The sequence below is a fragment of the Thermosporothrix hazakensis genome, from assembly GCF_003253565.1.
Taxonomy (GTDB): Bacteria; Chloroflexota; Ktedonobacteria; order Ktedonobacterales; family Ktedonobacteraceae; genus Thermosporothrix; species Thermosporothrix hazakensis.
The window spans coordinates 1-53061 of sequence record NZ_QKUF01000036.1 but is presented as its reverse complement, the minus strand read 5'-3'; the positions used below and the strand labels follow the sequence as shown (position 1 = coordinate 53061).

60 protein-coding genes and 1 pseudogene are annotated in these 53061 nt (G+C 49.3%); 27 read left to right on the top strand and 34 right to left on the bottom strand.

The genetic code is table 11. From position 1 onward, the window contains the following. The 6 genes from EI42_RS27900 to EI42_RS27875 all read left to right on the top strand — a co-directional run. Positions 1–414, top strand: a 414-nt coding sequence (locus tag EI42_RS27900; RefSeq protein WP_211326378.1) for a hypothetical protein, incomplete at its 5' end; no start/stop codon positions are given. Continuing rightward, the gene (locus EI42_RS27895) at positions 383–628 is read left to right on the top strand and encodes a hypothetical protein (RefSeq protein ID WP_111325921.1); all 246 of its coding nucleotides are present in this window, start codon (positions 383–385) and stop codon (positions 626–628) included. The genes EI42_RS27900 and EI42_RS27895, both read left to right, overlap by 32 nt. A 116-nt stretch (positions 629–744) precedes the next feature. Beyond that, positions 745–1032, top strand: coding sequence for a hypothetical protein (locus EI42_RS27890; RefSeq protein ID WP_111325920.1), 288 nt, complete (start codon positions 745–747; stop codon positions 1030–1032). Beyond that, entirely contained in the window at positions 1029–1529 is a 501-nt protein-coding gene (locus EI42_RS27885) for a hypothetical protein (protein WP_111325919.1), read from the top strand. The genes EI42_RS27890 and EI42_RS27885 overlap by 4 nt, the downstream gene beginning before the upstream one ends. Beyond that, positions 1529–1909 carry a hypothetical protein gene (locus EI42_RS27880; protein WP_111325918.1) on the top strand — a complete coding sequence of 127 codons (381 nt, stop codon included), beginning with the start codon at positions 1529–1531 and terminating at the stop codon, positions 1907–1909. The genes EI42_RS27885 and EI42_RS27880 overlap by 1 nt, the downstream gene beginning before the upstream one ends. After that, the gene (locus EI42_RS27875; RefSeq protein WP_111325917.1) at positions 1902–2429 is read left to right on the top strand and encodes a helix-turn-helix domain-containing protein; all 528 of its coding nucleotides are present in this window, start codon (positions 1902–1904) and stop codon (positions 2427–2429) included. Before EI42_RS27880 ends, EI42_RS27875 begins: the two co-directional genes overlap by 8 nt. A 259-nt stretch (positions 2430–2688) precedes the next feature. Here the strand turns inward: EI42_RS27875 and EI42_RS27870 are convergent, their stop codons facing one another. From EI42_RS27870 to EI42_RS27855, 4 genes are all read right to left on the bottom strand, one after another. After that, the gene (locus EI42_RS27870; protein ID WP_111325916.1) at positions 2689–3774 is read right to left on the bottom strand and encodes an RNA-guided endonuclease InsQ/TnpB family protein; all 1086 of its coding nucleotides are present in this window, start codon (positions 3772–3774) and stop codon (positions 2689–2691) included. A gap of 180 nt (positions 3775–3954) precedes the next feature. Beyond that, on the bottom strand, positions 3955–4632 hold the full coding sequence (locus tag EI42_RS27865) for a hypothetical protein (protein ID WP_111325915.1): 678 nt from the start codon (positions 4630–4632) through the stop codon (positions 3955–3957). A 190-nt stretch (positions 4633–4822) separates the two neighbouring features. Then, entirely contained in the window at positions 4823–5269 is a 447-nt protein-coding gene (locus EI42_RS33545) for a hypothetical protein (protein ID WP_211326377.1), read from the bottom strand. Positions 5270–5328: 59 nt separating this feature from the next. Then, positions 5329–5610, bottom strand: coding sequence for a hypothetical protein (locus tag EI42_RS27855; protein ID WP_111325913.1), 282 nt, complete (start codon positions 5608–5610; stop codon positions 5329–5331). Between the two features lie 226 nt (positions 5611–5836). Between EI42_RS27855 and EI42_RS27850 the strand changes: the two genes are divergently transcribed. Beyond that, on the top strand, positions 5837–6880 hold the full coding sequence (locus tag EI42_RS27850; RefSeq protein ID WP_346268205.1) for an RNA-guided endonuclease InsQ/TnpB family protein: 1044 nt from the start codon (positions 5837–5839) through the stop codon (positions 6878–6880). Between the two features lie 38 nt (positions 6881–6918). Here the strand turns inward: EI42_RS27850 and EI42_RS27845 are convergent, their stop codons facing one another. The 3 genes from EI42_RS27845 to EI42_RS27830 all read right to left on the bottom strand — a co-directional run bounded on the left by EI42_RS27845 (position 6919) and on the right by EI42_RS27830 (position 8739). Next, entirely contained in the window at positions 6919–7740 is an 822-nt protein-coding gene (locus tag EI42_RS27845) for a sigma-70 family RNA polymerase sigma factor (protein WP_111325911.1), read from the bottom strand. An 11-nt stretch (positions 7741–7751) separates the two neighbouring features. Then, complete coding sequence (locus tag EI42_RS27840; protein ID WP_111325910.1) at positions 7752–8051, bottom strand: hypothetical protein; 300 nt, start codon at positions 8049–8051, stop codon at positions 7752–7754. Between the two features lie 199 nt (positions 8052–8250). Then, positions 8251–8739 (bottom strand): hypothetical protein, encoded by a 489-nt coding sequence (locus EI42_RS27830; RefSeq protein WP_111325909.1) that lies wholly within the window; start codon positions 8737–8739, stop codon positions 8251–8253. Positions 8740–9051: 312 nt separating this feature from the next. On the opposite strand from EI42_RS27830, the gene EI42_RS27825 reads away from it, so the two are divergent. Genes EI42_RS27825 through EI42_RS27815 form a run of 3 tightly spaced genes read left to right on the top strand, consistent with a single transcriptional unit; the run spans position 9052 to position 10859 of the window. Beyond that, entirely contained in the window at positions 9052–10272 is a 1221-nt protein-coding gene (locus EI42_RS27825; protein ID WP_111325908.1) for a helix-turn-helix domain-containing protein, read from the top strand. Beyond that, on the top strand, positions 10269–10520 hold the full coding sequence (locus tag EI42_RS27820) for a hypothetical protein (protein ID WP_111325907.1): 252 nt from the start codon (positions 10269–10271) through the stop codon (positions 10518–10520). Before EI42_RS27825 ends, EI42_RS27820 begins: the two co-directional genes overlap by 4 nt. A gap of 30 nt (positions 10521–10550) precedes the next feature. After that, on the top strand, positions 10551–10859 hold the full coding sequence (locus EI42_RS27815) for a Dabb family protein (RefSeq protein WP_170142967.1): 309 nt from the start codon (positions 10551–10553) through the stop codon (positions 10857–10859). A 66-nt stretch (positions 10860–10925) separates the two neighbouring features. Here EI42_RS27815 and EI42_RS32865 read toward each other — a convergent pair whose 3' ends face one another. The 5 genes from EI42_RS32865 to EI42_RS27790 all read right to left on the bottom strand — a co-directional run bounded on the left by EI42_RS32865 (position 10926) and on the right by EI42_RS27790 (position 13645). Continuing rightward, positions 10926–11096 (bottom strand): hypothetical protein, encoded by a 171-nt coding sequence (locus EI42_RS32865; RefSeq protein WP_170142966.1) that lies wholly within the window; start codon positions 11094–11096, stop codon positions 10926–10928. Continuing rightward, positions 11093–11347 carry a lasso peptide biosynthesis B2 protein gene (locus tag EI42_RS27810; RefSeq protein ID WP_281279023.1) on the bottom strand — a complete coding sequence of 85 codons (255 nt, stop codon included), beginning with the start codon at positions 11345–11347 and terminating at the stop codon, positions 11093–11095. The genes EI42_RS32865 and EI42_RS27810 overlap by 4 nt, the downstream gene beginning before the upstream one ends. Positions 11348–11884: 537 nt before the next feature. Next, complete coding sequence (locus EI42_RS27800) at positions 11885–12442, bottom strand: hypothetical protein (protein WP_211326376.1); 558 nt, start codon at positions 12440–12442, stop codon at positions 11885–11887. Between the two features lie 486 nt (positions 12443–12928). Then, positions 12929–13390: a hypothetical protein gene (locus EI42_RS27795; protein ID WP_111325902.1), complete on the bottom strand. Its 462-nt coding sequence runs from the start codon at positions 13388–13390 to the stop codon at positions 12929–12931. Between the two features lie 18 nt (positions 13391–13408). Beyond that, positions 13409–13645, bottom strand: a complete 237-nt coding sequence (locus EI42_RS27790) for a hypothetical protein (RefSeq protein ID WP_111325901.1) — start codon at positions 13643–13645, stop codon at positions 13409–13411. A gap of 247 nt (positions 13646–13892) precedes the next feature. On the opposite strand from EI42_RS27790, the gene EI42_RS27785 reads away from it, so the two are divergent. From EI42_RS27785 to EI42_RS27770, 3 genes are all read left to right on the top strand, one after another. Next, on the top strand, positions 13893–15284 hold the full coding sequence (locus tag EI42_RS27785) for a helix-turn-helix transcriptional regulator (RefSeq protein ID WP_137686378.1): 1392 nt from the start codon (positions 13893–13895) through the stop codon (positions 15282–15284). Positions 15285–15380: 96 nt separating this feature from the next. Then, positions 15381–15575 (top strand): IS200/IS605 family transposase, encoded by a 195-nt coding sequence (gene tnpA, locus EI42_RS27780; RefSeq protein ID WP_111325899.1) that lies wholly within the window; start codon positions 15381–15383, stop codon positions 15573–15575. A 494-nt stretch (positions 15576–16069) separates the two neighbouring features. Then, positions 16070–16333, top strand: coding sequence for a hypothetical protein (locus EI42_RS27770; RefSeq protein WP_111325897.1), 264 nt, complete (start codon positions 16070–16072; stop codon positions 16331–16333). Positions 16334–16658: 325 nt separating this feature from the next. Here EI42_RS27770 and EI42_RS27765 read toward each other — a convergent pair whose 3' ends face one another. The 5 genes from EI42_RS27765 to tnpA (EI42_RS27740) all read right to left on the bottom strand — a co-directional run bounded on the left by EI42_RS27765 (position 16659) and on the right by tnpA (EI42_RS27740) (position 22304). After that, complete coding sequence (locus EI42_RS27765; protein WP_111325896.1) at positions 16659–17546, bottom strand: lasso peptide biosynthesis B2 protein; 888 nt, start codon at positions 17544–17546, stop codon at positions 16659–16661. Between the two features lie 19 nt (positions 17547–17565). Next, positions 17566–19134, bottom strand: a complete 1569-nt coding sequence (locus tag EI42_RS27760; protein WP_170211524.1) for an asparagine synthase-related protein — start codon at positions 19132–19134, stop codon at positions 17566–17568. 485 nt (positions 19135–19619) lie between these two features. Then, positions 19620–20624 carry a phosphotransferase enzyme family protein gene (locus EI42_RS27750; protein WP_170142964.1) on the bottom strand — a complete coding sequence of 335 codons (1005 nt, stop codon included), beginning with the start codon at positions 20622–20624 and terminating at the stop codon, positions 19620–19622. Between the two features lie 119 nt (positions 20625–20743). After that, complete coding sequence (locus EI42_RS27745) at positions 20744–21910, bottom strand: RNA-guided endonuclease InsQ/TnpB family protein (RefSeq protein WP_111325892.1); 1167 nt, start codon at positions 21908–21910, stop codon at positions 20744–20746. Next, positions 21903–22304: an IS200/IS605 family transposase gene (tnpA, locus tag EI42_RS27740; protein WP_111325923.1), complete on the bottom strand. Its 402-nt coding sequence runs from the start codon at positions 22302–22304 to the stop codon at positions 21903–21905. Before tnpA (EI42_RS27740) ends, EI42_RS27745 begins: the two co-directional genes overlap by 8 nt. 237 nt (positions 22305–22541) lie before the next feature. Here tnpA (EI42_RS27740) and EI42_RS33540 point away from each other — a divergent pair, with 237 nt between their 5' ends. Further along, positions 22542–22841, top strand: a complete 300-nt coding sequence (locus EI42_RS33540) for a hypothetical protein (RefSeq protein WP_111325891.1) — start codon at positions 22542–22544, stop codon at positions 22839–22841. A 295-nt stretch (positions 22842–23136) separates the two neighbouring features. On the opposite strand, the gene EI42_RS27730 is transcribed toward EI42_RS33540, so the two are convergent. The 5 genes from EI42_RS27730 to EI42_RS32105 all read right to left on the bottom strand — a co-directional run bounded on the left by EI42_RS27730 (position 23137) and on the right by EI42_RS32105 (position 25889). Next, complete coding sequence (locus EI42_RS27730; RefSeq protein ID WP_111325890.1) at positions 23137–23889, bottom strand: hypothetical protein; 753 nt, start codon at positions 23887–23889, stop codon at positions 23137–23139. Positions 23890–24693: 804 nt separating this feature from the next. Further along, positions 24694–24927, bottom strand: a complete 234-nt coding sequence (locus tag EI42_RS32110) for a hypothetical protein (RefSeq protein ID WP_137686380.1) — start codon at positions 24925–24927, stop codon at positions 24694–24696. A gap of 94 nt (positions 24928–25021) precedes the next feature. After that, positions 25022–25192, bottom strand: a complete 171-nt coding sequence (locus EI42_RS32860) for a hypothetical protein (protein WP_170142963.1) — start codon at positions 25190–25192, stop codon at positions 25022–25024. 156 nt (positions 25193–25348) lie between these two features. Next, positions 25349–25675: a hypothetical protein gene (locus EI42_RS27720; RefSeq protein ID WP_111325888.1), complete on the bottom strand. Its 327-nt coding sequence runs from the start codon at positions 25673–25675 to the stop codon at positions 25349–25351. Next, complete coding sequence (locus EI42_RS32105) at positions 25632–25889, bottom strand: hypothetical protein (protein WP_137686381.1); 258 nt, start codon at positions 25887–25889, stop codon at positions 25632–25634. The genes EI42_RS27720 and EI42_RS32105 overlap by 44 nt, the downstream gene beginning before the upstream one ends. On the opposite strand from EI42_RS32105, the gene EI42_RS27715 reads away from it, so the two are divergent. Further along, entirely contained in the window at positions 25883–26800 is a 918-nt protein-coding gene (locus tag EI42_RS27715) for a hypothetical protein (RefSeq protein ID WP_111325887.1), read from the top strand. The genes EI42_RS32105 and EI42_RS27715 overlap by 7 nt on opposite strands. A gap of 222 nt (positions 26801–27022) precedes the next feature. Next, the gene (locus tag EI42_RS33535) at positions 27023–27271 is read left to right on the top strand and encodes a hypothetical protein (RefSeq protein WP_211326375.1); all 249 of its coding nucleotides are present in this window, start codon (positions 27023–27025) and stop codon (positions 27269–27271) included. A 757-nt stretch (positions 27272–28028) separates the two neighbouring features. On the opposite strand, the gene EI42_RS27710 is transcribed toward EI42_RS33535, so the two are convergent. The 6 genes from EI42_RS27710 to EI42_RS27680 all read right to left on the bottom strand — a co-directional run bounded on the left by EI42_RS27710 (position 28029) and on the right by EI42_RS27680 (position 34835). Next, positions 28029–28889 (bottom strand): hypothetical protein, encoded by an 861-nt coding sequence (locus tag EI42_RS27710; RefSeq protein ID WP_111325886.1) that lies wholly within the window; start codon positions 28887–28889, stop codon positions 28029–28031. Between the two features lie 1027 nt (positions 28890–29916). Continuing rightward, entirely contained in the window at positions 29917–30177 is a 261-nt protein-coding gene (locus EI42_RS27700) for a hypothetical protein (RefSeq protein WP_111325884.1), read from the bottom strand. Between the two features lie 35 nt (positions 30178–30212). Beyond that, the gene (locus EI42_RS27695) at positions 30213–30590 is read right to left on the bottom strand and encodes a hypothetical protein (protein ID WP_111325883.1); all 378 of its coding nucleotides are present in this window, start codon (positions 30588–30590) and stop codon (positions 30213–30215) included. A 63-nt stretch (positions 30591–30653) separates the two neighbouring features. Next, positions 30654–31007 (bottom strand): hypothetical protein, encoded by a 354-nt coding sequence (locus tag EI42_RS27690; protein WP_137686384.1) that lies wholly within the window; start codon positions 31005–31007, stop codon positions 30654–30656. Positions 31008–31782: 775 nt separating this feature from the next. Further along, entirely contained in the window at positions 31783–32877 is a 1095-nt protein-coding gene (locus EI42_RS27685; RefSeq protein ID WP_170142962.1) for a pentapeptide repeat-containing protein, read from the bottom strand. A 653-nt stretch (positions 32878–33530) separates the two neighbouring features. Continuing rightward, complete coding sequence (locus EI42_RS27680; protein WP_111325880.1) at positions 33531–34835, bottom strand: hypothetical protein; 1305 nt, start codon at positions 34833–34835, stop codon at positions 33531–33533. A gap of 353 nt (positions 34836–35188) precedes the next feature. Between EI42_RS27680 and EI42_RS34540 the strand changes: the two genes are divergently transcribed. Further along, positions 35189–35314 (top strand): hypothetical protein, encoded by a 126-nt coding sequence (locus EI42_RS34540; RefSeq protein ID WP_281279018.1) that lies wholly within the window; start codon positions 35189–35191, stop codon positions 35312–35314. A gap of 319 nt (positions 35315–35633) precedes the next feature. Next, positions 35634–36302 (top strand): hypothetical protein, encoded by a 669-nt coding sequence (locus tag EI42_RS27670; RefSeq protein ID WP_211326374.1) that lies wholly within the window; start codon positions 35634–35636, stop codon positions 36300–36302. 356 nt (positions 36303–36658) lie between these two features. Here EI42_RS27670 and EI42_RS27665 read toward each other — a convergent pair. Next, positions 36659–37360: pseudogene (locus tag EI42_RS27665) on the bottom strand (transposase). Between the two features lie 1679 nt (positions 37361–39039). Between EI42_RS27665 and EI42_RS27655 the strand changes: the two are divergent. Continuing rightward, complete coding sequence (locus EI42_RS27655) at positions 39040–39450, top strand: helix-turn-helix domain-containing protein (RefSeq protein WP_211326373.1); 411 nt, start codon at positions 39040–39042, stop codon at positions 39448–39450. A gap of 166 nt (positions 39451–39616) precedes the next feature. Here the strand turns inward: EI42_RS27655 and EI42_RS27650 are convergent, their stop codons facing one another. Next, positions 39617–39949: a HepT-like ribonuclease domain-containing protein gene (locus EI42_RS27650; protein ID WP_111325875.1), complete on the bottom strand. Its 333-nt coding sequence runs from the start codon at positions 39947–39949 to the stop codon at positions 39617–39619. Next, positions 39946–40236 (bottom strand): nucleotidyltransferase family protein, encoded by a 291-nt coding sequence (locus EI42_RS27645; RefSeq protein WP_111325874.1) that lies wholly within the window; start codon positions 40234–40236, stop codon positions 39946–39948. Before EI42_RS27645 ends, EI42_RS27650 begins: the two co-directional genes overlap by 4 nt. Positions 40237–40681: 445 nt before the next feature. On the opposite strand from EI42_RS27645, the gene EI42_RS32100 reads away from it, so the two are divergent. Further along, a complete protein-coding gene (locus EI42_RS32100) occupies positions 40682–40900 on the top strand; it encodes a hypothetical protein (protein ID WP_137686385.1) in 219 nt (72 codons plus the stop codon). A 311-nt stretch (positions 40901–41211) separates the two neighbouring features. Continuing rightward, positions 41212–41529 (top strand): hypothetical protein, encoded by a 318-nt coding sequence (locus EI42_RS27635; protein WP_111325872.1) that lies wholly within the window; start codon positions 41212–41214, stop codon positions 41527–41529. Positions 41530–42809: 1280 nt separating this feature from the next. Here the strand turns inward: EI42_RS27635 and EI42_RS27625 are convergent. From EI42_RS27625 to EI42_RS27615, 3 genes are all read right to left on the bottom strand, one after another. Further along, positions 42810–43040 (bottom strand): PLDc N-terminal domain-containing protein, encoded by a 231-nt coding sequence (locus EI42_RS27625; protein ID WP_111325870.1) that lies wholly within the window; start codon positions 43038–43040, stop codon positions 42810–42812. Between the two features lie 232 nt (positions 43041–43272). Beyond that, complete coding sequence (locus EI42_RS35015) at positions 43273–43626, bottom strand: beta/gamma crystallin domain-containing protein (RefSeq protein WP_170142959.1); 354 nt, start codon at positions 43624–43626, stop codon at positions 43273–43275. Between the two features lie 9 nt (positions 43627–43635). Next, positions 43636–43875: a hypothetical protein gene (locus EI42_RS27615; protein WP_111325868.1), complete on the bottom strand. Its 240-nt coding sequence runs from the start codon at positions 43873–43875 to the stop codon at positions 43636–43638. 2510 nt (positions 43876–46385) lie between these two features. Between EI42_RS27615 and EI42_RS27605 the strand changes: the two genes are divergently transcribed. From EI42_RS27605 to EI42_RS27570, 6 genes are all read left to right on the top strand, one after another. Further along, positions 46386–46784, top strand: a complete 399-nt coding sequence (locus tag EI42_RS27605) for a hypothetical protein (RefSeq protein ID WP_111325866.1) — start codon at positions 46386–46388, stop codon at positions 46782–46784. Between the two features lie 880 nt (positions 46785–47664). Beyond that, entirely contained in the window at positions 47665–47796 is a 132-nt protein-coding gene (locus EI42_RS34535) for a hypothetical protein (RefSeq protein ID WP_281279019.1), read from the top strand. Positions 47797–47847: 51 nt separating this feature from the next. Beyond that, a complete protein-coding gene (locus tag EI42_RS27595; RefSeq protein WP_111325864.1) occupies positions 47848–48111 on the top strand; it encodes a hypothetical protein in 264 nt (87 codons plus the stop codon). A gap of 708 nt (positions 48112–48819) precedes the next feature. Further along, positions 48820–49701: a DUF4231 domain-containing protein gene (locus EI42_RS27590; protein WP_111325863.1), complete on the top strand. Its 882-nt coding sequence runs from the start codon at positions 48820–48822 to the stop codon at positions 49699–49701. A gap of 365 nt (positions 49702–50066) precedes the next feature. Then, entirely contained in the window at positions 50067–50249 is a 183-nt protein-coding gene (locus EI42_RS27585) for a hypothetical protein (RefSeq protein WP_246046506.1), read from the top strand. Positions 50250–52776: 2527 nt separating this feature from the next. Then, the gene (locus tag EI42_RS27570) at positions 52777–52971 is read left to right on the top strand and encodes a helix-turn-helix domain-containing protein (RefSeq protein ID WP_111325859.1); all 195 of its coding nucleotides are present in this window, start codon (positions 52777–52779) and stop codon (positions 52969–52971) included. Positions 52972–53061: the final 90 nt, after the last annotated feature.

Sequence of the window (53061 nt, the reverse complement as noted above, 5' to 3'; positions counted from 1 at the left end):
GAAGTGTTAGATGAAAGACTAGCCGAATCTACCCACTTGTTGATAGCAGGCCGTTCCGCTCTATCACGACGCTGTGGCCGGGTGATGGAGAGCATGCGGGGACGGAAGGATGCCAGAGATGAGTACAAGGAGGAAGATGTGAGCACAACCATCAGCAGTGAGGTGGCGCGGCTGCGCATGCGGATTGCCCGGGAGTGTGAAGCAATGCACCGGGGCCTCTCGGGCGTCGCAATGGTGGCACGCCATGCCTTTATCAATGAACGGTATACAGCCCTCGAAGCGTCCTGGCAGCGGCTGGAAGAGCTGATAGGGGCCGAGCAAGCGAGCACACTCGTCTGTCAAACGTACTTCCGGATGATAGAACCGAATGGAGGCAAGGCCCATGCAGCAGAAACGGCAACCGAGGATTGTTGAAAAACAGTATGTCGTGGTGCTCTCGTCGACGGAATTGACAACGGCGCTGGTGGCGGCGCAGCGCCAGATGACAGAACTGGTAGCGCGCCACCCGGAGCTGCTGTCGGAGCCAGAACAGCTACAGCTCTATGGGCTATTCCAGTTCACGATGAAGGTAGAACAGGTCATCGAGCAAGAGCGGCACCAGGGGATGCAGTGTGAGGGGGGCGGGTGAGAGAATGAGCACTCGAGCGCCAAAGCGAGAGACACTCACGACGATGAACAGGTTTCCCCTTCGTTACGCTCATCCGGGCGAACGTCCGAGCAGACATTGAAAGGAGTCTATGACCGATGCGTACCTATACAGCAGATATCACGAACCGCGAGACGCAACCTTTGAGCAGAAAAGCCGTGCAACGGTCTCAGATAACACACTACATGAAGCGGCATCGGCTCTCGATCCACACCGTGGCTTTTGTTGCCGGGGTCCCGCTCATGGTGGTCTGGCGCGTTCAGCAGGGCGAGCCGATCACGAAAGAGCATGCTCACACGATCAGGTTTGCGTTCCTGTGTTTGACCGGTGTGCCGTATAAAGGCATCTTTGCGGTGTATCCAGAAGAAAGAAAGGGAACACGATGAGACGACAGAAAAAGCAGAAACAGCACATCACGCCCTTGTTTCCGAAGACCAACGACTCCCTGCCCACCACCGATCTGGTCTGGCCGGCCTACGATCAGCTTCGCCAGAGCGACGGGGCGCTTCTGGTTCCTCGGCTCTGCCTCTCCTTCAATGATGTGCGTGTCGTGGAGACGATCGTGAGCTCATACATCTCGTACCTTGGGCATACATCCCGCTTGAAGCCGTCACACCGTGTCAAAATCCAGCGCCTGAGCGGGCTGCGCGCGCGCTTGCACGGCTTGCTTGCCCATGAGCAAAAAGGTGCCTTCTCGAGTGCGGCTCTCTTGCTGACGCTTGAGGATCTGGAATTGCTGAACGAGGTGCTCGATGCCTTCCTCACCCTCATCAAACGGCTCACGGTCCGGTCTCAGGAGCGTGATGAGCTGGTGCAGGCGCTTCGGTTCTTACAGCGTACCATCGAGGATATGATTCAGATTCAGTTGAACGGGGTGGAGTGATGATCAGACGCATTGAGACTGATGAGGCTACGCTTGCAAGTGTCAAAAAGCTCGTAGAGCAACAGCTTCAGGGAGAGAACAAGGCGGCTGAGCGGTCCTCTTATGAGCGCTTTTTGCAGGATCTTGACAGGCCGGTGCCCCCCACGCTTATGGAGGTGGCGGCGCTCTTGAAGGAAGCACAAGAGCTACAAGAGGTGTTTCCTCGCCTGTCGCGTGAAGGACAAAGAGCTGCTGAGGAACGTCTTTCAACCATTTCCAGGCGATTGAGTCAGTGGCATTTGATGCTTGGTCAGCACTTGTTTTTAGGAGAGAGATGGCTGAGTGCAGGAAACAAGGATGTTCTACTCCTCGTTCCAAAGAAAGGGGAAACGGATGCATGAGATGAATATCCTTCCATTGACCGTGAAGGAGATAGAAGACGGGCGCCTGCTCGTTTTTCTCATTCATGTGAAGGCACATGCCTATCCAAAGATGTGCGCTCAATGTCATCGGTTGGGGATCCGGCTAGAGCATGCTCCAGTGTCCGACAACAACGGTTATCACCTGCTCTTGCCAGCATGTGCATATGCGCTTATGCTCTCGCCTGAGGAGGATGTGCGCCATGCCGTGAAATACGCCATTGCCGATGAACGTGCGCTGCTCATCTTTTACCCTGCTGGCGAGAGACTCCCAACGTGCGCCTTCGTGCCTTCTGTCCCTCACTGGAGGCTCTTCATCAAAGAGCTTGCCTGCATCCGAGGCATGAGTGCAGCCACACTTGCGGAGCAACGTGGGCTCCCGCTGGCGCGCATTGAGCAATTTCTGGCTTCCCCCGACACTGATGCGTGGCTCAGTGAGCTTGAAAAGCTTGCGGGCGTCTTCCGGGTCTCCATGCGCGAGTTGTTTGCCGACAGGGACTGACCCACTGACAGAGAACGTGCTTCTCTGCCAGCCCGCAAGCGCATGGTTCCCTTCCAACGAGAAGGTTTTCCTCTTCCCGGTCGCTTGGATGCCCGAGAGAGAGCCAACAGAGATGACTTCCTCTCCCAGCAGCTCCCACCAGCCTCGGGTTGCGCCACTTGCTTGATCTGATCCCAATACGGCCAGGCCTGAAGGGCTTCCAGTACGTCCTGTGGTGTCACTTGTCAAGTACCCCATGGCTAAAGCCAGGGGCTTGTCCCTAAGCCGAGAGGCTCGAAACAATAGGCATCTTGACTTGTGCCCTAGAAATATTGATGGCAGCATTCCAGTCTGCGGGGGCAGCAAGCCCGCAGGCTCGGCAAACAAAGGAGGCTTGACTCTTGCGGTTCTCTTTCGCACAGTGTCCACACGCATGGCACGTTCTGGACGTGTTGCGAGGATCTACTGTATGCAATGGGACACCTGCAAGAGCCGCCTTATATGAGAGAAAGAAACGGAGTTGTCCAAAGGCCCAAGAGGCGTGGCGATTGCGCTGCGATTTCCTAACCGTGCTATCGGTTCTTGACCGAATGTGCCTTAAATCTTCAATCGCTATACCTTGTCTGTGGTCTTTAGCCTTTTGAACAATTCGTTTGGAGATGACATGATTGGTATTTTTCTTAAAACGAGCCTCTTTCCCAGAAAGCTTTTTGAGGTGCTTTTTAGCCGATTTGGTACCACGCTTCTGAAGACGTTGCCTGAGCGCGTTCATCCGTTTGCGGTTCCGCTCAACAGCCTCACCACTGAAGGTCTCTCCTTCAGAGTCGGTAGCCAGATTGACAATGCCCAAATCGACACCGAGCATGCCGCCTTCTGGTTCACTGGGATCAGGTGTGGGAACCTCAAGAGTTACCGCAAGGGAGAAGGTCCCATTGCGATAGATCAAATCGGCTTGTCCCTTGATCGAACCCATACGAGCCTCTTGATAGCCTCCAATACGGAACGGGACCAAGACTCGACCAGAAAGTGTCAAGAGGGAGACCTGATGAAGATCCTTGAAGGACATCACGCGAGGATCATAAACAATGGCACCAGTTTCACGGAAAGAGGGTTTGATGCTTTTGTCTCGTTTGTAGGCTTCAGCCGCCTTGCTAATACAACGGATAGCCAACTGAGAAGGAAGCTTGTAGGTCGCTCTCAGCTCACCATAGACCAGCTTCTGCAAAGCGAACGTGTTCGCAGATTGTTCGCGAAAGGCAACCTCTGCAACAGAGTTAGCAGCTTGGTTGAAGGCGTGCATGGTCTCAAGCAAGGCTTGGTGCTGTTCTTCAGTTGGAGCAAGCTTCAAAAGCATCGTTTGTTTCATGCCTCAAGTATATCAGTATTGATGAAAGCTGTCAGTAGGCTAGCATTTTTGGTGTGCCTACCAGCACACGCCGCCTACGCGGCCCCATCCCAACCTCCCCAAAAGGACTTGCATTCCTCCCCATGGCTAAAGCCAGGGGCATCCTGCTTCGGTTTGGTGAAAAACAACTGGTTTGCACGGTTAACACTCTTGTACATACAAAAGGAAATCCGAAACTGCGTGCCAGGATGGAAGTGGGAAAAGGCGCAGAATCGGGTTGCGCTCAGGAACAACCTCTGCCCCGAATGCGACAAGCATACAAGAACGACGAAGGATTTCTTGTTGGGAAGCCTCAAGCTTTTCAGCCTCTTCCAGCAAACGATCGTAACGATCATCAATAAGGAAGACTGTTTCCCCGGTAGAGGAGATGTAGTGTGCCATATGAACGAGCTTCTCAGCTATACTGCGGCAAAAGACCACTGGTGCTTCTGGAAAGCCCATCTCCTGAAGCCAGTGTCGAGTTGCTTTTGCCATGCCTTCATTGCGTTGTGGACGAGTCACACTATACCGAACGGTATAGTACGCAAAAGAACTCAGACGAGCAAGCTGGTTTATACCCTCGCGGGCATAGGGGAATGGAAGCATCTGTACCAACACGTCGGGATGCAAATCCAGCCAGCCTATCTCACGTCGAAACCGCTGTTCTCCCCAGCTTCTCTTGTACTCTTGCATCTGCGGGACCCGCAACAATTCTCGGTAACTGATCCTCTCAAGCTGATCTTGAGATAAGCCCAGGGCAAACTTTTGATTACAATAGGAAGCAAAAAAGGACATATTGCGCCTCGCAATCGTACCATCTATATCACATCCAACATGCATCTTCTCAACACCTCTTCTTTCCGTTTCGTTCAGGGTAAAGAAGCCAAACAAAGGAGTCAAGAGATGTGTTTATGGATAGAAAATATATATGTGACATAGCATTATGGAAACAGAGCCCTCGGAGCCAACCAGGCGAATCGCGTCGGGCGAGTAGCAGAGAGCACTTCTAGCATGCCTTCAGGCGTATTCATCATGGAAAGCACATCTGCCAGATACCTCCTCTTGAAGATGCTTTCCCGTTCAGGACCAACAAGAGAAGCATGCATGGTACTGACACTGTTCCCGAGATCCTCGGTGGTTGTCTCGACGGTCGGTTCATTGGGCTCACGGTCACTCTTGCCACTTCGCAGCTTGAGCCAGGTAATACAAGAAAATCCAGATAGTAGGTGAGATTTGTTTGCAGAAGATGTTTCAGACGGTATTCGGGAATGCGTCGGGGGTGCTGATCCAGGATTCTCCGAAAATCGTCGCTCACGATCTCCGCGCCACACTCCCGGCACTTATAGCTGTCCTGAGGCCCCCGTAAGAACCAGTACTGGCATGGCCCGTGACACGTTGGCTCGAAGCCGAAGATATGTTGATCCACCAGCGCAAAGAGAGCGTCATTGCTAAAAGCGCTTCTGCTCGTCTTCTTCATCTCTCTCCCCGTCTCGATGGATCTCATCATCTCTTCGTCTTTTTGGCGAAGAGACCATTTCACATTCGCTCGATCCCCCCGAGTGCTCCTGCGATGGCTTTGAGGGAAATGTCTTGTCCACCATTTCTCTCAACCTGATCTGGATTTCCCCAGGAGGGGCAATCGCTCGTGAAAAAGACCAAGACACGCCTCGGGGAGCAAGACCGCTCCAGACAGCGTTTTGGAAACGTTGACTCCTCATGCTCACGCAGGCGAATCACCTGGCGCACCTCATTGGTCCGCGTTGGACGATACCCACGATGTGTATCCTGTGCTTTTGGCCAGGACCGGGTTTCGTTCATCAGGCGCCTCCTTTCTCAATTCTTGCAAAAACCAGGCATATATGATATCCTTTCCGCATGGATAGAACGATAATCGTGCAACTGAATCCGACGCCAGAGCAGGCGCAATGCCTCAAGACAACACTTGAGTAGTATACCGCCTGTTTTCATACCGTTGCTCAAGAGGGATTTACCACTGACTGTAGCAACGGGGTTGAGTTGCACAAACGGACGTATTATCCGCTCCGTGCCTGCTCTTCCTGCTCAACTGGTATGTTCCGCCCGTGTGAAAGCCACGGAAACCGTCAAATCGGCTTTGACGTGGAAGATCAAGAAAGAAAAGGTATTCCTCAAACGAGTCGAAAAGGCGAAGAAACAAGGCAAGCCCATGCCTGTTTTCAAGCCCGTTCGCTGCCCTCACAGCGAGAGCGTGTGTATTCGCTATGACCAACGCTCCTACTGGATCAAGTGGGACACGATGACCTGTCGCCTTGCCACCATGAACGGGCGGGTTGAATTGCCTTTCACGGTTCCTGCTCACCTTCAGCAGTACCTTGGACACAGGATATGCAGTGCTGATCTCTGCTTCCGCAAAGGACGCTATACCCTTCATATCGTCGTATCCATCCCTAAACCTGTTGTCACGCCTTCTCAGGAAGTGATTGGAGTAGACCTGGGGCTGAATCGTCTGGCAGTGACCTCCCAACGGCACTTCCTGGCAGAGAAGCGCTGGAAAGAGCAGGAACGCCGTCTTTTCCGTCTCAAGAGAAAGCTGCAAGCCAAAGGCACTCGCTCGGCGAAACGCCACCTCAAGAAGCTGAGCCAGAAACAGTTTCGGCAACGCAGAGACCAGGACCATGTCCTCGCCAAGCGCATCGTCGAGCATGCCACCCCTGGCAGTACTATTGTGCTTGAGAACCTGACGAATATTCGGGAGCGCACCACGCAACGCAAAAGCGCACAACAACGCCGCTTGCATAGTTGGAGCTTCGCCCGACTCTACTTGTTTGTCGAGTATAAAGCGCAGGCGCGGGGAATCGCCGTTGTCAGAAGAGATCCCTGGCATACCTCGCAAACCTGTAGCAAGTGCGGGTATCAACATCGCTCGAATCGCCGTTCTCAATCGCTCTTCCTTTGCCGCCAGTGTGGCTATCAACTCAATGCAGACCTGAATGCTGCGTACAACATTCGGGACAAGTATCTGGCTTGTCTTGCTCTCTCCGGTAGATCTAGAGAAAGTGGCCCGACCTGTCATGTCAGGCGGGCTATCGTGTCAGTCCTTCGGGGCTAGATGCAAGCCCCCGCCTTTAGGCGTGGGGGTCACCTGACTCAGACGTCCCTCTCTCGTTCGAATTCAACACCGCCATCCGCAGACCGTTTCACCCCCTGTTGCACCTTCCTGGCTGCCGCTTTGCAGATTTGCCGGATGCGTTCACGGCTTACAGTATAATCTCTGGCAATGCTGGCACACGATTCCCCCTTGAAAGCAAAACGTGAGAACACAGCATACTCTCGCTCATCGGGCAGCATCTGGCGCAGCAAGACAGAGAGTGATCTTTCTGCGTCCTCATCGGCGATCGCCCGCTCAAAAGAAGTTCCCGGTTGCGCAGTGACATCACAGGTCAGTTGTGAGAGGAACAGGTCATCCTGGTTCCGCAGTTCGGCAACCTTCAGTAGCTCCACACTGACACCCATGTGCGCTGCTATCTCTTCTTGTGTGGGAGCTCGTCCCAGTTGCTGTGAGAGTGTTGCTATGACCCTGGTTTTCCGTGAAAGCTTTTCCCACAGATGGACCGGGAGCCGGAAGGTCTGCCTGGTGTTATAGATCGCTCTGCTGATGGCTTGCCGGATCCAGTGGGTCGCATATGTCGAGAGCCTTGTTCCCCGCTCTACGTCAAACTCCTCGATTGCTCTGATGAGACCAAGATTGCCCTCCTGGATCAGATCAAGCAGCGGCACACCAGAGGCCTCGCTATAAGGCCGAGCAAGCTTACAAATGAGGCGTTGATTCGCAAGCACCAGCCGCTCGAACGCGGCTCGATCCCGCTTTGTGTGGTACTGGAGCAGGAGGTCCCTCTCCTGCTCAGCGCTGAGCAGGAGAGGGACCTCCTGAAGGTCTCGCCAGTACAGGTCAAGCAGCGTGCTTTCCATCGTCTTTCCTTTCACAAACAGAGGCCGATACCGGACGTGATAGAGCAGGTTCCTTGCTCAATCCTCCCTTGCGAGAGAGCCAACGCTCCGACGACAGCGCTCCCTGTGCTGATGCAGGACGAGAGCCGACCTTTTCGAGAAAGGACGCTGATGCCTTCCCATCGACGAACAAGGTGATAATGGTACGCAAAATAGTCCGGCAGTGTGGCGGCCTCAACAAAGAGCCTGCGTGCCTCTTCAGCATTCGAGCCTTCGGAGATGATGGTGTCTCTGGCCTTCACGGTGAATTGTGTTGACTTTTGTTCACTCATTGGTTCCGTTCTTTTTTTTCACTTTTCTGAGCGCTTCGGGCTTAAGATGGAGTTGACGGTTGACTTTCTGATGCGGTAGGAACGGTAATCCCCATAATGGGGTAAAATGACTGCCACAAGAGCTCCTCGTCTGATCCATCAGCAGACGGTAGTGTTGTCCACCCTCAGGATTTCCGCGACCTCACCAACGGTCAAGAGCTCATCTTGTTTCTGGCTTATGCTTGTTTCTCCTCTCTTGCTCGATGATCTGTTCGACCTTGGTGATAAAACAGTGTAAGCCATAGAGCAGCATCTGCTCGTTTGACGAAAGCTGTTCCGGATGTTTTGCAGAGAGCTCTGCCATGCGCTGCTGAGCGACCAGTAGCGCGGTCGCCAGTTCCGTTGACGAGAGCACCACGACATACTGTTTTTCAGAAATGGGCCCGATCTTGTTTGCTTTTCTGCACATACGACCCTCCTCGCTGTCTTCTGCTTCTCCTCCCACCTCGAAATAGGTCCGACACACGATTTGCGTGGCCGCTTCTGCGCCGACCAGGCGTTCAAGTTGCTTCCAGGGGTGTTCGAGACGCAGGTATTTCTGTTGAATGACATCATGCCGGGCCACCATTGCCAGCCCGCTGACCCCTTGCTTCATGGCCTCGCATTCCAGCTTGATCTGCTCCCGTAATCGAGCAACTTCACTGTTCATATCACTCACCCCTCTCGTATCTTGCCCGGATGTAGTGCGCAACGTACTAGAACCTTTAGCTGATTTGTACAAACGTGAGATATTCAGTATGACACATACTTTTTCTCACGTATCTGCATTCGTTAATTGCTTGCCTGCTTGAAGAAATCTATTTAGAAGTAAGCTATTCAATTATGAATAAAATATGCTATAATCTTCTCTATAGAAAGCATACTCGCTTTTCTTCGTTTTTGAACCAACTGAGAAGATGGTGTTTTGTCTCTGATTGTTCGCCTAACTACCAATCTATAGGTTGGTAAAAGGAGGTTTGGTATGCGGCATATGGAAGAGCGGAAAACGTATCATCATGGATTAACAATCAAGGAATTTCGAGAAAAGCGGAATATGTCACAGAGTAAGCTTGCTGCGCTTTGGCCTCGACAAGATGGTAGTTATGGTGTAAGCTTACAATATGTGCAAGCAGTCGAGTATGGGAAGAAAAGAGTAGAAGACATGGGAACGCTGCGGGCATTGTGTAAGCTCCTCGATATCCCCCACTGGAGGTTTGGCTTGTCTGAATATGATCCTTTTGATCCTGAGTCACTCCCGGGCAAAGGGGTGAGGCTCTATACGGAGACCCTGGAAGTTGTGGAACATTGGATTGAACGAACGGAGGTTCTTTATAGAACCTCGCCATTACCAGAAGCGGCAAGGGATGTCTATTATTTGCAGAAGCTCTTCGACCACTTCGTGCGCGAATACCCCCCAACTCTCGGGCAACAAAAACTCTTTTTGCGGCTTTTTGCTCAGGTAAAAAATCTAGAGGGGGTGATCCTGTTGGGTAATGGAGAATATGAAGCAGCAAAGAGAACATTTGAAGCAATGTTAGAAATAGCAGAGCAACTTCATGAGCTTGGTGACCCGACAATGAGGGCTCATGCTTTACTCACAGTTGGCACTGAATATGAGCGGGCAAATAAAAAGCATGATGCGGTCTCGTATCTGGAAGAGGCAAGAGACGTGACTTTCTCTACCAGCAAAAATGTTGCAGCTTATGTTCATAGTTATCTGGCCCGTGCATATGCAGGCGCAAAAGACCTCTATCACTTTGAAAAGGCAATCGAGACGGCAGAACAGTTAGCGCGTTCCGTGAACTATGGAGACGGGACAGATTTTGTGTATCATCCTCTCAGTGGGATTTTAGCAGAGAAGAGCTATGGATATCTTCAACTCAAGAATCCTCGAGCAGTATTGGATCTCAGAGACATAATAGAGCAACAGATAGAGAAGGAACAAAATAGGCGTTTACATGCCTGGATTCCATATGACTGGGCAAAAGCTAATCTTCTACTCGGTAATGTGGATCAGGCAGTAGAAGAAGCACGTGCGTTTTATCGTCGCTCTCAGGCAATGCAGTCACAGCATGCGTTCAATCGAGCACTCTCGTTTGCAGCTTTATTAAAAAAGCGATATGGCAATGTTCCTGAGGTAAGAGGATTTTGGAGTGAAATAGAAGAAGAAAATAGATGTAAGGATAGTATGAATACAAGATGATTGAGAGTTATGAAGATGGTCGCCCTGATCCCCGAGCAGAAGAAATCCAACGGAACTGGACGCTGTGGACAGAACAAAACCAGTATCGCTTAAAAGAGAGCCTGCCGATCATCGAAGGCGACGTGTTGGTTCTTATAGAGGTCTTTGAACAGGAGGAGAAGAGAGAACAGGATCAATATCTTGTTTTTATTCCACAGATTCCCTTGAATGCGCAAAGGTCATTGAAGACGCTGCGCATTCTGCTCTGAAGCGAATGAAACAGAATGAGGAGGTGTGACATGATTCAACACATTGTCCTGCTTCAGCCGAAGGAAGAGGCTACTGAGGAAGAGATCCAAGCGGCGCTTGAGCACGTAAAAACCCTGCAAGAAAAGATCCCTGGTATCCTTTCCATCCGAACGGGGAAGAACCTGAATACCTCAAACAATCATGGCTTTACCTATGGTTTTGTGATGGAGTTTGCCGATGTCGAACACTTGAAGGCGTATGCCCCGCATCCCGAGCACAAACCAGTGAGCGTCGAATTGCGCCGCCTTTGCACAAACATTCTTGACTTCGATCTTACAAGTACAGCAGGCTGCTGCTAAAAAAGGGAAAGGGTATGAAAGGGAGAATGTACCTCCCCATACCCCTGACCATAAAAAAGTGGCGGGTCAAGGCAGCGAATACAATGCTGCTGTCGTCCCCGCAACATCGACAGACTTCAGAGGAGCCACACGCTTTTTCTGCTTCAGTTCATCGTCTTTGGCGATGAACGTGTTGCAGACGTTCTCGCTTGGCCTCATAGCGCTGACCTGGTCGTTGAGATGGTTTGAGCGGGTCATGCCGTGTGTTTCCCCGCTTGAAGCGGGCGGGAAGCGGCATGTGAGAGAGGGTGCACGATGGGGATCCGCACGAGCGGCGAGGAGCCTGTTGCCACTTCTGGAAGAGCATTCACGACCACGCCATCCACTTCGACCCAGGCGTGGAATTCAAAGCGATCTCTCCCGATCGTCACGTGAGCGGGGATTCCTGCGCGGCACACGGAAGCGCAGAAAGCGACTGAGCGCGTCACACAGAGGGCCTGGGGAGCGATGAGTCGGACCAGACAGTGACAGAAAAGCAGTTCCTGTATGATTTACCACCCTCGTGAAGAGCAAGGACCGAGCAGATCGTGAACGGCCCCGAGAAAATCCGCATGGGCCACGCCCACCGAGTAAAGGCAGATTGTCGGGTATGGATGTGTTGCCATCCGGAAAGGGAAGGAAGGGACGACGGGGTTGCGACTCCCGTCAACAAAAATCCAGTCCTCGGATGCAAAGGTGCAAGCGTGAAAAAGAGCCCTGACGCAAAGAAGGGAGCAGGGCTCCAAAAGGGGGAACAGAGTGAACAGATGATGTTTATTATCTGAATTCGGGCTTTTCCAGGAATTCGGATACTTTGTTCATGTTGACGTAGAAGATGATTTTCCGGGTGTCGCATGCTTGCTCTTCCGCGGCAGCAAAGAACGCTCTGCGCGTCTGCTCAGCGTCTTTGCCGCGTAGAGAATCGTGTCTCCGGCCCTCACTTCGGAGGTATCCTTGTTCTGCGTCTCAAACTCGCTTTTTCTGGCTCTTTCTGCAATAGAAACCTTTCACAAGACCACATGCTTTTCAAGCGCGTCGTGATACGCGGGGGCGAGCCCCTGGTTTTCAAACCATCGCTCCAGTACTCGATAGGCATCCAGCGCTTTCTTTCTCCGCGTTTGCAGCCATTGTTGCCGCAAAGCGTCCAGTTGCCTGAGCTTGCCTTCAAGGTCCTGCTCTGCAAGCGGAGGCCTGAGCGCTCTGTCGACCTCATCAAGCTGATAGTGAGTATGCGCCAACTCATTCAAGGCGGCCAGAATCATTTCAGCAGCTTCACGCGGAATGGCCGCCCCTGCCATACACGCGAGATACGAGGGACGCAGCCCCCGTGCCTCACATGCTTCCTGCGACTCCTGATGGTAAATATTGTGCTTTACTCGTAACTCGTAGAGTGTTGTTTTTCGCCCTGCATACGACATCTCCTTGATATTCATCTTGAAGCAACCGCAACCACGCCGGTAGCAGATCCAGTTTGAGGCAGAGAGCTGCCACCAGCATAGCAGTCGCCTCTTTTCCTCTTTTTCGATCACGTGATGCAACCAGAGCTTGTAAACGCTCCTGAGCATGTGCCATCTGATTTTGAAGATCGCGAAGCGAGACACACGTCAGGGAGACGTGTTCCATCAAGAAGTCACATTCCGTTTTTTGCATACGCTCGCCTCTATGCTTGTCTCCGTCTCCTCAAAGCGAATCGAGAGACGCCAGCACTGTGCCGTCATATCGAGAGAGACCGGCACACCAGTGAGACCCACTTGTCTCCCATCTTCATTGTATCACCCTGTTGTGCCACCAGAATGCCGCTCCCGGTGCTTCCTCATCCTGATCTCCTGTAAAGAGTTAGATATCTCCTCACTGTTCTGCGCCACCAACCAGCCCGCACCGATCGCAGAGAGGAGCAGAGTGCTTGCTAGCACCTGAGACGAAAACTGACGACGACCAGCAGCTATCACTTTGGGCCATCGTTCTCCAATGCCTGCAACCAGTCAGTTACTTTCTTTCTCATCCTTTGAAGCATGCTCTGGACCTTCCCTGTCCTCTCTTGATATCCACAGTTATGGTGACCTGAAACAGAAAAATCGTCTTGCCTGGTGGGGATTCCACACCTCAGCTTCAGCTGACTGTTCTTGCTCCTGGTCGTCGAGAACGCCAAGCGCCCAGAGTATCGCAATGGCAAGTTGACGAGCAGTGAGCGTGACAAGCAGATGGGCAAGCACCGTTGTGAGAGGCCAATCAGCCGAGGAGACCTCGGCAAGCTGCCCGATGACAACCCGTTTCTGTTGCTCTGGCTTGAGGGGTTTCACCGCTTGGAGAAGCTGTTCCAGGCGGTACTCTGGAATGTGTCGAGGGTGCTGAGGCGGGAGTCTCTGAAAATCGTCGCTCATGACCTCTGCACCGCACTCCCGGCATTTGTAGATCTCCTGATACCCTCGTAAGAACCAGTCCTGGCACGGCCCGTGACACGTCGGCTCAAAGCCGAAGATGTGCTGGTCAACCAGTGGCAAAAATGGCGTCATTGCTCAAGGGCGTCTGCTTCATTTTTCTCTCTCCTTCTCGATCGATTGCAGTCGCTCTTTGTCCTGCTGCCGATATCCGATCCGTTCGAGGAACTTCCCAAGAAGCTGGTTGCCTTTCAGAAGCTGGATGCTGCACGCAAAATAGGCAGGAACTTTTGCCGCCCCCAGAAACACGCGACGCGATTCCTGAGAATTAAATCCACTGTACAGAGTATAATCGCCTTCTTTGACTGTGTAATCTTTCTCTGCCGTCAAATATCTCTTTTTCTCATCTCTCGATCGTTGTATCTATAAAGAAGTATATCTATAATGAGATACAAGCTGAAAATGCAATTTTGAATGTATGAACAAGCTTTCTTTTCTCCAATTTTTCTTCTTTCTACAGATTTCAACATCTCCTCAACAAGATGCCGTTTTCCCACTCGACAAGTATTTCTAATCATGCTATGCTAAATATCAGATATACAGTTTTGTGGTTTATTGCAAGAAGGGATGTAGAATTATGACAAAACGGTCTAAAAGATTAAAATTAATAGAAGCAAGGACAAGCAGGGATTGGACGCTAGAAACAGCTTCAAGCCACATAGGTTGTGCTCCTAATACGCTGAACCGTTGGGAATTAGGAGCCACCCCATCAGCCTATGATCGAGCCAAATTATGCAAGGTGTATGGATCGTCAAAAGAAGAACTAGGTCTGGATGACGAGAACATACCAATGCCTGTAAACACCACACAGGAAACACATAATCTTCAAACCTACAGCCAAGCCGATCTTACAACTCAACTCATGGCAATACCATTCACTCCCTCTGAATCCTGCTGGATGCTACAGCAGGAGCTTACACGTATTATCGATGAGGCAACAGAACCCATGCGAACAGAAGCATTACAACGGGTCGCATTCCTCCCCTTACTGTTAAAAGGGAGATCTGACAAACATACAGCAGAAGAAGTAATTCATGAGTGCGCGGCGGGCCTCACTGCTTGTGGTTATCTGGCGGCAGGCGAGCGAAAAGAAATGGAGTGTGCATACTCCGTTCTGGGAAGTTACGTGCCTCTCTTACAAGCAGCAGCACAAGGAAAGTATGAGCATGTAGCACTTGCACTTCTTTCTCAGACGTTCCAACTCAAGTCTAGGATCAGCTACCATCTCGAAGGAACAAAAAAAGCCTTGCTGTATGCGGAACAAGGAGTTTCCTATGCGAGACAAAGTCAGAACAGAGCGTCCCTTGTCCTGGCTCTCCGAGAATTAACCGGCGCTTATGAATGGACTTCGGGGTATCAGAAGATGAATGCTCTTCAGTATGCAGAAGAAGCAGCCTATCTGATAGAACAAAAGCGACACACGAAAGTTTCCCCCGTAATCGAGTCATGGATTTACACTGGTCTGGCGAAATACCAGGCGCTCCATCGGAAGCCGGAAACCTTTACATCCCTGGCAAAAGCCGAAGAAACCTTTTTTGCGAGGGAGGCAAATACAGAACATATTCCCCCTTATATTAATCATAGCCATGCCAGATTAATAAGGCATCGAGGAATTGCATTTGCCTATCTTGGCCGGCAGGATATCGCGTTGGAGACTTTTGGGCAGATCATTGATATCGAAAGTGGAAACTTCAATGCAAAATTGCCCGTCGCAACCCGCACTCATCTGGGCATTCTGAGCGAAGCCATGTTTGCATCTCTCAAACTTCCACGAGCCAAAAAGGATAAAGGGCGCTCTATCGCTCTCTGGAAAGCTGTTGTGCTTTTTGCGCAACGACTTCAAAGCGAAACCTATCTGAACGAAGCAAACTTGGGCTATCAGATCATGGAAGGAATCTGGTCGGGTGATAAAGATATCATAGAATTACGGGATTTACTGTTAATGGCCCAGAAAGCCTCCATCTTTTAAGCGGGGGATGAATGGGCCTTCCTTTTATGGGGCTTGGGCATAGGGCCTCAAGCCTGGGTATTGACACCTATCGCAGATGAGTCTGTCCTTTTCTACGTGGAGTATCAACACGAACAACATACGGTCTATCTGATGGTGTATCACATCATTTGGTGTCCTAAGCGGAGACGAAAGATTTTGAACGGTCCCGTTCATGATCGCCTGAAAGAGATCATCGAGCAGGTTACCAACGAAAACGATTGGCACATTCTCGAACTGGCTATTCAACCGGACCATGTCCATTCTCTTTGAGGTGCAATTCCCTCACGAGGAGGAGGAATGAACCCCACTTTGATACACCGTTCTTCCTGTGTTTCGCTACTTGTGTGGTTGGTATTCTCCCACCAGCGTTCTACTTTGTCTACGAGAGCCACTCATTGCTGTAGTGTCAGGTCAACAAATTTCTGTAGAAGCTTTTTTCGATCAACATCCCACTTTTTCCCTAAATTGGTTATACTCTCCTGAATAGTAAAAAATATGAGATGTGGCCCCTCCGGTGTCATAATATATCCGTTGGGTGCATCCACGATGAGCATAGCTTCACCGAAAGAAAGCGGTAGTGTATACTGCTTGATCGCTTTGTTGTAATAGCGATTAAGGTCCCTTCGTGCGATCTCCACAAGAGCTCAGGGCTGATCTGACCCTTGAACTCTTGCACGTTCACTGAGGTCCAGTGACGCGGATTTGTAGGGTGATAGATGCTTATGTGAAGCAGATTCCTGTATTTCCAGAAAGAACGGAGCCATTTGACCTGGCATGATGAAGCGGAGCACTTTGAAAAGCGGATAAAAAAACAGCGAGTTTACCGGTATCATCGGTATGAGTCGTTGTTACAACGTGTCAGAGATATGAGTGAGTCGGAGCACGAGGTTTATGGTTATGAGCTGATTCGTATCGGTGAGCGAGAGTTTGTCAGACAATATATCGAGTATAATCAGCATTTCTATCTGAAGCCAGAGCACATGTCGAAGAGAATCACTGTCAAGGGAAGCAAACATGAAACACGCTGAAAACCAGAATCTCGCTAGAAGAGATCTATTCTCTACTTCACTCAGCCAAAATAGAGTGGGGATGCTTTTGCATCTTCTCTCCTGTAATAGAGTAGATAGCTTTTTGGGTGATCGCGAAAGGTGACCGTCTATTTTAGAGACGCATGCGGATAGAAAAATTAAAAGGCTATCAGTTCTGATAGCCTTTTTGCTCTTCTTGATCTTCTCTAGCCTCAAGATCGCAGCACAGATTCTTCAGGTCGTGTGACTCAGGGAAGGTGTTTTCTTTTTCATATCCACTCATCCTTCATTTAAACTTGTTCTTCAGTATATGACATTGATAATTTCACATCCTTATTTTTTTCTGGCTCAATGACTGGCTTTGAGTGAAGCTTTCTGGAACGCGCCATAAAACAGTATATCCCAACCGAATGACGTCATCATCGTTGATAACCCGATCTGCTATTTCAACCCAGGCGTGAAATATATCAGATGAATCAAACTGAGCACGCCCGATAACCAACTGAGCAGGCAATCCCAGTGCTAACAGATAAGCACAGAGACCTAACGAGCATGGGACACATTTCCCTCGCGGAAAAAATATTCGTGTCAAAAACTGGCTCCAGAGTAGCTCCCGTCTCCCTAACCGTTGCCAGTTTTCAGGTTCTAGAGAGAGCGTCCTATTAGGGATGGCTAACTCATTCAATCTCTGCTTTATTAACGGCAACCATTGCATTCTTTGCGTTCGCCGAAAGAGTATGAGCAGACTGGCAGCTTGAAATAAGGCAGAGAGACGAGAGTGCCACGAGATTGAAGGAAGAGGACTCAAAGATGTCGAACCAGTCTGAAAAAACTCCCATGGAATTGATTGCTGATACCAGAGAGGCTGAGAAACAGCAGGGCGATAAGAAGAAAAAAGTGCTGTATGGTTTTGATCTACTCGACATTCTTTATCTACAATTACAGGTGTCTCTCCCCGTTGAATCAAACCGTATGATTCTAGCTGGCTACACAACGCCTCGCAGGTTGTAATAATTGTCGTTTCGTCTGCATCGATATCTTCTTTCGCTGCTTGTGCAGCCTGTTCTAAGGTATCGGTAAGCAGCAATGCAAGAAACAAACATGTCTGACATTGATCGAGAGTATAATAATATCCGCTCTGCTCAGAAAGGAAAACGATGCTCCCATCAGTTATGTCAAAGGTCGTTCCTGGAGTGAGATGAATTTGTCCCATATGTAAGACCTCTATTTGCTCATTGGAGTAGAGAAGAGATACTATGTTGCCGCAGAAAAAGCTCAACCATTGCCGTCGCAATCAAGGTCTGGGAGTTGGCCCGAAGTCGGCTAGGATCAGTAAGAACTTGTCGTAATCTTTCTTGGTTGACGAAGCCCAAACGGACTACCCATGCGTCATCACTTCCGAGTAACTTCGCTAAAAGAAGGTGCTCGTTCAAACAGAGGGTTTGCCCAGGAACATTGAGCCAAAGACAGCGAACACGTCGAAGTACTTCAGGAGGTAGCAGATGGGCAAAAGCTAACCGAAGTACAGGTTTTGTTATTTTTTGACCCTGGAAGGGAAAGAATCGGTATGCATATGGTAGCTGAGCGGCAAACTCTTGAATAGGTTCATAGGAGTATGGATGAAAGATCTCAATACCATAATGATGCCAGAGTTCTTCTGTCGCAAGGTCTTGGGGGGAGAAATCAAGGCTTCGTTCCGTAGCAAAGGGTGAATAGGTTAAGAAGGATCGATTCGGCAGAGCAGAAAGAAAATCGGCACGGTGTTTTGGTTGATCCAGAACATGATCTGAGCGAGAAAAAGAGGCAGAGTTAATGAGAGAATCGGAGTGCAAAAAGCTCCGGAACAGATCAGGGAGCTCCCAATTTGTCGAGAGCGAGTGCAAAAGCATGTTCCACCGCTCTTTCCAAGGAAGCGGTGCCGAGAGAATATCCGCTATACTGTACCGTTCCAAGGGACCAAAAGCGGTATCAGCGTACCTCCCGGTTACTGCTATTGTTACTCGATCTTGCCTCATCAAATCCGCTATCTGCTCAAACCAACGATATCCTCCATGCCCATAGGGATGCGGCATAATCCAGGTTTGAGAAAGATAACCAAGGAGGTAGTCAGGTCCTATCGAGGCGGGAATCCAGCGAAATGGAATATTGAGGGTTGTACAAACAGCCTGAGCAAATGATCTCTCATTTGCAGCATTTTGTTTATGCGCAAAATGATAGCCAATAACAGAGGCGCCCTGATACACCAGTGCTGCTGCAAGCGCAGATGAATCAATTCCTCCACTCAAAAGCACTCCTATAGTTTTTTGACATGCTACAAGCGGATGAACGGCTTGACAAAGTCTGGAAAAAGCCTCTTCAGCCCACTGCTGAAGGGAACGGCGTGGGAACTGACTCTTCTGAAGAGAAGGCTGTTGAAGCGGAAATACTGTTTCACGCTCAGGAGTCAGTACAACTGCATAACCAGCAGGGGTCCAATGGAGCTGTTGGTAAATCCAGGCATTCTCTCCCCAACAACAGGCATGAAGGCCTGTTCTCGTAAAATCGTCCAGGCTATCGATCAAATCAGTTGGTGTGGTAGACCAACGCACCAATGCTCCATCGCGACGATAGAAAAGAGTCCTATTACTTGTTTGTGTCTTCCAGAAGACTACAACATGTGAGGAAACAAAGCACCCGACATAATCGCCCTTAAGTAGTGTACAGGCTTCTTGATATTGTCCTGCAAGAAAGTGAGCCAGACAAGTTTCCTGTTGGCAAACAGAGAAAAGTGTTCCGGCAAAAGTCAGTGTTCCCTGGGTCAACGTTAATGTCTCTTCCCACTGGTGTATACCAGAACAATGAGAAAAGGTGAGAAAGGAATGCATAGGTACTCCTCTCTGTGGAGTGAAAAAACGATACGGGACAATCGTCACCGTACCGTTCAAAAAGCTCGATCTATCTATGGACGATGATCTTCGTAGCTATCAAATTCTTTTGAATCTCCTCCTCCTCTGGTTAGTTGTTCAACACGACCAAGTGTCCGGACTTTTGGTTGAGTTAGGGGAAGACGCTTCCCTGATGTATTGGATGCCTTACGCGTACGGCGTGTCTGTTTTTCCATTAGGACCCTCTTTCTCAAGAAAAAGATGAAAAAAATCTAGAAAGAGAAGAAGAAATGTTTCCAAGCATTTCTTCTATCTACTACTCTAAAATATATCAAAAAGTGAAACGATAATCAAGTTCCCTTAAATGAGTAGGGAAAATGGGATATAGTTTTATCCACAGAAGAGAGATAACATAAGTGAATTTAGTACTGTAATGCACGAAGAGCTATAGGGATAATATCATTGGCTAATTGTAAACCCTGCTGGACACGAGAAAAGAGTGCATCAATGCCTGATGTCCGGATATTAGAGGAAAAACGAGCACATGCCAAAATACCTCGCCAAGCCATGGTAAAGCGTATCGCATCTGGTAGAAGAGCTATCTCTTCTTCGCTTAACTGCCTTCTTTGTCTATAGCCCTCTACAATTGCCTGGACACGCTGTGGAATCATCTTTTGAGGAAGGATACCACCTGGTAAATACTGTCCTTTGAGCAGAAAGGCTCCTAAATCAAGTACGGCATACCCTTTGCCAGCAAACTCCCAGTCAATGAACGCTACATTTTCTTTTGTCCTCAATAAATTGGGAAGCCAGCAATCGCCATGTACCAGAGAGAGAGGACCGACGTATTGAAGGACAGATTGCAAAAGATGCGAACAGGTGTGGAGAAGATCCTTAAGATCCTCTCTATTGGAAAGAACATGATCCAGAGGTTCCTGTGCTCGGGCCATAAGCGAGGGATTCCACCAGGACCAGGATATATTTGATGGAAGCGGAAGCTGATGGAGGGAACCTAAATAGGTAGCAGCGGAAGAAAGCGTCTCAATCGACATGTCTTCTGCTATTCCATCAATAAATGAAGAAACAGAGAGAAACCAACCATTGTGGCAACAAAGCATTTTCTGGTTCTGGGTCAGGCGAAGGCGGGGTGCAGGGTATTTCTGTTGCTCTAGAAATGAAAGGAGGGCCGCTCGATGTTCGAGCCAACGGAGCAAGGAATTATCTGTGATCCAGGGGAAAATAGGCTGTTGTGCGAAAGTTTCATGATACGCTTGTATAATCCATGAGTGGCCATGAGGAATATCAAGACGATACATCACAAGAATCTGTTTCCCATCAGTTCCGTCTACAGAGTGTAAGAGATGGAGTTTTCCGTCCAAGCCATATTCCTGGCGAAGAAGCCATGAAAGTTCTTGCCGCTCAACCATATATTCCTCCATTCTTCCCTTCCTTGAGCGAAGGTCAAAGACTTCGTGGTCTCCAAATTTCCAATTCCTTGCTTCGGATCGTCATGTGACGACTCCCCACGGATAAATCCGGGGGCTTCTCAAGTGTTCGCTTGACGGCTCCGTCCGAGCCGAAGGATGTTGATCGCTGCGTTATGATCGCGGTCAAGGGAACACCCACACTCGCACGCATGCCAGCGTTCCGAGAGTTCCTTTTTCTTGACCGCGCCACAGCCGCTACAGGTCTGGCTGGTGTATTTGGGGTCAACCATCACGATCTGCACCGTACCGGCCCATGCTGCCTTGTACTGACAGAAGGTGACGAATTGACGCCATCCAGCGTCCAAAATACTTTTGTTCAGACCGGCTTTCGCACTGGCTCCATTGGGCAGATACTGCCCGGTTTCGGCATCCTGCTTCACCTTTGGCCGTTTGGAGAGGGTGGCAGGAGCCAGCTCTTCAAAGACAATGGTCTGATAGGTATTGACCAGCCAGCGACTCCATTTGTGCAGGTAATCGTTGCGCTGATGGCGCACCTTGCGATGCAAGCGCGCTACCCGCTTGACGGCTTTCTTGCGCCGATGACTTCCCTTCTTTTTGCGAGAGAGAGCCTGTTGTGCCTTCGCCAGCTTCTTCTGGGCCTGGCGGTAGAAGCGAGGGTGTTCGATCACATCGCCTGTGGAGAGGGTCGCCAGCTTCGAGACACCGAGATCAACGCCCACCTCTTCATCAGGAGAGGGAGTACGCGGTATGGTTTCCACTTCACAGACGAAACAACAATACCAGTGATCGCCTTCTCGCTTGAGCGTACAGGTTTTTCCCTTGCCCTCGATGGGGCGGTGCAACTTGAGCTTGATCGTGCCAATCTTGGAGAGACACAAGCGGTTGTCGTGCGTCACGGAAAAGCCCGATTGTGGGTAGGTGAAGCTGTCAAAGCGGTTCTTGCCCTGGTATCTGGGATAGCCGGGCGTCTCGCCCTCTTTGACGCGACGGAAGAACGCCTGGAAGGCTTTGTCCACCCGCCTGAGCGTGTCTTGCAAGACCTGGCTATGAATCTGCTGGTACTCCGGGCGCAGTTCCTTGATCTCGGAGAGTTGGGCAGCTTGCTGTGTGTAGCTTGTTCCCTTGCCGGTATACCTATAGCAGTCTCGACGCTCTTGCAAGGCCGCGTTGTAGAGTTCTCGAAGGCGATCAAGCACGCCTTGTAATGTGATCGCTTGCTTTTTCGTGGGATATAAGCGATATTTATATGTTTTCAGGCTAGACATTCTTTTGATGCTCAACGTCTTGCTTGATGACGGCGAACGGTGCTCCGCCAACCGTACTCACAAAAGAGGAAGATGTCCACAACGTTGGTAACGTGCGTACCAAGACAGGGAATTCTCGGCGCAACAGATGGGAAGACCGCCCTTTGAGAAGTCGAACCAGTCGGTGAATCCCAAATTGGGGGTCGCAACCAAGCAAGAGATGCACGTGATCAGGCATGATTTCCATGCCGAGCAGGTCAGCTTGACGCTCTTCACAGACTTCTTGAAGGATCTGCTTCAAGCGTTCTGCAACCTCGTCGGTCAGCACCTTGCGTCGATACTGAGGACAAAAGACCACATGGTATGTGCAAGAGGAATAGACATTCCGATTCGATTTGTACGTTATTGCACTCATGCGAACAAAATACAGCACAGAGCTATCTCCTGTCAAGCGGCAACATTCCCCACTTCCCCAGCCGCATGAAAAGGAACGCGCCTTATATCCCTACGGCTGAAGCCGAGGGTTTTACGGCGTGGTTCGATAAAACGATTTTCTACGTGAAAAATACCATTTCTCTTCTCTTTTTGTCAACTTACTCTTCAGTTATAGGACTTTTCTCTTGCATAAAGAATGAGACTCTCCGGCACTCCTGTGCCAAGCACCCATTATATCTCTATCGCTCCTGAATTAACTAAGGCCGCTCAGGAAGAGGCACGGACTGAGCGAGATGCTGCGGAGGTCGCAATCTGCCAGATGGAAGCGATGGAGCTACAGGTACAACAGCTTCAAGCCAAGCACCAAGAACAGCTTACCGAGGGAGGCCGGGATGATCAGAAGCAGCTTGCAGGTGCGGAGGAGCATATACAGGCATTGCGGCAGAAAATAGTAAAACAGAGAGAAAAAAAGAACTGCTGCTTCAGGCCCACCGTACAACCTTTCAGGAGAGCGTAAAACGAGAAAGAGAAGAGGTTGAGCGGATGCGGTCAGAGCTGGAAAGCGTGCGGGCCGAGGCTCAGAAGAACCTGGAATGCTTGTAAGAGCTTCAGGATACATTGCTCAAGGAGGGAGAGTGTTTGAGGCGGAAGTGGGAGTCAGGAGCATTTCTGCAAGTGATATTCATATGGCTCTCTTCTCACTGGAAAGGTCAGTTCACTCTATGATCAGAATTGAGCTTAGAAGTGGTACAGTATCTTCCTAAAGAGAAAGAGCCAGGGCAAAGGATATCCCGGCCCTGGCTCCAACACGCCTATGCTTTCCAGAAGCGTGCCTTGAGGAAGTCAGTAAAGGCTCGCATCTCCTCTTGATAGAGGGCGAGATGATGCCGCTTTTCCTCTACGGTACGAAGATTCTGAAGGCCTGCGCCCTGCGGCTCAAGGCGATTCATAGGCGGCATACCGGGAAAGACGAACCCCTGAATAATCAGATGGTGGTCAAAGGGTACGGAACGTCGGGTATAGAAGTGCTCTAGGATCTCTTGGAGCTGTGCTCGTACCCGGAGATGCTGAAGTGCTTCCTCCTCAAGAGAAAGACCTTGTATTGTCTCTGGAGCGGCTTCTACCTCGACCCACGGGTAGGGCATACCCTCATCTTCGCCGTGAGGGCCGAGATGTCCTTCACATGAGGCGATCGTATAGATCCCCAGAGCATTTAGAGCCACAACCGTCTCCAGTATTCCTGGGTCGATGAATTGACCAGCTCCGTCAACCGTGCGCTTGAAACGCTCTTCCAAGCTTGTCCAGAGGTGCTTTTTTGCCTGGAGCTTCTGCCTATCCTGACTATGCTCGGGCTTTTTGGGATGCCGTCCGGGTCGGTTCCGTATGGTGGTTTGCTCAATGTGGGGCTTATAGTACAGGTAGACACTCGGACTCAACTGATAATAATCAATCTTGCCGTATTGTATGGCAAGGGTACGGATATATTTTGTTGATGTGCCAAGCATTTGCGCAGCCTCTGCGGCTGTAACCCACTCATTTCGATCAATCGTGCCAATTCGTTCCATTTCGTCTACCTCCTTCTCAGTCTATTATAATGACCGAAGCCATTATTGTCAAGACCTTTCTCAAAGAAGCTTGATGAGCCTTGTAGGAGGGAGGAGAAGGAAGCGCGTTTCGCTGTCAGATTCTGTCATGGCAGTCAAGTGTTTCCGCTTCGCTCCAATGCTCTCGCACAGCTTGGCCCTGGCTTCGAGCGTTTCGATAGGCGGTGTTTTTTGGCTCAAGCTCAACTCTGGGCGCCGGTAAGCCGTTTTGCTCCTCTTGTGGTGAGCGAGCGGAGGGACGCGATCACGCTAACGGAAGTGAGACACGCGCAACCATTTCAGTGTGGTTGAGCCTGAAAGTACCAGAAAGAGAATGCTACAAGGCATTCCCGTTTTTTCGTTGAAAATAATGCTACAAGGCATTGTAATATACAGGTACCAAGTGAGTGGTAGATCAAATCCTAAAAGGAGGTAAAAGATTATGGCATGCGAAACATGTAAAGGGCGCGGGGTGGGTGTGCCCTACCTGCAAAGGCCGCGATCTCACTGTGAGCGGTGCCGTGGGAAGGGAGAAATCCCTTCCCCCCACTCGCAACCGCAAGACCGCGTATGAGGAGCGGTGTCCCAAGTGTCGAGGCTATATTGTTGATTCGCCCGGGCCCGGGGGAGGGAGGAGCAATCCTCTCTCTTGAGAGAGAAACAAGCTGACATCAGGAGGAAAGTATCCGAATTCCTCTCTAAACGACCTCAACAATTTGATTTTTGAGGATGAATTCACGATTGAAGAACAAGTGCGATCTGGCGATATCGCCGCACTCGACACACTTATACAGTCGAATTTGCGGTATATAAACCCGACTGGCCTCTCTCTATGCGTTCATTTACCAGTTTGAGGACAGCGACGAAGCCGATGAATTGATCGGAGTCGCTAACCTGGCGACCCGAGAGAATCGCGAAGCGATCGCGGGCGCGAGACATCCCGGACGGTATCTCAGAGCTATCGTACGACGCGAGATGCAGCACTATTGCCTGTATAGGCGTAATGGAATTCAAGATCACAGAGAGACCTGAATATCGTGCACAGGCTCCAAAACAAATAAGTCTGAACGCCCCAATTGGCAACTCGGAGGATCTTGTTTATGAAGATCTCATTTCAGACATAAGCTCTATTGAAGATGAATGGATGGAAGCGGAGGAAGCAGAAGCGCGCCAGGCGGTCGGGCGGGCTATCGACGATGCCCTCAACCCGATCCAGTGGGACCTCTTGCCAGGGAGAGTCACAGAAGTCGGCGGGTGTTATATTGAGCTGGTTTGAGCGGATCATGCCGTGTGTTTCCCCGCTTGAAGCGGGCGGGAAGCGGTGTGTGAGGGAGGGTGCACGATAAGGATCCGCACGAGCGGCGAGGAGCCTGTTGCCACTTCTGGAAGAGCATTCACGACCACGCCATCCACTTCGACCCAGGCGTGGAATTCAAAGCGCTCATTGCTGATCGGGCCGCTGGGGCGGGATCACATGGGGAGTGATGCCCACACACTGCAAAAAGCGCCACAAGGGGGAAGGAACGTCCCGTGTCGAAGCACTGCCCACCCATCTGGGGTCGCGATCAAAGGTCAGGAGGCGTGGGCAGCCATCCCGCTGCAAGAAGGCCCCCCCCGCCTCAAAGGCCGTTTCCGCTCGGAAGTCATCGCGCATCACTGCCTCCAGCAAGATGGAGGTGCCAGCATCGACAAAGTTGAGCACCTCCACCACGTGCTGCCGCTTCTCATCGGCGTCGCTTGGCGGAACGGAAGCATCCTTCAAATCCATTTGGATCTCCTCCAGTGGCTTGTGTGGCGGAAAGCCGCGTGCGTCTACGCTGGGGAGGATCAAGGATGAGTCCCTGCTGCCGCAGGATGTTCCAGATGGTGGCAACCGAACGAGGAATCCAGACGCCCAGTTGGGCCAGTTCTTGATCGCGCTGCAAAAAGGCACGAATGGTGCGAGCACCCGGGACGCGGCACAGGAAACCGCGCCGTGTCAAAGGCGGTAAATTATACAAGCTGCGATGAGCAGGAAGTGGGAACACTCCTCAAGCAATTTCCAGCCCTTGAGATCGTCAGCCGCGATCGGGGAGGCTGCTACGCCAAAGCCATCCGTCTCGGCACCCCTGCTGCCCAGCAAGTTCTCGACCGCTGGCATCTTATTCGCAATCTGTGTGAACAGTTTCAGAAAATCCTCGCTAAAGAACTACCCCTGTTGCACCAGGCAGGCCGAGCCGTTGCAGCACAGCAGCCTCCTGATCCTGCTCCGGTACCTTCTGCGTCGGTTCCGAGAGAACGACGCAAACCGCCTCGACGCGCCCCTATGGCGATCGGGCCACAGCGCGCCTGGCAGCTGGCCATGTTTGAGCGCGTTCATGCGCTCGCCCGAGAAGGGGTGCGCGGATCAGAGATTGCCAGACAACTTCAGATCAGCCCAAGCACGGTACACAAATATCTCAAGCAGGAGCAGCTGGCGGATCGACGGCACAGCCCTCGCCCTTTCCTCGCGGAACCGTACCGTGCGTTTCTTGAGCAACGGCTGCACGCTGGCCCCGTTCAGGTTCGAACGCTCTGGCATGAGTTGCAAGCGCAGGGTTTTACCGGGAGTTACAAAAGCGTCTGGAATCTTGTGAGAACGCTTCCCTCCCCTCCCCATCATCCTCCAGCAGTTTCCCCTCAGCCCGTCCGTCGTCCTGCCGTTTCTCCTTCCACCCCGCCTCGTCATGAGCGCAAGGTTGTCTCCATACCAAATACACCAGAGGCTCAGCGAAAACGCATCAAGTGGATGCAGTCTCGGGGATGGGGATATGTTGGATTTGAGGCCTTTGGTGGGTTTCTGGGAGAGACGAACCTTCTCGTGCTCGTCAAACCCCTGACAAATCTCTTACGGTTCCGCCGTCCGCAAAAGTAGCTTGTAAAGCACTGCAGAGTTGCACTTGGATCGTTGCTGATGGTCTTGTGTGGTTTCTGTTCCGATCAGAGAAAACGGCATAGATTGAAAACTCTTCATGCTCATAGAAGAGAGAGGAAAAGATGAAAGACTATCCTCACCCGAAAAGATATCATCAGGAAGCCATCCAGAGGGCCGCAGAACGCTATGTAGAGGGATGACAACGCGCTGGTCTGACACACCGTGCGACTGCGGCGAGCCGTAGCCAGCCGCGCATATGAGCAGGCTACGCTAGAGTTTGAGGCCGATTGGCAGGATGTGTTTGCACACAACATCAGATTTATTCGGCAACCTCATAAGGAGCGGATTAACGCCATCAAACGCGACGGCGCACGGCTCCGGGCTTTCACGTGCATCCCTTTCGCCATCTTCTTCGGAGGTTCCCCAGCCAACTGTTTCTACACCAGTAACTGGCCGGGAGGCCTGATCTGACTGCGGGAGCAATAGCATTTCTTGCAATGCTCATAGGCGGGGCAATCTTTGACCGACCTGACAAGTAAGAAGAATAATATGCTCCAATGGTCTGCACAGTATGCTCCATGACCACCAAGAAACTTTGCATCTCTCTTCTGAGAGTTTAGCACAGATGCTTTTTCAGGATAGGGTTGACGGCTGGCAAGGTTGTTTCAGTCATCAATCCTAGGCATTATGCTGCCTCTAATTACAGGCAGCATAATTAATTGATAGATAAGGCCTCCAGCACGCAGGCCTTATCCTTCCTATAGCGGGAGCTTTGTGAATGCAAATCCTTTGGCCTCACCAAAATAATGACCACTCACAAAACCATAACTATGGCTACCACCGGGACCGCATTCAAAAACGCTTCCCTCTCCATGTGCACTTGTAAAGTTTGCAGAGCGCGGGCCATCTTGCCCCCAAAATGTTTGTCCCCAAGATCCACTTCCACACCGCTGCACCCCCTGAATGGTTGCAAATAATCCATCTACCCATTTCGATGTTCTGGAATCAGATCTACCCGTAAATTTGCCGAGGCCCCATTGTCCGCCAGTCGGAGCGAATATAATACAGCTCTCGCCCCATATAGCAATACCATCGTAGGTATTCCGCCCATCTGCATAGTTTGTTCCATTAGTACAAGGTATATCCCATGCATGAGCAGGTGAGGGAACAAAGAACAAGAAACTGCTACAGAGAAATGCCAGGAAGAGCAGAAGTATTGCCCATTTCTTCACCGATCACATCCTTTCGTAAGCAATTGTGCATGGGTAGGAAAAACAGAGCTGGTTCCTTTCTCTGTCTCATACACCTCAACAGTTCCAAAAACGGTCTTCATGCTACTCATCGCCCCGCTGGCAGTTCTGGTAACAGCGTAATCCACAAGCAAGCGATGATGTTGGTCTATCTCTTCTGTGACATTTCTTTCAGCCTCTCCCCCATTGAGTTTTTCCGTTTTTTCCCAGATTTGGACGGCCCCCGTCGCTGCATACACTTTTTGGGGAGAAGGAAGACTCTGCTTTTGTGTTATGAAAGACGGAGAAAGGTTTTGCGAAGGAGCAGGAGCTGTTCTTTTCATTTGAAAGGTGGCTTGTTGCAGTTTCATCATATCGATGAATAGAATCCTCGGTGTCTTTAAAGCGGAAGGAGTCTGAGGAGATTGTATAGGACACCCAAGAGGCATTTGTTGCATAAAAGGATCTTTTTTCCCAAACACGGTTGTACTTGTTTGCCTGTCCTCATAAATCTCCTGATAGAAGGTTTTTCCATCAGCGGAGGTGTAAAGGCCATAAAATTGCTCTAGCTCACCAAGCTGATTGAGCTTCATCCATATATCCGCTAAAGTTGTTCGCTCTTTTTCTGGGGCCGATGCACTGTCTTTCAGTTGCTGTGTCTGAAGTTGGGTATAATGCAACAGCTTATTCCGAAACTCTGGAGGTTGTACAATCCATGGAGCTGTTTGAGAGAGCGGGTCACTCTTTACATATTGATCTGGTGAAGCGATAACGTGCGAGGAGAAAAGCCATACCCCTACAACAGAGAAGCAGACAAGTAACAGTAGGGTTATGAAGAATCGTCTCTTTACGAAGCGCATGAGAAATCCTTTCTATGCTTTTGCGAGTATGGGAACTATTTCCCAAATAGTCTGCCAGAGTCTCCCTGTTCGCAATGAATCTGATTTACGTCTTCTAATAGAATAGAATTTTATTTATTACTTTGTCAACTTTTTCCTTAGAAACCTTATAATAAGGTAAGGAATATTATAGCTAAAAAATATCGAGTGAGAACCTTAGGTCTGAAGCACATCTCAATCCCCATAGTTCGAATCGTAGCATTGTCGGGGCCTGAACAACCCTCCCACCAGTGGTTTTTCATGGAGCGTCAGTACATTCCTCGCAGCAGGTGCGAAGCATTGTTTTTTCTGCATTTAGCAGTAAAGCATACTGAGAAGAATTTAAAGAGAATGGAACGAATGTACTCTACTGATCTGGCGTACTGAGAACGAAGAGGTTTCGAATTTCTGAAACGTTTCAGAAATTTTGAAAAGAAAGGGAGAGGAGCGTTTGCTCAGAGAGGGAGCGCGAGTCACCGTATTGGAGAACTGCTTTGTTCTTCGCGTAGCTTTTCCAGAAGGGTCGGGTTTTGCTTCAGACGTTTGATCCGTTCTTTCTCTGCTTGCCGAATATAGAGGCTCCGGTTTTGGACGTGGAAGGAGTGAGGAGTAATACCGAACTGCGCCTGGTATTTGCGTAGGATAACGCGAGATATCCCCACTTCCTGCTCAACTTCTTTGAGCGAGATATAATCTGGTTCTTCTTGGGCGAAAGAATGGTGCTGCATGAATGCCTCCCACTGGTGAATGTATCTGCCCGGCTGCGCTGATAAGGAACTCTCACCGAGGCACGTGACCTCATGAAAACAATCGGTATATTCTTGTAACGTTTGCCACAAGATCTGCGCTTGCTCGTTCGTCGGATGCAGTTGTACCACAATCGTTCAGTGTCGGGTAGACCACTGGCGAGTTCTTAATCATGAGCTAGAGTGGTATGGCTCCAGCTCATACCACTACACCCGGATCAACGCGAGCTCCTAGCCCAGCGCGGCAAAATCTGCATCTTGCTTCAATGAGGGGGGTGTTCCTGCACCTTCTTATGGATGCGCTGCACTTCCAGCAGACGCTTTGTACTCTTGAGATGTTGAGCCTCCTGATAGCCCTGTGTCAACATATGGACACCACGGTCGAGCTCACCACGCGCCAACACCGCATCTGTCAGATAGTTATGCATCTCCAGAGCGAAGCGTTCTGGAACTTGAACTCGCAACCGAAAAAACTCATCATAGCTCTCTTCAACCTGCTTGTAGTATGACTTCTTTCCATGCACTGCAAGCTGATCTCAGATGATCATCGCCTGAAGATTCAATAGCCCTGGGCCGAAATCGCTCGCAAGATAGGGCGGTTCTTGACTGATCTCCCTCCAAAGTATATTTCAAACGCCTGATCCCGGTAACGATTGGCTTCATATTCATTCCCTGCTGCTGCTAGCGCTAATCCATACTCTGCCAATGACTTTGAGCGTAGGAAATGAGTGCCCCCATTCTGACTCAGCTCAACTGCCCGCTGGAACAGTGCAAGTGCCTTCGGGAGAAATGCCTCCCTACCAGGGGAAACAGGAATGCCAAAACAGAGCGCATTCGCAAGATGAATGTAACAGGCCGCCTCTAATCGGGTATCGCCCGAAAGCTGGGCATATTTGACCGCATTACGGCAATCGACCCTGATGTTGAACAAAACCATATTCTGAAGAAGTAAAGGCATTCTTCAGGGGAAAGGTCGTGTTGAGAGTATCTACTGTCTATGCTAGATATTCCTCTTGGCCGATTGTTGTAGTGAGTATAACGGAAACTGCTGATCAAGATGCATGAGATCCTGAATAGCTAGAGATAGATTGATAGAAGCAAATACATAGATAATCGATATAATAGTCTTTAGAAAAAGAAAAAACTCGATCATACAAATTAATGAAGAAAATTGACTTTCAGGGAAAGAGGCAATTTCTTCTTCTGAGCGAGCAAAAAGGCGAGTGGTCGTCCAATAGGAAGAATCAAGTATTTTCCCCTCATGCCCCGAGTTTTTTGGTCCTGGCACAGCCACCACAAATAAAAAACAACTCGCCTCCTTCTTGAACCTGGAAACAGTTGTCGTCTTTGTCACAGAGAGTATATCCTTCAGGGACAAAGAAGATATAGATCTCCTGCTCAAGATGGCCAGGGCCAATACCAATACCACATAGGCTACAGAAGTGAATTGGGAAGAAGAGCCGTTTTTGTGGCTTGAGGCCAGCAGCAAGTTCAGCACGACGATTCTCGTGCCAAAATGTGCTACTTTCGACTTGCGAAGGCAGAGTGATTGGTAAAATTCTCTCAGCGGAAAAGCTGTAGAGTACTCTTGGTGGTATAGTAAGAAATCTTCTTTGCATTGTTCCCCTCATGTGTTGAGTCTGCTTCCTCATGTAGAGGGAAGCAGAGTAAAAGTATAGCGAAAAGTGTAAGAAAAACAAATAGAGGATTTGCCATTGTACAAGTAATACACCCCGTTATGATACGCTATGTCTTGTTCTCTTTTTACATATTTTCTTGATTTTTAGGAAAGAGAGAGAGGAAGAGCTGCTGTGTGCGATCCTACACTTGCTCGGGGGAGAGGGAGAGCGTGCAGGGCAAGAGAAAGGAGCGTTTCTCTTGAGGCGCGTGAGGGGAAACAAGTAAGAGAGGAAGAAGAGCTGCTCTCTTCTCTGTCCTGGGAGGACAGATGCACCGCTTGTCGGCGAGGGGAACAGTGACAAGAGATGATCCTTCTTGTATACAACGGCTTTCCTCTTTTCTCCTATCCATATGCTCAGCGTATCATGTACCGTGTGAGCAATGCGAATTTGCGGAGGGAGAGAGAATGAGAAACAGAAATATGTTCTGCTTCTCATTCCGGTGATGGCCTAATCACTCAACTGTTGACACCATGAAAGAAGAATGGCGCGAACAGGAGTATCAGCAGGTGAATACTCCTGGTCTTCGAGTGGGGTTAAAGCGCTCGAAAATCTCTCTACAGCAAGAGCGCTGGTGTTGTTCGTTGGCAATAAGAGCAGCGCGGTGAGAGACCGTTTCAGTGGCTCTTTGCGCTTGAGCCACTTTGTAAAGCGAGCGAGTGCTTCTCGCCGTTGAGAGAACAATCGATAGAAGTGGAAGCGGATCTGTCTTACATTCTCCGTCAGGAGAATGTGTTCTGCCTGTTTCCCAAAGGATATTCCTGTGAGTGTGGACCAGCAGAGGTTTACATCTGAAATCTCTTCTGGTATGAAATGAGCGCCAGTCAGATTGGCATAGGAAAGATCTATATGGTGTAGATGGGCACCTTGCCATTTGGTGAATTGGAGATCGGCGGAGGTCGCGATAACATACTCCATGTGAGTCTGCTCCAGATTTGAGCCAGGCATATGGACATTGGTCATATTGCACTCAGAGAGTTTCGTTTCCGTCAGCACACTCTGGGCGCTATGCCAGCCGAGCATCTTGCATTCCGAGAAGCTAGCTCCTCGAAAGGATGATGAATAGGTATTGGCAGCGCTGAGGATAGACTGCCTCCATGAGGATTCATTCGCAAGGAGATATTCAGCCTGGACGTGGCGCCAGTTGGCCTGGTTGATCTGTGTTCTGGTGAGGACAGCTCCGTTGAAAAAGGCGTCTTCGGCTTCCCAATTGGTAATCTTGATTCCCTCTGCCCGAAGGTTGGGGATCCTATGTCCGTTTGAGAGAATATGGTTCCATTGTGCTGCTTCATCTCCTCCAGGAGTAATCCAGTGAATGTTTGCCTGTTGAATTGGTTTTCTTCGCTCCTCCCAGATATGGTTGGTGAGCTCAGTGTATTCTTTGGGTCCAAGGTAAAGCGGTGGGGTGTCGAGTGGTACTTCTTCATCCTCATACTCGGCATACTCGGCGAAAGATTGGTAGAAGTCATCAGGGATCTGATCATCGAACGCGAAGTCGTCATCATCATAGTGTTCATCAGAGAATAAGGCATGCGAATCAGACATGAATCTTGCTCCGTTGGATATTGAGTATTTTTTGTCATAGTGACAAAAAAATCTATGACAAATAATGGCCTCTTGCTCACAAGATAGGCCAGCTTTCATTCTCTGATGATACCTCATCAATTAGACTGATGCTGTCTGTTCTGCTTCTCTTTTTCTTATTTCTACCTCATCTACTTTTACTCCTCTCTTCCCGTCAACTTACTCTTCAGTCATAGGACTTCTCTCTTGCATGCCGCAACATTTCGCGATAGGATAGAAGTACAGCGTATTCGGTAATGCCACTCATTAATTACAAAACATACAATTAAGGTAGTGATCTCACGGCCTCACTATCATGTCGCTTACCAGCCTGGCCCTACATAGCAGAACACTTACCTTCTCACTGCTTACCTCATATCCGCAAAAGGACCATCCACAAATCATGCCCATCGATTTACATGAAGCGTATGATACAAAGCGAACAGTGAAAAAGTGAAATAAGCAAAAGAAAGAAATGTATCCTATCAGGATTGTTTGTGGGAAGAAGAAGCAGCAATTCCTCCCCCCTGAAGTGATAGGTATCCTTGCCGCATATCATCATAGAAGCTAATCGCATAAATGTTCAGACACCTGACGGTCTATCTATATTTATGCATATATAGCAAGAGAATGTACTACTGATCGATTCCATGCATCTGCTCAATAAAGTAGCGTAATATGCACAGACAATTCGCAGCAAACTGTGGATCCTCTCCATAGGTGTGATCCCGCCCATGCATAACACCATTGCGCCGCGGGATAATCCAATTAGTGAAAACAGCCGCAATTCCGGAAAAAGAGGAATCATTCGCCCAGCCGGACTCATTCATCAGATCCCTCAAACCGGATAATTTAATAGGCTTATTCTTCTTATTCAATGCTGGCCTGCCATCAGGACCACGCCGATAGATAGTATGCCCATCTAGAACCACCATATCGCGTAGCAACAAAAAGTCACCAATAACCCCTTCCAATTGCGGAATAATGGACGGGATCGCAGCGTAGTACCGCTTCTCCAGATACACTGCCAGTCCTTCACGCAGTGCGGGCAGACGAGGACGCAAGACCTCAGAGTGCTCACAGAAGGAGAATAGCAACTCCATAAAAGAGGGATTATGAGTCATATCCAGCGCCACCTGTGGATCATGCTGCCCTTGTTTTTCCATCCCCACTATCTCAAGAAGCTCCTTCATGGTCATCTTTCGCTCTACATACTCCAGTAGCGATTCACCTGCCAGTCCCTCTTCTTTCTGCATCTGCCTGAGCTGTGAAAGATCAGGAATACGCTGGAAGAACTCCTGTGTCCGCAGGAGATCAGAGGAAAGGGGAGCAAGCCAGTTCAGTTGCAGTGCCTGAACAGACTGCTGCACGTACCGGCTAAGAGCCGTAAACTCTCCCAGAAGCAATTTCTCTACACCCAACTTCTCTACACTCAACAAGGAAGGCTTGAATGAAGGAAGCATATCCTGAAACTTGAATGAAGGGAAGAGATTTTGCATCGAAGAAGAGAGGCGAAACGGCTTTACCACCTCATTTATCGGCTTTGACAGATCTAGAGTTGATTGAAAACTTCGCGTAAGTTGATTAACATCTTGTTTAAAAGACTTAACCAGTTTCAGCATGTGCTGCTCAACTGCATCCTGAAATGTCTGTAACGTGGCGTCCTCTGACAGAGGATACTCCTTCCCAAACTGCTGATTCCACCAGTCAAGCAGAATCGCCTGGATCTGCTCATCAGGAACATCCCCTATTCGCTCAACAAACGAGCGTGGCTCAATCATCATCCGGTCAAGCAGCATCTCCGCATACTGCCGAGCCGAGAGCTCCTGAGACCCAGTTTGTTCCACATCACTCACATCCCGCAAGCGTAATTGCCGCAACTGGAAAGTGCCAAAGGGCAATTTAACAACAACCGGTTTAAAAAAACGTTCTGCTGACATTCCTGAAGGCATCTCTTTCTTTTCCTTTCTGGTTCAGATTAATCGGGACTAGTATAAAAGAAAAGCAATGTGCCTGTCAAGCCTGTATTCACAATATATTGTGTTATAAATACAATTTAGACACAATATATTGTGAATACATACATGTAGACAACATGTTGCCATCCTGTCATTAAGCTCTTTTTCCCCCTTTTCCTGGTCTTCTGCACGCGCTTCGGCAGAGCAGGGGCAATCAGCAGGACGCTCGTGCTCTCGCGCGGCAGTTAGAGCGTATGCTTCCTGCCTTCTCCCCCCACTCTCGCAAGTGACGTTTACAAAGCCGCTGACCACCTTGACCCTCCGAAGGCACCGCTATGCACCAACTGGCCCTGATCAGTCGGCGTGCCTGCAAGTATGGTCTGGGTCTCTGCTTAAGTACACAGGCACTCACTGATCTCACCAGGACGGAGGCTGGCTACACGATCCTGACCAACAGCTGACGGGAAAAGCTGCGGGTGTGGCGACTGCTGCTTCGACAGAATCTCTTCGAGCTCAGGGGAGCTGGGCCTATTACCGCGCCGTAGGCCCAACCAGGTCGCACACAGGTTCACAATCAGCACGACCTCCCCAAACCATGAGGGCGTTGAAGGAACAGACTGTGAAGAGGTTTGGATGCTCAGACTGCTCATTGGTTCTCCCTCAATCCAGGAAAATGTATGTTTTTTCCCATGAGCGGAAAGCCTCCATGAAAGAAAAAGAGACAGGAGAAACGCAAAAACAGGAAGCCGCTCTGCGGGATTTGGTGTTCTAGCTGTTTCGGTGGGCCTCTTAGCCTTTGCTACCTTTGCTCCTGCTAGTATTCCAGTTGCAATTGTGTCTGCTGCATTTACGATAGGAATGTCTGGTGTGATAGGTGCAAGTCTGAGCGCGCTTTCTTATGAAGTAATAAATGGTGGTGCCCCTGTAAAGACGGATGCTCAACAAGATGCTTTTGGATTTTCAATATTTGTAGGTGGAATTTCCGGGCTGGTGGGAGGTATACTAGCTCTGCCTCCGGCAGTTGCAACTGCCATTAGTACAGTAGCTAGTACAGGTGCAACGGTTTTGTATAATTCACAAAATCCACAATCGAATGCTGTGAATGATGCACAGCATTGGCACGATAAGTATGTGAGTGCTGAGGCAACTATAGAAGCTTATAAGGTGAGAGAAGCACAAGCGACTGCAACAGCGAAGGCAAATGAAACTCCCACACCAAGTTCTACACCATATGCGCTAAATCTTAAGCATGAAGCGTGGATGGATGTAAAGATCGATACAAGTTGGAAGTCATTTCAAGGCTATCTTGGGGGGTCTTCATGGGACTCTACTGTCCAACGCCTTTGGGAACAAACAGGGCAGAGTACATTGCAGGAAATCTTTAAGTCTCAAATGAATTGGAGGGCTCAGAGAAAATATGAGGCGATGAAACGTCTAGGAATTTTTTAAGGGAATAAATCTTTTCCTTGGGAAAAGAACTCTTTGCTTGTTTCTTCTGCCTCTATTGAAAGAAGTTAACCAAAGCATACTTATCTAAGTATGCTTTGGTTAATCAGAGATTATATCTTTTCACAAAAGCGTTGCCGAGATCAAGAAATTCATAGGTCCATTATATTATAAGACGCTTAATGCTCTATATTGTAAACCATATATTCTATTATTGTACTAATAATAGAATAGACGTATTGAGATCATATCGGTTTATGGATTTACATCTGATAAAAATAGTTGAAATTGGAATGTAAAAAGATGGGGGGTGATTCATATTGCAAGAAATAGATTATATAATGATGGTCTAGAAGCTGTTAGGGACTCAAGCTCACATGGATGAACTGAGAAAGCAGAAGGCAAGCGAAAACCGCGACATACAGACCAGCGACCGTTTGCGGAAGCCGCTCATCGTCGCGGAGAAAACGCTGAAAGCGACTCACCCCAAGCGAAGGAGCGTTCCACGCCCCAGCGGCGTGGCAAGAGCACGAAGCCGCGCTTGGCCAGGGGAAGTTTCACGACAGCCAGTTCGATACCCGCCTGGGCTGCTGCAAGCCCTGGGGCCTCACCCGTGTCGCCTTGATCCACAAAGGCAACCTGGACATTCTCGCCTGTCAGGGTCTGCACCTGCTCTGCCAGAACGGCAACCTGATCGCGATCCTGCTCATCAGCAGTCGTCACCAGCAGCGTCAGCAGGTGCCCAAGGGTATCGACAGCAATGTGTCCTTTGCGGCCCTTGATGCCAGGCAAGAGCAAACGCAGGTTGTGAACATCGCTTCAAAACATCTTGCTTTGATCCATCTTTGGGGTGTTGAGAGACAAGAGGCCAGGGAGGCAGATTGGTGGGCAACCACCGCCATGGTGCTCCTGTCTTCACGAGAGAGAGCAAAGCGTTGAAGATCTCTCACCGCTCATGGCGATGTTGCCCGACATCTTCGGGCAACATGCTCAAATACGGAGCTGGCGGCCGCCTATTCTTCGTCTGTCACATCGCTTAGAGATGGTTTTCTCTTTTCCATTGTTGGATGGTATCATCTTTTCGAGATCGAGTTTCTAACAGTCTCTAGGTTAACCGGATTGAGAAAAGAGACGTAAGGCCTATTGAGTTCTATTGAACGCAAACACGGCTTCGGTTGCTCAGTCGTATGCAGTAGAATATCAATAAGATGCGTGACGATTTGTCCTATCTGGTGTGCTACCAGATAACTGATTCTACTACTGTGATGTTTATTAGCAAGGTGGATTTTTTGAGGAAAAGCTGTGTGGAGGTACGTGCTACACCACAATATAACAAGACTGTGGGCAAGATTAACACCTGCCATATTGCGTAGTAGGTGATCTATGCTACTTAAGGAAAGGGGGATATTGATCATTGGGGTGGTCTCTTCTCTACAAATGAACTGATGGCCAGCAGCAAGGAGGGAGGAGTCATTACTCAACAGGTTCTAACTCGACTGGATGCTCGAACGTGTTCTGGAGTACCAGCTGCCCTTTGTCTGCGCCATGTTGATAACATTCTATGTGTAGATATTTACCTGAGATACTTTTTGATAAAGTGCAGCCTTTTCTTTTGCTGTTGCATGCTATATGAGATGCTTTTCAACAAGGGCAGGTCAGTTTTACTGATAGTCTAGGATGCTAACGATATTTGTAAGGAGTGTATGTAGAACTGGCTGGGAATGTTTCTAGTGATTTTCATACAAATCCAATGCCAGTAAAAGCATCTTGGATAGCACATGCAGTGAAAGTTGAAGATGTGGATTTGGAGCTGTTTCCTGACATAGAACGATATGCTATTTTATTGTGGCGACGAGCACCTACAAGATAACAGAGAAAAGAGGAGGAAAAATGATGACGAATTTCTTGAGGACACCAGTTGGAATTATGTGTTATTCTTTTTGGATGGCAACAATAACAAGCGTTTGTGCCATTTTGACAAGCGTTGTGTACTACTATCTGGCAGAGACAGATGAGAAAAAATCGAAAATGCGAAAAAGGATTTTTACGTCAGCAGGATTGTTCCTTTTCTGGCTGATAGCGGCAATTATCACACAAATCTTTTTTTATCGAGCTGGCTCGTAAAATTTTTTACTTGTATGCTTCCCCCTTATCTGAGAGGTAAGGATTGAGTGCTGCATATGCAGACAGGCAATATTGAGAGATCTCTTTCTCAACAGTGTGATGTATGAAGTGCTGTGCCTGAAATCTTGTTACCCTTGCAGGGGCTTCATCTGCGTCAATTACTGGACCCAGGCGAGGAGCAAAAGGTAGAGGTGACAACGGACGTGTTGCGCCCGTCCTGGACTTACCTACGCTTTTTGCTATTTCCTGGAGTATGGATACATTCTAGTAATCATAGAGGGCCTCGCCGACTGCTATGATTGGACCTTGAGGGGAGTATATAGCAGCGGCCTGTCTAGCTGGTGTATTTGCGATGGAAGGTGCGCTTGCGCTGGTTGTATTGCGCGGGCGCATCTTTGCGCAGCTTCCTGGGTGAGCAATACTGAGCAATCCCTTGTTCTACTAAGGGATTGGAGTGGGAGGACTAAGCAGTTCAGTCGCTAAATGTATGATAGAATAGAGAAGGAGAAGGAACACAAGAGAAGAGGAAGGAATCCAGGTCCAAACGACTCTCAGTGCGAACATTGAGAGCAGAAGAAGAGTGATTGAAAAAGTCTCACGCTCCTACACCGCCTCAGTGCGCTTAGTCCAACGCGCGACGGTCATTTATTTGTCCCATCAAGGGTATCGAGTGGCTTCCATTGCTCAGCACCAGCAGGTCGATGAGGATGTCATTCGCAAGTGGATCAAAGGCTTTGGCGAGCAGGGCGTAGCCAGCTTAGAGGACGTGCCTTGCCCCGGTGCTCCTTCATGCTACACACCTGAGAACAAAGCCCTGGTGGTGCAAACGACGCGAACACGCCCCAGAGACCTGGGCTTACCCTTCGTCAGTTGGACCTTTGACTGCCTGACAGCAAAATCTCCCATCGCTCATCGAGGAGAGGCAAGGCTACCCAACCTGCCGCATCTCAGATGTTTTTCCTCGGTCAGTTCGTATGGAGTTCCACCAGCAGCAGCCCGTTTCTCATCACCTCACGAGCGCGGGTGAAACCGGTTCATCCTCTCGCACTGAGTAGCGGTCAGCTTCGTGATGGTGAAATGCCGAACACGATGAGGAGCGGGAACGGCACTGATGTCACGGCTGCACATTCGAAGGAGGAGCCTGATGCTCCTTTCTGCTTGTCAGAGAAGCAAAGGATGGTAAACTCAGGCGACTAGGGCAAAGTAAGAAGAGCTTGGAGGATCGTTTTCAACCGGGGGAGATCGTGCTCGACAACGTTCCACACCAGGTCAGTGTCAATGCCGAAATACATGTGGATCAGGATATTGCGCATGCCACTGATCTCTTTCCAGGGAATATGAGGATGAGAGGCACGCTCATCTTGGGGAATAGCGCGTGCGGCTTCCCCAATGATTTCCAGGTGATGAATGATCCAGGTTTGGATGAGCTCATTTTGTTCAAAGGCCGTGCGTCCTTGCTGGGCGTATTTCTCACTTCGGAGGATGGCCTCATACATGTCCTGAAAGCGTTCTCGGGTGTCTCTCATAGCGGGATCACTTCAGCAAGCACTCGGGCACGGATGCGATCGCGGAGGCCTTTCTCAGTCACGATATCGACGGGACAGCCGAGAAGCTGTTCGAAGTCAGACAAGAGGGCCCCAAGATCAAAGAGGCTGCGGCCTGCTTCCACGTCAACCAGCAGGTCGAGATCACTCTGTTCATCGGCATCTCCACGGGCCACGGAGCCAAAGATACGGATGTTCGAGACGCCATAGTGGGCGGCGAGATGCAGGATGTCATCTCTGCGGTCCTGAAGGATAGAGGATGGTGGCATCTGATCCTCCTTTGCCTGTTGGGAACAGCATGGATGATGCTGGTGAGACTTTCTCATTGCGGTATAGGACAGGCGGTGTCTTTCTGTCAAGAGAGGGTTTGCATCTTCGAAGGATCCTGAAGAGAAAGGAAAAGATACAAGTCACAATATATCTGAGGCGTCGTAGAGAAGCAGGTGGGAGAAAACATGAGCAGGGAAGGCAGACCCTGGAAAGAACAGGGTTTGTGCTTCTCGAGCCGTGCGAGGGGAAGCGGGATGTTGTGTGTCGATCTTATCAAGCTGCCTTTCACGCGCTTGTGTGGTTGTTGGTTTGTAGTGCACGATGCTCAGGAAATCGCGTTGTATATCGTTTCCTGCCCTCGGGCGCTCCCCAGCTTTTGGTGAAGCGTGCTTATCTCCTCTCTTCAAGATGTGCTCTGCTTGTGGTATGAAAGAAGAACAAGAGATGTTTCCAGAGCAGAGAGAAGAATTGCTGCTTGCTCAGCTGTTTCATCCCGACGCCAGCGTTGTTGTTGAGCAGCTTCAGTTCTCCTCCGCACACGGCATGCTCTGTCTCACGAGCCTTCAAGCCGCCTGTCTGCTCTGGGGCGGACGCGGTCCCCGCATGCACAGCCAGTATGCCTGTAGGCTTGCTGACCTTCCATGGGGTCAGCATCCCGTCTGAGCAGCGGTGCGTGTTGGTCGCCTGTTCTGCGATACTCCGTCCTGTCCGCGGCGCAGCTTTTGTGAACGACTTGCCTCCCTCGCTGTGATATCTGCCTGTCGCACTCATCGCGTCCATGAACGACTGCTCACCATTGCCCGGGCACTTGGGAAGAAGCAGGGGCTTGCCTGTGCCGGCGCCTGTGATTGCCCTGCTGCGACGCTATGCCCAATCGGTTTCTCCTCCCACGCCTCGTGTGCTTGGCATTGATGACTGGAGTCTGCCCCTACGCAGGGAGCGACCATTCTGGTGGATTTGGAACACCGCTGCCCATGGTTCTCCTTGAACGGTGCAAGGAGCAGGCAATCAGAGCCTGGTTGCAGGCTCATCCTGGCATTGCCCTCGTGAGCCGTGATCGGGGCAAGATGAATACACATTCGTCTGGTGCACCGCATGTTCAAGAGGTACTCGATCGTTGGCATCTGCTGCGCAACCTTGGCGAGATGTTCCAAAAAGGACTTGCCAAGGCGCTGCCGACTCCTGCTGCCCGTTCTACTTCTGTTTCCACTGGAAGATATGCGCAAAGTGTCACGATCCCGCCTCCGACACTCAATGCTCAGCGGGCCTCATATGCTTCATCACCATTGTGAATGGCAAGGACCGAGCAGATCGTGAACGTTCAAACCTAAAGAAGAGCGGAAAGAAGGAGAGCGTGCAGGTGAACGAAGACCTTCTCTCTTGAGCGCAAGAAGGTGTGAGGAGGAGGCAAGAAAGAGCTGGGAACCCCTGGACAAAGACAAAAAAGCCCGTCTCTCCCTTGCCTGCCTAGCAGGATGGCTTTCGGCGGAAAGCAAGCGCCGTGCGAGGGCGTGCTGCCTAGCTTTGCGCTCTGGGCCACCGCTTGCGTGCGCTTCAGGGCCACAAAGGCCTCTAACGCCATCGGTTTGCCCACCAGCCCCTTGATCGGCCCCTTTTGAGCAGTCGGCCATCCAACCAGATCTCAAGGCTCCAGCTGGCGGCTCACAGCAGCGCCGTGACGAACTGACCCGCATGAGCTACCCCACCTCTCTTCGGTGGGTGTCGATGGTGAGGTAGCCATCTGAGCCGCTCTGCCGCACAAATGCCCGGCAACGGCCCACAACCAGGCATCAGGATCCACCTGCTCAGGGAGCGCAGGCAGAGGGGGGCAGATCCCCACGGGCATGACCCTGATGAGGCCTCTGCCTGTTGGAGTGGTGTTGAGAGGCGGAGGTGACCTCATGCACCTCAGAGAGTGTGGCAGGCCGATGCACCAGAAGACATTCATATTCACATCTATTTCTGAAGAGAAGTGTACCTGCAAATCGGGCGAGCGGGGAAGAGAGTGCCAAACCCTGCTTGCTTGCTTTCGTCCTGCTCGATCCTGCCCGTTCACGAGGTTGGTGAATTATGTAGTAATCCTCTAACAGATGTTTTCTCTATAATAATGGTTGGGTTATGAACGGCCAGATCCAGCAGACGAGCAGTATTCTTGCTCAGATTACTGGCACTATAACCTCATCAAATGTGCCTAGCAGGTACATCGTAGTATTTGCGGTATCTTCTAACAAAATGATCTCTCTGTAACAACGACGCAAGCACAGAGAGGGTAGGCTTTGAAATCTTACAGTATTCTCCAACAGATCGAGGGCTCTGTAACGCCACCTCACGTATCGCAGCGTTATTTTTTGCTTGCAGTATCCTCACTTGATGGATCTTACGACTTCAGGAGATATGTCCTCTGACAGGGGAGGAAGGCATGAACGTCTGGAATGCATAACAGGGACAGAAAGGATTCTCTTTCCCTGTGGGCTGATGGCTGAGGATGAATAGTTGCGAGAGCGGGATAACCAACAGGGAAATCTACCTCTCCTGTACCCCTCCTGCTCCCCCTCGCTGCGTATGAATCCTCTTAATGCTCTCCCATAGTATTCTGTTCTCTCAACAAGGCTGGGGGCTCTTCTTTGGGTTGAGCTTGCTCCTTGAAAAATCGTCTTTGCTTCCACCAAGCAGGAAGAACAATACCCAACAAATAAACACAAGCGCCAAATGGTGGCAGGAAAATAATAACAAGAACCCAGAAGATCTTTTGACCAATAGACGAAAATTTTCTTAGTAAACAGTCAACAAACATCCAGAGCATAATACCTGGAAGAATAAAGAGACCAAGTATTTCTGCTGGACGGAGAGCATAGTAAAGTTACCAGAAAAGCTGCTCCATAAAGCTCTCTTTCCTCTCCTTCCACTTCGGCTACCTCAAAGAGAAGACCGCAAAGGAGTAACCCCGACATATACAACAAAAGCATTCTTTCATTTTATCACATGAGAAAAGATAGATCTGTTCTTGCTTTCAGTATTGAGCCCTCAGTATGCTCTCAGCGCATTTGAAAAACATACTGAAGCTCGCCTGAAAGGAAAATGCTATTATTAAGCTCTTTGTCCCTTATCTCCCTGTGATCTTTAAGGACGTTCCAATATAATCCTGTAGGAGGATAATATGTCGTATAACTCGCAAAACGAATCGTGCCACATACTGCATCAGGCCGGTACGGCGTATGGCAAAAATTAAATTCACCACTGTTATTTCCAGAATCAACTTGATAGACATTATAAAGGTGTACATCAAGTTCACCATTATTGGCAAAGCAAACTAGAGGGCCGGCGTTAAAAAAGACGAGGTATTCATTCGGGTATACGCAATTATATACTCGATTGGTATATGGCTGCACTATCTTTTCTTATTCCAGCTGCTTTTTTCTCTTCTCACTTTCCTCCTTCTTAATTTTATCGGCCTCCTCTTTTGTTCCTTTCCACGTCTTTGCAACTTTTCCTTGCTCATCTAAATAGGCAATAGTATATTCCTGTTCGCTCTCCTTCACTTGTTGAGTTGAGGACGCTGCATGGGCAGTCAGAGGCACGCAAAATAAACAGAATAAAAGGGTAAGCGCTATACCCATAAATCTACTCAGTTGTTTCACTTCCTTGCTCCTTTCTTAGTCCCATGCATCTGTAATCGATTTGTCATGAGCATTTGCAATAGATTGAATAATCCGAGTCTCCCCACCTCCTACAACTGGGTAGGATATCGCATATTCTGCATTCGCAATGGTAAGATTGCCAGATATCCAGTTATTACAAGCATTATTAGAGATACCGTAACCGACGCCCCACATCTCCCTAGTACAATTCTGATACGTCACCTTTGGTGGAGTATAATTTCCAGGATAACGAAAGGTGGTTGTCATCACAGCCCTATAAGCTGAGAGCGGTCCCCACAAGGTGAGATCATGAGTTGCTATACCTGTAGGACAGGCTAGTGGGAGCATCGTCTCCCCAGAGGACTTCGGTGAAAAATCTGTCGTTTTCGATATAAGCGCCAGAACGCAATCGGATCGTTTCGCTGTCGCGTTGCTTTTCAGTAGAGCGTCACACTCCTGTTTTGAGAGAGGAATCGTCTGTTGCGTTGTTGTTGTATGAAAAGTAGTTTCCTCAGACGCCTTAGCAGAGGAAGATGAAACATGGTTCAAATATTAAGAAGGTAACCTTAATTTTAATTAAATCTTTTGATTGAAAAATTAATAATACACGTAAGATGTGAAACACGAATATACTATTTTACACTACTACTATAAAATCAGTAATCCCACTTGCCCATCTAGAGGCCATTCAAACTTCGATATCGAATGCTTGGTTGTATGCCATCGACGGATGGGCGTTTGTCCTACGGATCAAGGCAGTAAGCAAAGGCCGCAAGCGGATCGAGCAAGAAATGGAGGGGTGAGATCACCCCTCATGCTTGGTCTAATCTGCGCGAGATCTAAGCTCCTAAAGATATGGCTAACAATTGGGTTGAGACTATTCCACCGGAGTTTTCACATTCTCACAGACAGGCAATTGAGCAAACATTCATATGGATGTGACGTTATAGGCAAATGAGCAGAATTTATGAGTATTTATCGGCAGTATTCGGTACACGTTCTAGAGATAACGTCCTGAACTCTTTAGCTCCTAACAGACAGCTGTAAGATACGCTTGATGGAGATACAAAGACGAGCGAATAGACTTCAGATCCTCAAGCTAGAATAGCATCAGAGATGAACTCCTTATTCGTTACGGTAGTGCTACATGGAATTATAAATTTATTTACGCCGTGTAAAGATTGGTAGTATAAAAACAAAAAAGAAGAGATAGTAATAGCCCAGAAAGAAGAGAGATTTAAATATTATACTAACAAACTCTTAGATAAAAAAATGTTTTATATTACTGTATTGAAAAAAACATGTTTAGGTGTTATTATTTCAATGAGAATAAAATTTTATATCTGGCAAAGCTGATGGAATAGAAAGTAATAGGACATTAGCTTGATTTTGGAGAGTTATCGACAATACTTATCTTTTCTTCATGCGCATACAAAAAATACATTGCATGAATCTAGGGCGACAAAGAAGTTCTTTATCGAAACTCTCCAACAAATAGAAAGGGGAAATAACCATTGTATTCTCTTGAAAAAAAGTCTTTTCTCGAAAAAGACTTCGATCATCTTATCATTATTTTTCTGTTAGCTATCACTCTGTGCTTGGGTACCCTCTTTTCGTCTCATCCTGCCCATGCTCAAACTTTCAATCCGGAGAACGTGATCAAAGCAACCGATGTTTACCATGGTTATGGAAAATGTCAGTTCTATGGTCGATGCTACGGACGTGCTCACTGGTATGGAGGCCCTGTAGCAGGAGCCTCAACACAAATGTAATTAGGTTGGATATCATGTGGTTCCTGTGATGGCTTTATCGCCAATACTTTATGGGTCTCCGACTTAGAGAGTACAGCTTGCAAAAACACGGGCTATGGAGGGTGCTGGGTAGAAGCAGGATATGCAACGTATAAAGCTAGTGACACTAATCCATCTTCTTGTACTAAAGGAGCTGCAAATTGTTATTATTGGGCCGATACACGCCCTAATCAAAAATACCCTTATGCAGAGCATGTAATAGGAGATGTCGGTAGTGGATATGGAAGACAGGCTTTATTTCGAATAGAGCAAGATAGTAGCGATAAGCTCAAATGGTATGTGCAAATATACAGAGCAGATGGAAGTTACTATCAAGGATATTCTTCAGGGAATGCTATGTCTCCCAAAGACATTTACGCCGGTCAAGAGTTAGCTGGATCTGATGGTGCAGGCGCCGAACCTACCTATTTCACTCACAATATGTGGATAGGCCTGAATCACTCCTACAATTACCAAAGTAATGCAGGAATAGAATTTCAGTCCTATAGTCCTCCTTATGCACGCTGGATTTCCACTCCACAAGGAAATGCTAATGCTGGGGGAACACATTGTACAGCTTGCTAGATAGCATGAAAGGAAGAAAACAGTGCGTTTTGCAAAGATACTTATCCCTACAATGCTTTTAGCTCTCATTGCCTGTATTGTAGCATCTATCTTTACTGATTCTAAGGCAGGAGTCTTTGCCAATAGTACCCCCCAATGATAGCAGCAACCCCACAACATCGAATAGAAGCAGTTGGATTACCTGCTATTACTCCTCGCATAAAAGCCCTTAGTAAAGCAACGGCAACATTTAATGAAGATGATGTAAGAGATTACATCACGAAAAATGGCTTTATTGGCGGCCCACCAGACCCTGGTACTACGATAGAAATTAAAACGATTCAATTTATAACCGCAAGTAATGCCAGCGAACAAATAGGAAGAGAAGATATTGGTCGCAACGCTGATGATCTCGTTTGTTTTGTTGAGGTAAAAGGATCCTTTACTCTTGCTCGTGGCCATATAGTTATACCACAGAAAGACGCTCTTAAGAGGAAAGGCGGATTTATGATCTTTGATGCCTATACAGGCAACCTCTTACTCTGGGGAGCCTAGGAACACAGGTGAATCCTGACCAATGCTTACAAGAGGCTCTGGAGAAGTAAGAGCTGAATAGCATGTCCTACAGCCCTGGCGAGTATTGAGAAGAGGTCAGAGCAAAAGAGCAAGACCGGGATAAAACGTACTGATATTATTTCCTTCCCGCGGAGGATTTTTAAGGACTCGTTGGTGTACTGTCTGGTTGGCACCCCTATGGATTGTACCAATCAGGCAGTGCTCCATCATATCTACTCATAATATAAAGCTGTAAAGCAGCAGGAACATGTCTGGAAAACTCCATCCTCGCTGAAAAGCTTTGATACCATTAACCGCTAAGCAGTAATCTTCTCGTAGACATCATTAAAGACAGCAGTATTTCCCATATCAACAGTAGAACAGTGCATCCTAGATCTGGGATGCATCAGGTAAGGAGCGAGCCCTTTTTCATCTGGTACTACTGTGATAGTTACTCTCTTCACCCTAAAGAAGAACTGGGGACCTGACCCTTACAAAATCTGGACGTATCCATTTCCCATCTCTACACCAGCAGTAATAGCGTTCAACGACGCTTGACCAGGGCCAATGTGCTCTAGGATCTCGTGCAAGGCGGGCCTGTCATCATCACCCAGAGAACCGCTTCGATGCCCAGGCGGGGATCAGCTACCTGCCGCCTTGTATATTATCACTTTCAGGGCTCTCTGCATGACTTCCTGCCTTCGGCACTATAATTCTCCCCCTCTCGTGCGCGCAAAAGATCGGGCACATTGGAAGTGAGCAGGAAGTGTTTGAGACCCAGTTTGTATAGTTTCCTGTGTTGTGTGCATAGCAAGCAAGGGGGAGAAGCGGAACCAAGCAATAGGAAAGAGGGAGACAAGCTTCCAGGCGCTCAATCCGCATGCACGGTGAGCTAGGGGCGTGTTGCCTGTTGCTGGAGCCGGCGCAGACGGTCTTGGGAGCGAACCAGCTCGCCCATGTGCTCGATGCAGTGTGCCAGCGGCATGCGGGCTACGATCAGTCCTTTGATTAGCACCTGCTTGAGCAGCTGACCCGCCAACGCCTGTTTGACGGAGGAGGGCTGATGTTCCACGATCACGAGGCCATCCGCCTTGACGCGGCGCACAAAGGCTCGCCCATCAATCGCATGCAGCCAGGCATCAGGATCAACCTCGGGGAGCTTATGCTGGGAGGGCAGAGTGGGACGAGCTTCGCGGGGCGGCCGATGGCGACAGGCGTGTCACGGATTCGGCCGCTGCTCATTGGGGCGTCGCAGGGAGGCCGCCGTGACTTTGCGCACCTCAGAGAGCGTTTGTGGTTGATGCCACCCGCGAACCCTCCTTTTTGAAGGAGCAGTGGGAGCGTTCCACGAAGCCTTTCATTTCGGGATGCAGCTGCGAGCAGACAGTGGGCTGCACTCCGATACAGGGCAGAAAGCGGGACAAGATGGAGGGAACATCCCGGACAAACAGGCTGAGCCGACCCACTGAGGATCTCAATTATATATAGGTGAGCATGCGGGGCTAGCCGGAGCGCTGCAAGAGATCATTGCCGCATGGAAGGAGGAATGCCGGATGAGCATTGTTGGGCATCCTGCTTTGAGCGGCAGCGAGAGGCTCATATTGACGTGCATTGAGCATTTCGAGGACAGGTGCCCGCTTCTCATCGGCGTCCGTTGAGGAGAGAGGGGCAACCCTGGGTATCGATCTGCACGTCCTCCTGCGGCTCGCGGGAAGGCCAGGGCTGTTTCTGAGGAGGTTCAGGTGCGAGAGAGCCGTGGGAGTGGAAGGAGGACGCAGCTTGTCCGCGAGCTTGGGATCACGGTGCTTCGCGCGACGAGCAGGGTGCGAGGGCCAGGTACGCGTTACAGTCCGTCAGCGGCTGTTCACGCAGCACCAGGAGCCGACGGCGCCCCCGTTGGGAGCAGCATGTTCTCAAATTGCGAAAATCACTCTCCAGTTTTCTCTTTATTCTCCTCTGTTCTTGCTAAAGCCATTTTTACAGTTTAAAATTTTTCTCGTTCTCTTTCTATGGAACTCTATGCAAAGGAGGGAATATGGCAGAGAACCCCTTTTCCAAGAAATTTCTTCATGATATGAGGGAGTTGCATCTAGCGTATCGTGCTAAGGCGATTTCAGAGGAAGAGTTTTGCCAACGTGTTGATGAGCTAAAGCAAAAGGAAGCAGCACTACAACAGCCGTTAGCTCAGGTTCTTCTCCAAGAGAAACTTCAGGAAGCAGAAAAAGCTCTTATCCAGGAGATACAGCAAGAAGAGGCGAGAAAGCGCAAGGAGCTTGAAGCTGTTGAGAAAGAGAAGAGAAAAGAGGAGTATTTAAGGCAGATACAAATTAAATTGAAAGAGAGGAAAGAAGAAGAGGAAAAGATAAAGAGGATAAATGAAATATATCGATATAGAGATGACATAGATGCTTATACTGATAAGCTGGAACGGAATGCGCAAAGTTGGCAGTCTCGATATACCTGGCTTCAGATATTTCTGCTTACTTTTTCAGCGGGGACGACAGCACTTGCAGGTATTGAGGGGGTTCCACGTTGGATTGTTGCTGTCACTGGACTCGTTGCAACGATTTCCGGAGGCCTTCTCACCACATTTAAAGTCCAGGACAGAATCTACGCAAGCCGAAAAGCCATTGCAGCGGTCAAATTGGAATGTCAGAAATATGATCGCCGTATTGAAGAATACGAAGGCCTGGACCCTGATGCAGCTTATATTAAATTGAGCAGAGCGATTACAGCGATTCAAGGGGAACAAATGTTGCAAGAGGTAGAGCTCTGGAAACCTAGAAAGGAAGAAAAAGAAGAGAGGGAAGATAGAGATGATAAGGTAAAAGAAGATGAGGAAAATAATGCTGTAAATAAAAAACAAATTGAGCGGGAAGGATCCGAAATGCAAAATAATCAGAATGAAGAAAGTTAGAAGCTGTTAGGATCTCGATCTTGGATGGATGCTACACTATGGCTCTAATGAAAAGAAAGCTCTCTCAGAGTGATGAGGCCGACGAAGGATGGAAGATCACAGGAGCACTGTGGTGCTGGTTTCCGCATGACTTTCCAGAAAGGTTCATCGTGTCTCAACCAACAAACACAGCGCTGGATTGCTGCGGGCTGTTTTGAAGCCAGTGTGCATGATTTTGCCTTGAGGCTCGTGCGGCACCAAGGGCGCAAAAGGCAACCCAGTGCCCTGATTCTTGACAGCCGAACCCTGCAATCCACTTCAGAGAGTGGCGCTCGTGCTGGTACGAAGGAGCCAAACGGTGCACAGGCAGCAAAGTGCACCTTGCCGTGGATACGCTTGGACACCTCTTGACCCTGCTGGTGAGCCCTGCTCATGAACAGGACCGAGACCAGGGGGTCGCTCTGGTGGAACAGGGACAGGGGCTGACGGACCAGAGTGGAGAGGCGGCTTTTGTCGATCAGGCTACAGCGGTGAGGCTCCGCGAGAAGCGGCAGTGCATGCAGGCATGAGCTGGTCGTGGTCACGTTGCCATAGGCAAGGCGAGACGATGTGCTTTTGCGGTGGGTCCGCTCCGCGCCCCTGGGTCAGTCGCTTTTGACGTTTCATCCACGTCGACAGGCGGCTCTCGAAATCGGAGGCATGCTTTGTCTTCCGTCGCGTTTGCTTGCCCTCTACATTTTCAGTCATTCACGTGAGCTGAAGTTGCTAGAAGTGAGGTTCCCACTCGCCGCTTCTGGTCTTCTGGTGAGAAGCTTGGTGTATTGTTCAGCGGTGGGACTGACTGTGGTAGCTGCCGCTCTCGTTGAGCAAAGGGCAACGTGGTGGCAGCATATCATTTCGCCTTTCTCCAAGGCTCTCCTGCCGAGAAATCAGCCTATGCACGTGCAGTCTGCTACGCCCAAATATTCCCTGTCGTCGTAACCTCTGGTGATGTATATTTTCTCTCTCCTCTGGCAATGCTCTCCTCCCTATGCTTATGCGGGCCAGAGGCGGCTGGAACAAATGGCTGAGGCGGCTGCACAAGATGGTATCCGCTATCTTGTCTTGGATCGGGCGGCAATCCTGCATTTGCGCCTGTGACCTATGGCCTTGCAGACATTGTCCTCGCTCCGCTTCCGCTTTGAGAAAAACGGGACCTGATCGTTGGCTTGCCTTGACCTGCAGGTCGTTTCTCACCATTCTCAAGCGTTTGCATGCTGCCAGTCTTTGGTGAGTCCATCTCTCTGAAGGGACCATGGAGGCCTGTGTGGTTCCTTTTTTTATGCCACGCCATCAAGGAGAGCTGAGAGATGGGGATGAGATCTTTTCGCCGCAAGATCTGGTTCTACAGCACATGCGCTGGCATCCTCGCTGCATTCATGTCATCCATGCCTATCATGCCGCGCCCCTCGCTGCTCTCATAGGGAGTCTTTCAGCGGCTTATCTTGCGCCTGCCCTACTGCGGTATGAAGATCGTCAAGCTACTTCTGCGCCTTACGTTTGCTGATAGTCAGACATTGTGGGGGATCGTGGCTCTCTGAGTCAATCCAAGTGTCTTGTTTGCGTCATGTTGCCTATGGCTGGTGATAAGGCTGTGGGCCACAGGACGGAAGCAAGAGGAGCAGAAACAAGACGTGCTGGCTTTGCTCATGCGGGCAACGCTCCTTGCCAGTGGAGGCAAGCCCTGGAAGCCGTTTTGAGAGGAGCCCGAGCATCACCGATCCTGTCTTTTGAGCAAGCTCCCAGTAGCGGTTCTGCGTGGCGCAGATGCACGCTGGTACGGAAGAGAGCTCAACTTGCTGAAGAGGTAACCAGGTTTTTCAGGCCCAACTGCAGAGGCCATGAGAGAGAAGAGAGCGTATCTTTTTCTCTCAACATTGTTTTCCTCCCAAAACATCTCGGGAAGCTGCACAAGCTTGATGCTCATGCGGGAAGCAGGCTGGCTGCTTGAGACAGGTTTCACGTGTTGCAGAGCGGAGATGGCACCATTTCACGATTCAAACACAGAAGTGCCCGATACCCTATCTCTGGTAGGGAAAGAGTGTGTCTCACTCCACTTTCCCTTATGCCTTGACTGTCGATCACAGTGCCCAGCGGTGTAGATCGTATTCTTGCTTGACCTGACTCTGCCTCTCTAAGAGGAGAAGCGTGTTAGTAGCTATCATACGGTATTTTCACCCTCAAGGAATGATGGCAGGTCTGTCACGCTGGGACGTCATGGACAGGTTCTGTCAGGAATAGTTATCGCGTAATACATACAGAATGTGATTTCGCAAGTTTACGCTCTTCATATAGAGAAAAATGGCTTCTAAGTTGGTTGGTGAAAAACAGATACTGCAATACTTGCCTGCAATTGTAATTATAGTGGTACTAGAGGTGTAGCTTGTAGAGGGCCGTGCTACTTATCTATCAGGTAAAAAATATAAAAGTGAATAACTTGACAAAAATACATTCTTGGCTCTATAATTTTTTTGTAGTTAGGCAAGCGCAGCGAGTATTAAATTACCATTATTGTAAGTTCCTTGAATTAGATTGAAAGGAATAAAATCTGAAGCGAAAAGTTTTTATGCTACCTGGATCATTTGAATGTACAAAGGAGTGACTATAGCATGAGATTACCACGTCTGCGTAAACACCTTCTTTGCGTTCCGTATGGGGGAAAACTTGCAATTGGGAGTACACCAGATAGAGCAATCGAAATAGAAGATCCTCCCGCCTTATTGATACGATAAGTGAAGCATGGTGATGGACAGCATAGTATTGCAGAAATCCATGCAAAAATGTGTCAGGATGATTCCTCTGTAACGAGAGACGACATCCAGTGCATTATCGATCAAATAGCAGAGCATATATATTGGAAGATGCAGCAATAGAAATCCCGGCTGAACTTGATTCAAAAATATTGATGAGATAGAGCCAAACGCTTAACTTTCTTTCGAACTTTGACCCTGCTGGTCACCAAAAGCATCATTATCTCTCGACTTCTTCAAGCAACAATATGACTTATAGGCTTAGAGCACTATGCATAAGCTTTGAGCCAAAGAGGAGACTGGATGCATGAAAGCCTCTTCAACAGATCTTAGAGAACGAGTGGTGCGTGCCGTGGAAGAAGGCCGTCCGCGCGAAGAAATCGTCCATCTTTTTGGTGTTTCTTGCGCCACCATCAAACGGTATGCGAAACAACAACGAGAGACCGAAGAACTGACTCCCAAGGCTATTCCAGGTCGCCCAGCCACGAAAGGAGATGCTTGACAGGCAGGCCTATGGAGTCAACTGGAAGCTCATCGGGACGCAACGCTTGCTGAGGACCGTCATATTTGGGAAGCTATGCAGAACCAGCAC

Excerpts from the sequence above, each read along its gene's own strand:
- EI42_RS27895 (WP_111325921.1), top strand. The coding sequence starts at position 383 with ATGCAGCAGAAACGGCAACCGAGGATTGTTGAAAAACAGTATGTCGTG.
- EI42_RS27890 (WP_111325920.1), top strand. The coding sequence starts at position 745 with ATGCGTACCTATACAGCAGATATCACGAACCGCGAGACGCAACCTTTG.
- EI42_RS27885 (WP_111325919.1), top strand. The coding sequence starts at position 1,029 with ATGAGACGACAGAAAAAGCAGAAACAGCACATCACGCCCTTGTTTCCG.
- EI42_RS27880 (WP_111325918.1), top strand. The coding sequence starts at position 1,529 with ATGATCAGACGCATTGAGACTGATGAGGCTACGCTTGCAAGTGTCAAA.
- EI42_RS27875 (WP_111325917.1), top strand. The coding sequence starts at position 1,902 with ATGCATGAGATGAATATCCTTCCATTGACCGTGAAGGAGATAGAAGAC.
- EI42_RS27870 (WP_111325916.1), bottom strand. The coding sequence starts at position 3,774 with ATGAAACAAACGATGCTTTTGAAGCTTGCTCCAACTGAAGAACAGCAC.
- EI42_RS27865 (WP_111325915.1), bottom strand. The coding sequence starts at position 4,632 with ATGCATGTTGGATGTGATATAGATGGTACGATTGCGAGGCGCAATATG.
- EI42_RS33545 (WP_211326377.1), bottom strand. The coding sequence starts at position 5,269 with ATGAAGAAGACGAGCAGAAGCGCTTTTAGCAATGACGCTCTCTTTGCG.
- EI42_RS27855 (WP_111325913.1), bottom strand. The coding sequence starts at position 5,610 with ATGAACGAAACCCGGTCCTGGCCAAAAGCACAGGATACACATCGTGGG.
- EI42_RS27845 (WP_111325911.1), bottom strand. The coding sequence starts at position 7,740 with ATGGAAAGCACGCTGCTTGACCTGTACTGGCGAGACCTTCAGGAGGTC.
- EI42_RS27840 (WP_111325910.1), bottom strand. The coding sequence starts at position 8,051 with ATGAGTGAACAAAAGTCAACACAATTCACCGTGAAGGCCAGAGACACC.
- EI42_RS27830 (WP_111325909.1), bottom strand. The coding sequence starts at position 8,739 with ATGAACAGTGAAGTTGCTCGATTACGGGAGCAGATCAAGCTGGAATGC.
- EI42_RS27825 (WP_111325908.1), top strand. The coding sequence starts at position 9,052 with ATGCGGCATATGGAAGAGCGGAAAACGTATCATCATGGATTAACAATC.
- EI42_RS27820 (WP_111325907.1), top strand. The coding sequence starts at position 10,269 with ATGATTGAGAGTTATGAAGATGGTCGCCCTGATCCCCGAGCAGAAGAA.
- EI42_RS27815 (WP_170142967.1), top strand. The coding sequence starts at position 10,551 with ATGATTCAACACATTGTCCTGCTTCAGCCGAAGGAAGAGGCTACTGAG.
- EI42_RS32865 (WP_170142966.1), bottom strand. The coding sequence starts at position 11,096 with ATGACCCGCTCAAACCATCTCAACGACCAGGTCAGCGCTATGAGGCCA.
- EI42_RS27800 (WP_211326376.1), bottom strand. The coding sequence starts at position 12,442 with ATGCTCAGGAGCGTTTACAAGCTCTGGTTGCATCACGTGATCGAAAAA.
- EI42_RS27795 (WP_111325902.1), bottom strand. The coding sequence starts at position 13,390 with ATGACGCCATTTTTGCCACTGGTTGACCAGCACATCTTCGGCTTTGAG.
- EI42_RS27785 (WP_137686378.1), top strand. The coding sequence starts at position 13,893 with ATGACAAAACGGTCTAAAAGATTAAAATTAATAGAAGCAAGGACAAGC.
- EI42_RS27765 (WP_111325896.1), bottom strand. The coding sequence starts at position 17,546 with ATGGGACAAATTCATCTCACTCCAGGAACGACCTTTGACATAACTGAT.
- EI42_RS27750 (WP_170142964.1), bottom strand. The coding sequence starts at position 20,624 with ATGGTTGAGCGGCAAGAACTTTCATGGCTTCTTCGCCAGGAATATGGC.
- EI42_RS27745 (WP_111325892.1), bottom strand. The coding sequence starts at position 21,910 with ATGTCTAGCCTGAAAACATATAAATATCGCTTATATCCCACGAAAAAG.
- tnpA (WP_111325923.1), bottom strand. The coding sequence starts at position 22,304 with ATGAGTGCAATAACGTACAAATCGAATCGGAATGTCTATTCCTCTTGC.
- EI42_RS27730 (WP_111325890.1), bottom strand. The coding sequence starts at position 23,889 with ATGGAACGAATTGGCACGATTGATCGAAATGAGTGGGTTACAGCCGCA.
- EI42_RS32860 (WP_170142963.1), bottom strand. The coding sequence starts at position 25,192 with ATGATCCGCTCAAACCAGCTCAATATAACACCCGCCGACTTCTGTGAC.
- EI42_RS27720 (WP_111325888.1), bottom strand. The coding sequence starts at position 25,675 with ATGGATTTGAAGGATGCTTCCGTTCCGCCAAGCGACGCCGATGAGAAG.
- EI42_RS27710 (WP_111325886.1), bottom strand. The coding sequence starts at position 28,889 with ATGCGCTTCGTAAAGAGACGATTCTTCATAACCCTACTGTTACTTGTC.
- EI42_RS27695 (WP_111325883.1), bottom strand. The coding sequence starts at position 30,590 with ATGGTTTTGTTCAACATCAGGGTCGATTGCCGTAATGCGGTCAAATAT.
- EI42_RS27685 (WP_170142962.1), bottom strand. The coding sequence starts at position 32,877 with ATGTCTGATTCGCATGCCTTATTCTCTGATGAACACTATGATGATGAC.
- EI42_RS27680 (WP_111325880.1), bottom strand. The coding sequence starts at position 34,835 with ATGTCAGCAGAACGTTTTTTTAAACCGGTTGTTGTTAAATTGCCCTTT.
- EI42_RS34540 (WP_281279018.1), top strand. The coding sequence starts at position 35,189 with ATGCACCAACTGGCCCTGATCAGTCGGCGTGCCTGCAAGTATGGTCTG.
- EI42_RS27650 (WP_111325875.1), bottom strand. The coding sequence starts at position 39,949 with ATGAGAGACACCCGAGAACGCTTTCAGGACATGTATGAGGCCATCCTC.
- EI42_RS27645 (WP_111325874.1), bottom strand. The coding sequence starts at position 40,236 with ATGCCACCATCCTCTATCCTTCAGGACCGCAGAGATGACATCCTGCAT.
- EI42_RS32100 (WP_137686385.1), top strand. The coding sequence starts at position 40,682 with ATGTTTCCAGAGCAGAGAGAAGAATTGCTGCTTGCTCAGCTGTTTCAT.
- EI42_RS27635 (WP_111325872.1), top strand. The coding sequence starts at position 41,212 with ATGGTTCTCCTTGAACGGTGCAAGGAGCAGGCAATCAGAGCCTGGTTG.
- EI42_RS27625 (WP_111325870.1), bottom strand. The coding sequence starts at position 43,040 with ATGCTCTGGATGTTTGTTGACTGTTTACTAAGAAAATTTTCGTCTATT.
- EI42_RS27605 (WP_111325866.1), top strand. The coding sequence starts at position 46,386 with ATGATAGCAGCAACCCCACAACATCGAATAGAAGCAGTTGGATTACCT.
- EI42_RS34535 (WP_281279019.1), top strand. The coding sequence starts at position 47,665 with ATGCACGGTGAGCTAGGGGCGTGTTGCCTGTTGCTGGAGCCGGCGCAG.
- EI42_RS27595 (WP_111325864.1), top strand. The coding sequence starts at position 47,848 with ATGTTCCACGATCACGAGGCCATCCGCCTTGACGCGGCGCACAAAGGC.
- EI42_RS27590 (WP_111325863.1), top strand. The coding sequence starts at position 48,820 with ATGGCAGAGAACCCCTTTTCCAAGAAATTTCTTCATGATATGAGGGAG.
- EI42_RS27570 (WP_111325859.1), top strand. The coding sequence starts at position 52,777 with ATGAAAGCCTCTTCAACAGATCTTAGAGAACGAGTGGTGCGTGCCGTG.